At 71.2% G+C, this 50,564-nt stretch carries 40 protein-coding genes and 7 pseudogenes; 30 read left to right on the top strand and 17 right to left on the bottom strand.

Going from position 1 to position 50,564, the window contains the following annotated elements; translation table 11 throughout:
* Positions 1–460: 460 nt before the first annotated feature.
* Complete coding sequence (gene pepN / locus SLP03_RS22335; RefSeq protein WP_319462573.1) at positions 461–2,911, top strand: aminopeptidase N; 2,451 nt, start codon at positions 461–463, stop codon at positions 2,909–2,911.
* A gap of 386 nt (positions 2,912–3,297) precedes the next feature.
* On the opposite strand, the gene SLP03_RS22330 is transcribed toward pepN, so the two are convergent.
* On the bottom strand, positions 3,298–8,772 hold the full coding sequence (locus SLP03_RS22330; RefSeq protein ID WP_319462572.1) for a biotin carboxylase N-terminal domain-containing protein: 5,475 nt from the start codon (positions 8,770–8,772) through the stop codon (positions 3,298–3,300).
* A gap of 355 nt (positions 8,773–9,127) precedes the next feature.
* On the opposite strand from SLP03_RS22330, the pseudogene SLP03_RS22325 reads away from it, so the two are divergent.
* Positions 9,128–9,247: pseudogene (locus tag SLP03_RS22325) on the top strand (IS5/IS1182 family transposase); the annotation flags it as partial.
* 249 nt (positions 9,248–9,496) lie between these two features.
* On the opposite strand, the gene SLP03_RS22320 reads toward SLP03_RS22325, so the two are convergent.
* Positions 9,497–10,144, bottom strand: a complete 648-nt coding sequence (locus tag SLP03_RS22320; protein WP_319462571.1) for a hypothetical protein — start codon at positions 10,142–10,144, stop codon at positions 9,497–9,499.
* Positions 10,145–10,861: 717 nt separating this feature from the next.
* Between SLP03_RS22320 and SLP03_RS22315 the strand changes: the two genes are divergently transcribed.
* From SLP03_RS22315 to SLP03_RS22305, 3 genes are all read left to right on the top strand, one after another.
* Positions 10,862–12,694 carry an AMP-dependent synthetase/ligase gene (locus SLP03_RS22315; protein WP_413644671.1) on the top strand — a complete coding sequence of 611 codons (1,833 nt, stop codon included), beginning with the start codon at positions 10,862–10,864 and terminating at the stop codon, positions 12,692–12,694.
* A 761-nt stretch (positions 12,695–13,455) separates the two neighbouring features.
* Entirely contained in the window at positions 13,456–14,307 is an 852-nt protein-coding gene (gene pdxY, locus SLP03_RS22310) for a pyridoxal kinase PdxY (RefSeq protein WP_319462570.1), read from the top strand.
* A 175-nt stretch (positions 14,308–14,482) separates the two neighbouring features.
* Positions 14,483–15,004 carry a GNAT family N-acetyltransferase gene (locus tag SLP03_RS22305; RefSeq protein ID WP_319462569.1) on the top strand — a complete coding sequence of 174 codons (522 nt, stop codon included), beginning with the start codon at positions 14,483–14,485 and terminating at the stop codon, positions 15,002–15,004.
* A 53-nt stretch (positions 15,005–15,057) separates the two neighbouring features.
* On the opposite strand, the gene ddaH is transcribed toward SLP03_RS22305, so the two are convergent.
* From ddaH to SLP03_RS22280, 5 genes are all read right to left on the bottom strand, one after another.
* Positions 15,058–15,828 carry a dimethylargininase gene (ddaH, locus tag SLP03_RS22300; RefSeq protein ID WP_319462568.1) on the bottom strand — a complete coding sequence of 257 codons (771 nt, stop codon included), beginning with the start codon at positions 15,826–15,828 and terminating at the stop codon, positions 15,058–15,060.
* A gap of 21 nt (positions 15,829–15,849) precedes the next feature.
* Positions 15,850–15,990: a hypothetical protein gene (locus SLP03_RS22295; protein WP_319462567.1), complete on the bottom strand. Its 141-nt coding sequence runs from the start codon at positions 15,988–15,990 to the stop codon at positions 15,850–15,852.
* Positions 15,991–16,278: 288 nt separating this feature from the next.
* Positions 16,279–17,577 carry an MFS transporter gene (locus SLP03_RS22290; protein WP_319462566.1) on the bottom strand — a complete coding sequence of 433 codons (1,299 nt, stop codon included), beginning with the start codon at positions 17,575–17,577 and terminating at the stop codon, positions 16,279–16,281.
* A gap of 280 nt (positions 17,578–17,857) precedes the next feature.
* Positions 17,858–18,346: an integrase gene (locus SLP03_RS22285; protein WP_319462565.1), complete on the bottom strand. Its 489-nt coding sequence runs from the start codon at positions 18,344–18,346 to the stop codon at positions 17,858–17,860.
* 210 nt (positions 18,347–18,556) lie between these two features.
* Complete coding sequence (locus SLP03_RS22280) at positions 18,557–18,964, bottom strand: MmcQ/YjbR family DNA-binding protein (protein WP_319462564.1); 408 nt, start codon at positions 18,962–18,964, stop codon at positions 18,557–18,559.
* A 282-nt stretch (positions 18,965–19,246) separates the two neighbouring features.
* Between SLP03_RS22280 and SLP03_RS22275 the strand changes: the two genes are divergently transcribed.
* Complete coding sequence (locus SLP03_RS22275; RefSeq protein ID WP_319462563.1) at positions 19,247–19,531, top strand: hypothetical protein; 285 nt, start codon at positions 19,247–19,249, stop codon at positions 19,529–19,531.
* On the opposite strand, the gene SLP03_RS22270 is transcribed toward SLP03_RS22275, so the two are convergent.
* A complete protein-coding gene (locus tag SLP03_RS22270; RefSeq protein ID WP_319462562.1) occupies positions 19,482–20,729 on the bottom strand; it encodes a MalY/PatB family protein in 1,248 nt (415 codons plus the stop codon). The two genes, SLP03_RS22275 and SLP03_RS22270, sit on opposite strands and share 50 nt — an antisense overlap.
* Before the next feature lie 138 nt (positions 20,730–20,867).
* Here SLP03_RS22270 and SLP03_RS22265 point away from each other — a divergent pair.
* The 6 genes and pseudogenes from SLP03_RS22265 to SLP03_RS22240 form a co-directional block, all read left to right on the top strand.
* Positions 20,868–21,179: pseudogene (locus SLP03_RS22265) on the top strand (hypothetical protein); the annotation flags it as partial.
* 52 nt (positions 21,180–21,231) lie between these two features.
* Positions 21,232–21,987: an SDR family oxidoreductase gene (locus SLP03_RS22260; RefSeq protein ID WP_319462561.1), complete on the top strand. Its 756-nt coding sequence runs from the start codon at positions 21,232–21,234 to the stop codon at positions 21,985–21,987.
* A gap of 245 nt (positions 21,988–22,232) precedes the next feature.
* Positions 22,233–23,282 carry an SEC-C domain-containing protein gene (locus SLP03_RS22255; RefSeq protein WP_319462560.1) on the top strand — a complete coding sequence of 350 codons (1,050 nt, stop codon included), beginning with the start codon at positions 22,233–22,235 and terminating at the stop codon, positions 23,280–23,282.
* A gap of 63 nt (positions 23,283–23,345) precedes the next feature.
* A complete protein-coding gene (locus SLP03_RS22250; protein WP_319462559.1) occupies positions 23,346–24,575 on the top strand; it encodes a GAF domain-containing SpoIIE family protein phosphatase in 1,230 nt (409 codons plus the stop codon).
* Positions 24,576–24,820: 245 nt separating this feature from the next.
* Entirely contained in the window at positions 24,821–25,018 is a 198-nt protein-coding gene (locus SLP03_RS22245) for a hypothetical protein (RefSeq protein ID WP_319462558.1), read from the top strand.
* Positions 24,978–25,955 carry a sensor histidine kinase gene (locus SLP03_RS22240; protein WP_319462557.1) on the top strand — a complete coding sequence of 326 codons (978 nt, stop codon included), beginning with the start codon at positions 24,978–24,980 and terminating at the stop codon, positions 25,953–25,955. The genes SLP03_RS22245 and SLP03_RS22240 overlap by 41 nt, the downstream gene beginning before the upstream one ends.
* A gap of 177 nt (positions 25,956–26,132) precedes the next feature.
* Here SLP03_RS22240 and SLP03_RS22235 read toward each other — a convergent pair whose 3' ends face one another.
* The 4 genes from SLP03_RS22235 to SLP03_RS22220 form a co-directional block, all read right to left on the bottom strand.
* Positions 26,133–26,435, bottom strand: coding sequence for a hypothetical protein (locus SLP03_RS22235; protein ID WP_319462556.1), 303 nt, complete (start codon positions 26,433–26,435; stop codon positions 26,133–26,135).
* 9 nt (positions 26,436–26,444) lie between these two features.
* Positions 26,445–27,371 (bottom strand): SCO6745 family protein, encoded by a 927-nt coding sequence (locus SLP03_RS22230; protein ID WP_319462555.1) that lies wholly within the window; start codon positions 27,369–27,371, stop codon positions 26,445–26,447.
* A gap of 621 nt (positions 27,372–27,992) precedes the next feature.
* Positions 27,993–28,889 carry an IS3 family transposase gene (locus SLP03_RS22225; protein ID WP_319462554.1) on the bottom strand — a complete coding sequence of 299 codons (897 nt, stop codon included), beginning with the start codon at positions 28,887–28,889 and terminating at the stop codon, positions 27,993–27,995.
* 91 nt (positions 28,890–28,980) lie between these two features.
* Complete coding sequence (locus SLP03_RS22220) at positions 28,981–29,394, bottom strand: transposase (RefSeq protein ID WP_319462553.1); 414 nt, start codon at positions 29,392–29,394, stop codon at positions 28,981–28,983.
* A 47-nt stretch (positions 29,395–29,441) separates the two neighbouring features.
* Between SLP03_RS22220 and SLP03_RS22215 the strand changes: the two genes are divergently transcribed.
* The 4 genes and pseudogenes from SLP03_RS22215 (at position 29,442) to SLP03_RS22200 (ending at position 32,387) form a co-directional block, all read left to right on the top strand.
* Complete coding sequence (locus tag SLP03_RS22215) at positions 29,442–30,299, top strand: transposase family protein (protein WP_319462576.1); 858 nt, start codon at positions 29,442–29,444, stop codon at positions 30,297–30,299.
* A gap of 79 nt (positions 30,300–30,378) precedes the next feature.
* Positions 30,379–31,278 carry an alpha/beta fold hydrolase gene (locus SLP03_RS22210; protein ID WP_319462552.1) on the top strand — a complete coding sequence of 300 codons (900 nt, stop codon included), beginning with the start codon at positions 30,379–30,381 and terminating at the stop codon, positions 31,276–31,278.
* Positions 31,279–31,309: 31 nt separating this feature from the next.
* Positions 31,310–31,506, top strand: a pseudogene (locus SLP03_RS22205) (IS5/IS1182 family transposase); the annotation flags it as partial.
* 239 nt (positions 31,507–31,745) lie between these two features.
* Positions 31,746–32,387 (top strand): GNAT family N-acetyltransferase, encoded by a 642-nt coding sequence (locus tag SLP03_RS22200; protein ID WP_319462575.1) that lies wholly within the window; start codon positions 31,746–31,748, stop codon positions 32,385–32,387.
* A gap of 255 nt (positions 32,388–32,642) precedes the next feature.
* Here the strand turns inward: SLP03_RS22200 and sthA are convergent, their stop codons facing one another.
* A complete protein-coding gene (gene sthA / locus SLP03_RS22195) occupies positions 32,643–34,046 on the bottom strand; it encodes a Si-specific NAD(P)(+) transhydrogenase (protein WP_319462551.1) in 1,404 nt (467 codons plus the stop codon).
* A 281-nt stretch (positions 34,047–34,327) separates the two neighbouring features.
* Positions 34,328–34,618 (bottom strand): annotated as a pseudogene (locus tag SLP03_RS22190) (glycine betaine ABC transporter substrate-binding protein); the annotation flags it as partial.
* A 633-nt stretch (positions 34,619–35,251) separates the two neighbouring features.
* Here SLP03_RS22190 and SLP03_RS22185 point away from each other — a divergent pair.
* The 5 genes and pseudogenes from SLP03_RS22185 to SLP03_RS22165 form a co-directional block, all read left to right on the top strand.
* Positions 35,252–36,265, top strand: a complete 1,014-nt coding sequence (locus SLP03_RS22185) for a glycosyltransferase family 4 protein (RefSeq protein WP_413644667.1) — start codon at positions 35,252–35,254, stop codon at positions 36,263–36,265.
* Positions 36,266–36,431: 166 nt separating this feature from the next.
* The gene (locus tag SLP03_RS22180; RefSeq protein WP_319462549.1) at positions 36,432–37,568 is read left to right on the top strand and encodes a glycosyltransferase; all 1,137 of its coding nucleotides are present in this window, start codon (positions 36,432–36,434) and stop codon (positions 37,566–37,568) included.
* Entirely contained in the window at positions 37,565–38,629 is a 1,065-nt protein-coding gene (locus SLP03_RS22175; RefSeq protein ID WP_319462548.1) for a glycosyltransferase, read from the top strand. The genes SLP03_RS22180 and SLP03_RS22175 overlap by 4 nt, the downstream gene beginning before the upstream one ends.
* The gene (locus SLP03_RS22170; protein ID WP_319462547.1) at positions 38,626–40,119 is read left to right on the top strand and encodes a glycoside hydrolase family 130 protein; all 1,494 of its coding nucleotides are present in this window, start codon (positions 38,626–38,628) and stop codon (positions 40,117–40,119) included. Before SLP03_RS22175 ends, SLP03_RS22170 begins: the two co-directional genes overlap by 4 nt.
* Positions 40,120–40,128: 9 nt before the next feature.
* Positions 40,129–40,299: pseudogene (locus tag SLP03_RS22165) on the top strand (DUF2236 domain-containing protein); the annotation flags it as partial.
* Between the two features lie 4 nt (positions 40,300–40,303).
* Here SLP03_RS22165 and ygiD read toward each other — a convergent pair.
* Positions 40,304–41,173 (bottom strand): 4,5-DOPA dioxygenase extradiol, encoded by an 870-nt coding sequence (gene ygiD / locus SLP03_RS22160; RefSeq protein WP_319462546.1) that lies wholly within the window; start codon positions 41,171–41,173, stop codon positions 40,304–40,306.
* 69 nt (positions 41,174–41,242) lie between these two features.
* On the opposite strand from ygiD, the pseudogene SLP03_RS22155 reads away from it, so the two are divergent.
* From SLP03_RS22155 to SLP03_RS22130, 6 genes and pseudogenes are all read left to right on the top strand, one after another.
* Positions 41,243–41,869, top strand: a pseudogene (locus SLP03_RS22155) (HAD-IC family P-type ATPase); the annotation flags it as partial.
* A 102-nt stretch (positions 41,870–41,971) separates the two neighbouring features.
* Entirely contained in the window at positions 41,972–42,373 is a 402-nt protein-coding gene (locus tag SLP03_RS22150) for a TOBE domain-containing protein (RefSeq protein ID WP_319462545.1), read from the top strand.
* An 11-nt stretch (positions 42,374–42,384) separates the two neighbouring features.
* Entirely contained in the window at positions 42,385–43,152 is a 768-nt protein-coding gene (gene modA, locus SLP03_RS22145) for a molybdate ABC transporter substrate-binding protein (protein ID WP_319462574.1), read from the top strand.
* On the top strand, positions 43,153–43,980 hold the full coding sequence (locus SLP03_RS22140) for an ABC transporter permease (protein WP_319462544.1): 828 nt from the start codon (positions 43,153–43,155) through the stop codon (positions 43,978–43,980). It begins immediately after the preceding gene.
* Entirely contained in the window at positions 43,962–45,038 is a 1,077-nt protein-coding gene (locus SLP03_RS22135; protein WP_319462543.1) for an ABC transporter ATP-binding protein, read from the top strand. Before SLP03_RS22140 ends, SLP03_RS22135 begins: the two co-directional genes overlap by 19 nt.
* 129 nt (positions 45,039–45,167) lie before the next feature.
* The gene (locus SLP03_RS22130) at positions 45,168–45,509 is read left to right on the top strand and encodes a hypothetical protein (RefSeq protein ID WP_319462542.1); all 342 of its coding nucleotides are present in this window, start codon (positions 45,168–45,170) and stop codon (positions 45,507–45,509) included.
* Here the strand turns inward: SLP03_RS22130 and SLP03_RS22125 are convergent.
* Both SLP03_RS22125 and SLP03_RS22120 read right to left on the bottom strand, forming a co-directional pair.
* Entirely contained in the window at positions 45,478–47,178 is a 1,701-nt protein-coding gene (locus tag SLP03_RS22125) for a sulfatase (RefSeq protein WP_319462541.1), read from the bottom strand. The genes SLP03_RS22130 and SLP03_RS22125 overlap by 32 nt on opposite strands.
* Before the next feature lie 284 nt (positions 47,179–47,462).
* Positions 47,463–48,164, bottom strand: a pseudogene (locus SLP03_RS22120) (CDP-alcohol phosphatidyltransferase family protein); the annotation flags it as partial.
* 91 nt (positions 48,165–48,255) lie between these two features.
* Between SLP03_RS22120 and SLP03_RS22115 the strand changes: the two are divergent.
* The 3 genes from SLP03_RS22115 to SLP03_RS22105 all read left to right on the top strand — a co-directional run.
* Positions 48,256–49,233 (top strand): dehydrogenase, encoded by a 978-nt coding sequence (locus SLP03_RS22115; RefSeq protein WP_319462540.1) that lies wholly within the window; start codon positions 48,256–48,258, stop codon positions 49,231–49,233.
* 3 nt (positions 49,234–49,236) lie between these two features.
* Positions 49,237–49,635, top strand: coding sequence for a 6-carboxytetrahydropterin synthase (locus SLP03_RS22110; protein ID WP_319462539.1), 399 nt, complete (start codon positions 49,237–49,239; stop codon positions 49,633–49,635).
* A gap of 3 nt (positions 49,636–49,638) precedes the next feature.
* The coding region (locus tag SLP03_RS22105) for a glycosyltransferase family 4 protein (protein ID WP_319462538.1) at positions 49,639–50,564 on the top strand (926 nt) is incomplete at its 3' end.

Genomic DNA, 50,564 nt, shown 5'->3' with positions numbered 1-50,564 from the left:
AGGGCACCCTTGCCGGCCTTGTCGAGGGTCTCGTACTCGGCCAGGATCCGCGCCTTGTACGCGGCGGTGTATGTCCTTGTTCGGGGCTTTGCTGGCACCTCGGGGTCGGGTACCGGGTGATGCGATGCCACGGGGGTGGATCTCCTCGCACGCCCTCACGGGTCAGAGTTTCAGCAGGTCACCCTGCCTTCCCCAAGGATGACACAGAGGGGTACGGGCCCGGCTGCCTGCACGCACCGCCGTTCACCGACGTGCGCGACGGCAAACCCGCCGCACCGTCACCTGGAGTCGCGAGGTCGTGCCGATGAGCAGCGTTCCTGTGGGGACGCCATCTCGTGAGTGGGCCCGCCGCTGAGTCGTTTGCACGGTGCGAGCTGCTTCGACCCGGTCCAAACAACCTCGACAGGCATCCTCGCCAGGTCTAGCGTTCTAGCGGCCGAGGGCGCGAGAGGGGCACAGCATGGCGGGGGCACGCAGTCTGACGCACGACGAGGCGCGGGAACGTGCTGCGCTGCTCGCTGTCGAGAGGTATGACATCGACGTCGATCTGACCCGTCTGCTTGAGGGGGAGGAGTTCCGCGCCACCTCGACGATTACCTTCCGATGCCTGACGCCCGGCTCGGGCACCTTCGTCGACTGTGTCGCCGAGGTGGAAGCGGCCGTGCTCAACGGCGAGCCGATCGATCCGGACGACGTCCGCGAAGGACGCATCGTCCTCATCGGCTTGGAGGAGCGGAACACCCTCGTCGTCTCGTCCGTACAGCGCCAGACCGGCCGCGGGTCGGGGGTACACCGGGCGGTCGACCCGTCGGATGGCCTGGTCTACGTCTGGACGACGTTCGAGCCCGACGACGCCCGCCGAGCCTGGGCCTGCTTCGACCAGCCCGACCTGAAGGCGCCATTCGCGATCACGGTTACCGCTCCGGCCGCCTGGACGGTGCTGAGCAACTCTGGCGACCCAACGGTGAGTGAGCCATCAGACGGTGCCAGGACGTGGGCCTTCCCGGACACGCCGCCGATGTCGACGTACATCCCGGTCGTCAACGCCGGACCCCTCCACGAGATGCGATCGGAGCAAGGCGGTTACGACCTTGGCCTCTACGCGCGCAGGTCGTTGGCGCCGATGCTCGAGCGGGACGCGGAGGAGCTGTTCGCCATCACGGGGGCGGGGCTCGCCTTCTACGGGGAGCGGTTCGAGTTGCCGTTTCCGCAGCGCCGCTACGACCAGGTGTTCATGCCAGAGTTCGGCGGCGCCATGGAGAACTACGGCTGCGTCACCTGGTCGGACGTCTTCGTCTACCGGGAGCCGCCCACGTTCGTGGAGCGGCAGCTGCGGGCCCAGGTCCTGCTGCACGAGATGGCGCACATGTGGTTCGGCGACATGGTGACGATGCGCTGGTGGGACGACCTGTGGCTCAACGAGTCCTTCGCGGACTGGGCCTGTGCCTGGTCCGCGGCGAACGCCACGGAGTTCACCGACATCTGGACCACGTTCCTCGCCAACGACAAGCAGTCCGCCTACCTTGCCGACAAGGCGCCGACCACGCATCCGATCAGGCAGCGGATCGCCGACACCGACGCGGCTGCCGCCAGCTTCGACGCGATCACCTACCCGAAGGGTGCGAGCGTGCTCAAGCAGCTCGTCGCGTTCGTCGGTGAGGACCGGTTTGTTGAGGGCCTGCGGGCGTACTTCCGCAAGCACGCGTGGGGGAACGCCACGCTGGAGGACCTGTTCGCGGAACTGGACAGCGTGAGCGGGCGCGACCTGGCGTCCTGGCGCAAGACCTGGCTGGAGACCTCGGGCACCGACCGGCTCACGCTGGAGGGGCACGGCGACAGCGTGGCACTCCGCGCGGTCGGCCCTGACCGGACCGAGCCGCGGCCGCATGTGCTGCAGATCGGGCTGTACGACGGCCGGGCCGATGCCTTCACGCTCCGCAGGTCCGTCTCGGTGGAGGTGCGCAGACAGCTCACCCCGCTCGCCCTCGATGAAGCGGATCTCGTTCTGCTCAACGACGACGACCTGACCTTCGCCTCGGTCCGGCCGGACCCCTCCACCCTCCGCACCCTGGTCGACCACTCCGGCGGACTCCCGACCGCGATGGCTCGGACCCTGGCGGTGACCACGGTCTGGGACATGCTCACCACCGGAGAGGTCACCACCGAGGACTTCGTGCGCTGCGCCACCGGAGCGCTGCTGCGGGAGTCGACCGACGCGGTCGTGGAGCCGCTGTTGACGCTCGCGGTGACGGCGGGGGAGTACTGGTCCCCGGACAGCACACGCGACGAGCTGCTCGCCTCGATCGCGGATGCCTGTCTCGCCCTGGCCTCGGAACCGGCCCGCGAGCAGGTCGCGTTGCGGATGCTCGCCCGGACCGCCACCACGCCGCGGCAGCTGGCGCAGCTGGAGGAGCGGGTGACCACGCCGGACCTGAAGTGGCGAAGGTTGTCCCGGCTGGCCGAGCTCGGCAGGGTGGATCTGGCCGCGGTCGACGCCCTGGAGGGCGAAGACCCCAATCCCGATGCCTGGGTCAAGGCCGTGCTGGTCCGCGCGGCACAGCCCAACCGGGAGGCCAAGCAGGCGGCCTGGGAGGCGATGTTCGAGGAGCGGCGGGTGCCCGCGGGGATGATGCGAGAGGCTGGTCGTGCCTTCTGGCGCCCGTCAGCGGGAGACGTGCTTCGTCCCTTCGCCGACGCCTACATCGCGGCCGTGCCCTCGATGCACGAGGGCGGCATGCTGTGGGCGATGGTGCTGTCGGCGGCGATGTTCCCGAGGGTCGGCGTGGACAAGTCGGTGGCCAACCGGCTAGCGGAGGCCGCGAGTCGTGCGGGGGTGAGCGCCCTGGTGGCCAAGAGCGTGCGGGAGCGTGTCGACGAGCTTCGCCGGATGCTGAGGGCCCGACGGGGGTAGGGCGCCGAGCGCAGCCTGCCCTTATGTATTGCGGACCGGGAACAGGCTGCTCGGACCTCTCGATCGGCGGACAGCCGCCATGTCATGGCGACGCCGCCTGAAAGTGGGCCTGACCCGCCGGTTTCGGCTGCTGTAGGTAAACGCTGGTGGAGACGGGTCCGAGTACCTGCGCGCCTCGGAGCAGGCGATCAACACCTTTGTGGAGGCGCTCGATCTTGACATTGAGGTGGCGCCGATCGCGAACGAGGCGCAACTGTCCGCGCTGATCGCCCGAGCGCGGTGGAGTCGGCGGTGCAGGTCGCCCGGCGCAGCGTCGCCGGGGACTTCACCTGGCCACCGCCGCCCTCGCCGCGACGGCGCCTGGCGTGGTGATCGCCCCCGGCCGGTCAACGCAGATGTGACTCGATGGCCTCGATGATGCGCGGACGGAGTTCGGCTGCGCGGATGACGGCGTCAACGGAGCCGACCTCGACAGCGCGCTGGATGTTGTGAACGCGGTCGAACTCCGTGGCCACCTCGCCGAGCTTCTCTGCGCGGACTGACGAGCGGAGCTCGTCGAGTTCCGCGGTGATCGCGGCGCGGTCGGCGCCGGAGGCGGCCGCAGCGCGGGCCTCCAGGTCCCGCACACGCGGGTCGGCCGCGGTACGGGCGTCGACGTCGCCGGAGAACACCACCGCGGCGGCGGGAGCGCCGCCGAGCACCGAGGCGAACGAGCCTTCCAGCGCCAGCACGGTCATGTTGGGATTCAGCGCCTTCGAGAACACCACGAACGCGCCGCCGTGGTACCGCGAGATCACGCAGAACACGATGGGCCCGCGGAAGTTCACGATCGCGCGGCCGATCTCGGCGCCGTACTCCAGTTGCAGCTTGCGCATTGATTCGGGCGAGCCGTCGAAGCCCGACAGGTTCGCCAGCACCACCAGCGGTCGGTTGCCGCTGGCCACGTTGATCGCCCGCGCGGCCTTCTTCGACGACCGCGGGAACAGCGTGCCCGCGGTGTAGGTGTCCGGGCCGTCGGTGGGCGGGAAGCCGCGCCGCGGCACCGTCCGTGACTCGATGCCGAGGAGGCACGCCGGGATGCCGCCGAGATGCACGTCCTGCACCGCTACGGTCTCCGCGTCGGCCATTCCCGCCCAGCGTTCCAGCACCGGGTGGTCCTGGTCGGAGAGCGCCCGCATCACGGTCCGGATGTCGAACGGCTTCTTGCGGTCCGGGTTGGCCTCGGCGGAGAAGATCTCGCCGACGGTGGTGAAGTCGCTGCCGGCCACGGCATGCGGGAAGGCGGAGATGTCGCGGTCGGTGGGGTCGGTGGTGGTCGCCCGCCGCGGCGCGTCCTCGCCCGGTGCGACGTACGTGTGGTCGTAGTGCGACATCAGCACGTCTCGCGCGGCGGTCAGGTTCGGCGCCCAGTACTGCGCCTGCCCGTTCGGGCCCATCACCCGGTCGTAGCCGCCAATGCCGAAGTTGTCCTCGGCGGACACGCCACCGGAGAAGTCGAGCGACTGCTTGCCGGTGAGCACCATCGCCGAGTCCGGTGTCATCACCAGGACGCCCTTGGTGTGCATGAGCATTGTCGCCTCGGCGTTCCAGTACGGCTGTGCGCCGACGTTGATGCCCGCGACGACGATGTTGATCTCGCCGCCGTCCTGGGTGAATTCGACGATCCGTTTGAGCGCCGCGGCCACCCAGTCCATGTTCTCGGTGCCCGACGTCATGGAGATCCGGGCGCCGGCGGACAGCGCGTACCACTCCAGCGGCACCCGCATCCGCTGGGCCAGGTCCAGTGCGGCGATCACGCGGCGGCACTCCGGCTCCGACAGTGCGCCCAGCGATTTGGTGGGGTCGCCGAGCAGTACGACCCTGGTGACGCCCTGCGGGTGCCGCCGCGTCGGCGTGGTGACCACGCCCGCGACGATCGCCGCGGTGTTGCGCCCCTTGGGCCGGTCGACTGGCACCAGGGCGTGGTCGTCGTCGAGGTCGTGCTCGACGAAGTCGCCGAGCAGGCCGGTCAGCTCGTACGGGTACACCGTGTTGCGGCTGCTCGCGCGCAGCACCTTCAGCCGGTAGTCGTCGAGCGGCTCGACCGGCTCGACCGGCGGCTCGCCGACGGTCAGCTCGGCGCCGCCGGTGGCGTCGAAGGAGATCCGCACGGCGATCTTGGTCAGCTCGCCGGTCTCGCGGTCGCGCTGCCGCGCGATGAACAGGATCTCCTCCAGCCCGGCGCCCGCGGTCGTCGGGCGCACGCGCCCAGCGATCATCTCCATTTCCTCGCGAGTGAGCTCGCTCGGCGGCCAGACGTAGATCACAATCCGGTTGGTGTTGAAGCGCGTCTTCGACGGTCGGCGCGACTGCGCGCGGCGGATCGAGTCGAGGCAGGCGGCGACGGCGTCCTCGGTCGTCGGCAGCGCGACCAGCCGGCCGTCGTGCTCGCGTAGCTCGGTCAGGTCGCGCACCTGCGCGAACGCGACGAGGCGCTGGTCGGACGGGTTCTCCCGCGCTACGCACTGGAAGAGGTAGACCTCCTCGTCCAGTGACGGCAGCCGGGTCAGGTCGAATTTGTGCAGCCGCTCCAGCTGCATCCGCTGCGCGATGTACGGGTGCAGGCCGCGGATCAGCCGCTCCTCGGTCATCCCCGCGCCTGAGGGGCGGAACGTGAAGTGGTGGTGCATCACCGCTCCGCCGCGACCGGCGACGGTGGTGGTGACTCTGCGGACCTGGTGCGGCAGCGGGTGCGCGTTGATGGCCTCGAGCAGCGCGGCCGCCATCGCGTCGAAGTCCTCCGGCTGGTTCTCCCAGGCGAGGTAGATGTCGGCGTCGATGGCCTCCTCGCCGCTGGCCAGCTCGGCGAGCCCACGCAGCGCGCCGCCCAGCGCGTCGAAGCTCACGGCGGCGGAGACCACGCTCGAGTCCGCGCGCTCGGCGACCACGAATGTGCAGCCCGCGAGCTTGCGGGTGCGGACGCTGGTGAGCGCCTTGTTGCCGTAGTACCGCCGGGTCAGCACTTCCAGCATGACCGCGTTGTCGAGGTGGTCGCGGACGAGCCGCTGGCCGAGCAGCCGGACCAACGGCTCGCTGCTGCGTACCATCTCCGCGATGTGCTCGGCGCGGTCCGGCGCGTCCGGGTGCGCGTCCAGATGGCGCTGGTGCTTGCGGACCTCGGCGTAGACGCGGGCGCGGTTGCGGCGTAGCAGCGGCTGGGCGAACCAGGCGAACACCACGCCGCGGGCGAGGTCGGCGACCACGGGGAAGCGGACCTGCGTCGCAGCGATCAGCCGCTCCAGCGCGAGGCCGGCGGGCTCGCGCAGCGTCTCGTCCGGCGGCGGCTCCCGCAGCCACGAGCGCAGCAGCGTCGCGACGACCGTGGCGTCGGCGGACGCGCGTTGCTGGGCGAGGAAGATCCGGAACACCGCGGCTTCGAGCTCGGGGGAGCGGTCCAGGTCGGTGACACCGTAGTGCCCGAGCGTCTTGGCGAGCTTGGCCTGGAACGAACTCGGCAGTCCGGCCCGCTCGACGTCGAGGCTCTGCAGGTAGGTGTGGAAGTACTCGCGGGCGCTGTGTACGTGGATGTCGCCGCCGCCGTCCTCCCCCGTCGGCCGGTTGCGGCTCAGCTCGGCGAGGTCGGCGAACACGTTGACGAGGTCGAGCTCCTCGGCCAGCGGCCGGTGGCCGTCCTCGGTGGCCGCCCGCCGCGCGGCGAGGTAGTCGTCGAGCACCCGGCCGTCGTCGTGCGGGTCGACGTCGAAACCGAGCAGCAGGCCGCGCAGGTCCTCCTGGCCGCGCGTGGCGCGCTTCCGCGCCGGGAGGTCCCCGGGCGCCGCGGGCAGGTCCAGCTCGACGGACACGGCGGCCGGGACGCCTGCGGCCTCCTCGGCCTCCTCGGCCTCCTCGGCCAGCGGCTCCAGCCGCAGCAACGGTGCGCCGGTCTCCACCTGGCTGCCCACGGAGACGGCGCATTCCTTCAGCCGCGCCTTGAACGGCGCCCGCAGCACCGTCTCCATCTTCATGGCCTCCAGCACCAGGACCGGCGCGCCCGCCTCGACCTCTGCGCCGACCTCCAGCGGTGTGGCGACGACCAGCGCGGGCATGGGTGAGCGGACGACACCGCCCTCGTCGCGGCCGACCCGGTGCGTCACGCCGTCCACCTCGACCAGGTGGATCGCCCCGTGCGTCCCGGTGAGCAGGCGGTACCGGACGCCGTTGACGACGATCTGCCCGGTGTGCCGGTCGAAGCGGTCGAGTTCGACGTCGGCGCTGCGGACGGCACCGCCCGCTTCGATGCCGACTCGGAACCGGTGCGCGCCGACACGCGCCACGCGCATGCGGTAGCCGACGCCACGCAGCTTGAGGTCCAGCGGTCGGCCGCTCTTGTGCTGCACCTGCGGGCGACCGCCGAACGCCGTCGACAGCAGCCGCTGCCGCTCGACGCGTTCCTCCTCCTCGTACGCCTCGATGGCGGCGGCCGCCAGCGCGATGGCGAAGTGGCGGTGCGCGACGAGTCTGCCCTCGCCGCGGACGCGGTCGATCCAGCCGGTGTCCGCGCTGCCGTCGATCACCTCGGGCTGGTCGAGCAGGTCGAGCACGAAGCTCTTGTTCGTCGCGCCACCCTCGATGATCACCGTGGTGTTCGCCATCGCCCGGCGCAGCTTGCCGAAGGCCTCGTCGCGGTCGCGACCGTAGGCGATGATCTTCGCGATCATCGAGTCGAAGTCGGCGGGGATGGTGTCACCCTCGCTGACGCCGGTGTCCACCCGGATGCCCGGTCCGGCGGGCAGGTCCAGCCGCGCGATACGGCCCGGGGAGGGCGCGAAGTCGCGGTCGGGGTCCTCGGCGTTCAGCCGGGCCTCGATGGCGTGCCCGCGCTCCACCGGCGGCTCGCCTTCGAGCCGCCCGCCCCCGGCGACGTGCAGCTGCGCCTTGACCAGGTCGAACCCGGTCGTGGACTCGGTGATCGGGTGTTCGACCTGCAGGCGGGTGTTGACCTCGAGGAACGCGAACACCCGGTCGCCAGGGTGGTAGAGGAACTCGACGGTCGCCGCACCCCGGTAATCGACCGCGACGGCCAGCCGTTCGGCCGACGCCTTGAGCTCGGCAGCCTGCGCCGGGCTGAGCACCGGCGACGCCGACTCCTCGATGACCTTCTGGTTGCGCCGCTGCACCGAACAGTCGCGGACACCGAGCGCCCACGCGGTGCCCTGGCCGTCGGCGATCACCTGGACCTCGACGTGCCGTGCACCGGTGACCAGGCGCTCCAGGAACACGACGCCGCTGCCGAACGCCCGCGCTGCCTCCTGGCTGGTGCGCTCGTACGCGTTGGCGAGCTCGGCAGCGTTCGTGATCACGCGGATACCGCGCCCACCGCCGCCCGCGGTCGCCTTCAGCATCAGCGGGTAGCCGATCTCGGTCGCCGCCGCCAGGGCGGCGTCCAGGGTCTCGACCGCGCCACGGCTCCACGGCGCGACTGGCACGCCGACCTCCTCGGCGATCAGCTTCGCGCCGATCTTGTCACCGAGCTTGCGCATGGCCTCCGCGCTCGGCCCGACGAAGGTGACCCCGACCTGCTCGCACAGCTCGGCGAACGCCGGGTCCTCTGCGACGAAGCCCCAGCCGACCCACGCGGCGTCGGCCCCGGTCTCCACCAACGCGCGCTCCAGCGCCTTCAGGTCCAGGTACGGGCGCGCGGACGCGGGACCGAGATCGTAGGCGATGTCCGCCTCACGCACGAACGTGGCGGTGCGGTCGACGTCGGTGTACAACGCGACGGTCTCGATCCGGGTCCCGGTCTCCGCGGCCAGCTCTCGGACCGCGTGGATGAGCCGCATCGCGGCCTCACCACGATTGACGATGGCGACACGGCTGAACACCCGACCAACCCCTCCAGTAGACCCACGACGTACGCGCCGCGAGACTCCGGCCTCCGGCGGTGATCACCTTTCCGCCTGCCGGCTGGCAGCGCCATGTCGTAACCACCGAACCCTTCGCGGCACCATTTGTAGGAACCGAACAAAACTTTTTGGCCGCCCACGCCTCTGTCGTGGGACGGCTTCGTTGCCGCGCCGCTTGATGGCTGCGGCGTTCGACCTTCGTCACGCGCGGCTTGACTGCGGTGCTGTCGCGGTCACCTTGCTCATGCGGAGGCGGCCGGGCCCGGCGAGGGCGGCCGGTGCTGCCAGGCCCATGGCGATCGCCGACACCACGAACGCCGTCGGCGGGGATGGTGGTGCCGGCGGCAGCATCCGCGCGCCGTTCAAGCGCCATCAACTGCGGCCGCGGCTGTCGCGCCGGCAGTGGGCCGCCAATCGCAACCACGCCAGGATTCGGGCGGTCGGCGAGCGCGCCATCTGTCCGCCGCCCTGTGGGCCGCGCCGCGACGGTCACTGCTCACCGCGGTACCGATGGGTGGGCAGTGGCGCCAATTGGCGTGTGCATGGTGGTCGTGCGTAGGCGAGCCTGGCCGTTGCGGATGGGTCGGGCACGGCGTTTCGACCGATAAATCGACGATCGCCACTGCAGGTGGGCGCGCCACCCGCAGTGGCGATGAGAACCGGGGCGAGGCTGTTCACTCGGGCAGCCAGCGCGGCTGCCCGATTATCGCCGAGCCTCAGAGCCGCGCCGCAGGGCGTTCGCCCAGTGCGCAGCACCGACCCCGGCCGGTTGCGGTCCGGTGTCGTTCGCGGCCGAGTAGGGCTGCGGGGTCTGGCCTGCCGTCGTCGGGCCGAGCCCTTCGGCACCGAGCGCGCGGTCCTGCGCCAAAGCGGCCGGCGAAGAAAAGCTGTCCGGAGCTTCCATTTCGGGTGCCTCGGCGGCTGGTCGTGGCCAGCGCCGCCAGCGCTGAACGCTGAGCACGGCGACCAGCATCGCGGCACCGATCAGCAGCGTCGTGCCGGTCCGCACCGGGGTGGCCAGGTCGGCGTGCTGGCCGGCCACGGTCACCTTGTGGCCGAGGAGGCGCAGCAGCCATGTTGGGCGGGTCAGCATAGCGAGATAGCTGCCCGCGTACACGACGCCGGTCAGCACGGCGCCGAGCGGGGAGATTCGCAGTGTCGCGATGAGCCCGAGCAGGAGTCCAGCCGCTGCCAGTAGCAGCGCGTTCCGCATGAAGTCGCCTGTGTTGAAGGCGCCGCTGCTTTGCGCCGCGGTGAAGGCCCGGACCGAGCTGTCCTGTCCGATGGCGAGAAGGATCCAGGCCAACGGACCGATAACCATCGCAGCGATCAAGGTTCCGACGTGTCGCATCCGGGCACCGTACCGATGGAACACAACGATGAAAACCCCTGATACCGACCGTCGCTTCTCGGTCACAGTGGGGCGCGGCCGAAATCAAGCCTGAAGTGACCCCCTGAGAGCGGACACCTCCTGACGGAGTTCCGGCGTCAGGCTGCGGCGCTGGTGCTGGATTCCGGCCGGACGATCCGACGTGTGTCGGTTCATCGCTGCGGAGAAGACCACCTACCCGGTCCGTCTGCTCTGCCTGCTCCTCGGGTTGGCCAAGCGCCTTCTATCCAGTGGCTGCGGGCCGGCCGGCAACGTGCCGCTGACCGGGAAGGCCACGACCAGGACCGCGTCGACGTCACCAGGCGGGCGTGGTCGGAGCATCGAGGCGTCTACGGGGCCCGCCGGCTCACCGCGGAGCTGCGAACGCGTCCACCAGTGGAACCGCAAAGCGGTGGCCCGGCTGATGCGGCTGGTCGGCATCGAAGGCGCCCACCGACGCCGGCGTGGCAAGCCCCGTCGCGCGGCGGCGTCGACCGCGACCGCGCCGGATCTCGTCGGCACGGCGGCTGCGCTGGCCCGCCCGGGCGCGGCCTGGGGCAGTAGACGGTCAACCCGATACCCACCGTTACCGTTCGCAGTGCTGGTCAAGTTCGCGGGTTGACCCCGGCTGAGCTGCTCAATCAGGTCATGATGACTCCATGCCGGTTGAGTGACGGTGCACCGAGCGGGGGAGCGGACGTGCAGGACGTGACGGCGGAGCCGACGGTCACCGGCGCAGGGGTGCCCGGCTTGGCCGAGATGGTGTGGGAGAATGCCCGAAAGGCCCCTGAAGCGGTGCAATTCGTCCGCCCGGATCCGGTTCCCCGGTCATGGCCGGCGGGTCGGTCAGTGCAGGGCGGTCCGCTGCCGGTGACCTGTCTGCAGTTCCGCGATGATGTCCTTACCGTCGCGCGCGGATTCATCGAGGCCGGTTTCGGGCACGGCGACAGGGTGGGGTTGATGAGCCGCACCCGCTACGAATGGACCCTCGTTGACTACGCCCTGTGGTCCATCGGGGCAGTCACCGTTCCCGTCTATGACACCTCCAGCGCCGAGCAGGTGGAGTGGATCCTGTCGGATTCGGGTGCGGTGGGGTGTGTGGTCGAGACCGACGGGCATGCCGCGCTGCTCACCGGCCTGCGCGACAAGCTGCCCGCCCTGGGCCGAATGTGGCAGATCGACGCCGGGGACCTGATCGCCCTGGCGGGTGCCGGCCGCGCGGTCGACGAGATGCAGGTCGAGGCACGGCGCCGGGCGGTGTCGGGCGGTGACGTGGCTACCATCGTCTATACCAGCGGCACGACGGGCCGGCCAAAGGGCTGCGTGCTGACACACCACAACATCCTCTGCGACGTCAGTGGTGCCGCTGCGGTGTTGCCGGAGTTGTTGCACCCGGGTGCGTCGACAGTGCTGTTCCTGCCGCTGGCGCACGCGTTCGCCCGGCTCATTCAGGTCGGGATGGTCTACACGCGGGCGACCATGGTGCACAGCGCCGCCTCTGTCGGGGTGCTGGACCAGCTGCGAAAGTACAGCCCGACGTTCATCCTCGCGGTACCCCGGGTGTTCGAGAAGATGTATAACCGGGCCCGGCGCGAAGCCGAGGACGCGCACCGGGGACGGCTGTTCTCCGTCGTCGACGCCGTGGCCGTGCGGTACAGCCGGGCGATGGACACGCCGCGAGGCCCGGGAGTGCTGTGGCGGCTGGCGCGCGCGGTGTGTGATGTCGTGGCGTACCGAAGGTTGCGCGCCGCACTTGGCGGACGATGCCGTACGGCGATCGTCGGTGGGGCGCCACTGGGGGAGCGGCTCGGGCATTTTTTCCGCGGCGCCGGCATCACCCCGTTGGAAGGGTATGGGCTGACCGAGACGTCCCCGGCGGTGACGGCGAACAGGCCCTCGGCGTTGAAGATCGGCACGGTCGGTCGCCCGTTGCCGGGCGTGGAGGTCCGCATCGCCGACGATGGCGAGGTCCTCGTCCGCGGGGACGTCGTTTTCGCCGGGTACTGGAACAACCCCGAGGGCACGATCGACACGTTCACCGCTGACGGTTGGCTACGCACCGGTGATCTCGGCAGTCTCGACGACGAGGGTTTCCTGCGCATCACCGGCCGCAGAAAGGAGATCATCGTGACCGCGGCGGGGAAGAATCTCGCCCCGGCGCCGATCGAGGAGAAGATCCGTGCGCACCCGCTGATCAGCCAGAGCATGCTCGTCGGCGACGACCGTCCCTATGTCGCGGCGCTGGTCACCATCGACCCGCAGGCGTGGTTGCGGTGGCGGGCCAGACACGGCTACCCGGACGCGCAGGTCGCCGAGCTGCGGGACAACGCTGAGCTGCGCGCAGCAGTCCAGGGCGCCGTCGACAGCGCCAACCAGACGGTGTCCAGGGCCGAGCAGGTCAAGACCTTCCGCATCCTGCCTCGGGACCTCACCGAAGCCGACGGAGAACTCACCCCTACCTTGAAGATCAGGCGGGAGGTCGTACAGCGCCACTACGTTGACGACATGGACGCCCTCTACCGCGGGCACTGACGCCTGCGCACCACGCACTACACACATCTGCGGCTACCCCTCATCCCCAGGGCTTTGTCGTGAGGCCAAGCGGCGCCTGACAATCATGCGCGGGCCGGCTACGAGAGCGGCTGGTCCGCTTCGGTGACGCCTCCGGCTCCTGAGGCGGCCTGGCCGTTCCGCCGCTCCGCCAGCCGGGGATGAGACGGTGCGGTTGTGGGATCCGGTCACCGGCCGAACAGTCGGCGAACCCGCACGGCCACATCGCGGCGGCGGACTCGGCGGTGGCGCTGTAGATGTCCAACGGACGCACCATCGATCCCATCAGCAATGAGCCTCTGATCCAGCGGGCCGGGTGTTCCTGATGGCCGACGGGGCAGCGCGTACCGGTCGAACGGGATCCGCTCGCCGATGGCGAGACTCCGCGCCGGCGCGTCCCCGCACTCGCGGAGTTCCTTCACCTGCCCGAGGAACGCACCATCGTCCTCAGCGCTGAAGTCTCCGTCTGAGCCCACCCCGATCAGTCGCGGCGAGCCGTGGGCCCGAGGCCCGTATAGCAGCCGAGTTCAGGCGCCGGTATTGATGTAATCGTCGGACAGTCGATGGACGATCACGTTGCGGGCGGTCGCCGCCACGGTGGCGATGTCCGCGGGTACGGCGTCGAGGAGCGCGGCATGCTGGTACCCGTGGTCCCGTCATCGAAGGAGGGCCCGGAGTAGGCCACCCGAGAGAAACGGCGGGCAGTGCGTGTGGGCACCGGCGGGAACCGCCATGATGAGCAGGTGAAGATCCTGTCCATCCAGTCATCGGTCGCCTACGGCTACGTCGGAAACTCGGCGGCCGCCTTCCCCCTTCAGCGGCTCGGGCACGAGGTCTGGCCGGTACTGACGGTCCACTTCTCCAACCACACCGGGTACGGCGCGTGGCGCGGGCCGCTGCTGGCGCCGGCCGACGTGGCCGAGGTGATCGCGGGCATCGCGGACCGCGGGGTCCTCGGCAGCGCCGACGCGGTCCTGTCGGGCTACCAAGGTGACCCGGCGATGGGCGCGGTGATCCTCGACGCGGTGGACAAGGTCAAGGCGGCCAACTCGGACGCGGTGTACTGCTGCGACCCGGTGATGGGCGACGCCGGCCGCGGGATGTTCGTCCGGCCAGGCATCCCGGAGTACATGCGGGACACCGTCGTCCCGCGCGCGGACATCATCACCCCGAATCAATTCGAGCTGGACTTCCTCGCCGGCCGTACGACGAACTCCCTGACCGAGTTGCTGGAGGCGGTCGACGTGGTGCGCGAGACCGGACCGCGGCACGTCCTGGTCACCAGCGTGCTGCACGGTGACGTGCCGGTGGGCTCGCTGGAGGTGGTGGCCGTCTCGGACGAAGGCGCCTGGGCGGTGACCACACCCCTGCTGCCGATCAACCCGAACGGTGGCGGCGACGTCACCGCAGCGCTGTACCTCGCGCATTTGTCGACGACGGGCTCGCCCGCGACGGCACTGGAACGCACTATCGCCTCCGTCTTCGCCGTCCTAGAGGCGACCCTCGCGGCGGGCACCCGGGAGATCCAGCTGATCGCGGCCCAGGACGCGATCGCCGAGCCGCCAGCCAGGTTCACCGCCCGGCGGCTGCGCTGACGCGATGTAGCAGTCGGCAGCCTGTTCGGATGTCGGACCGTCGGTCAGGCTGAAGAGTTGGTAGTCGGGGCCGAAGCCGCCGTTGGCGAAGTGTCGGTAGACCGCGGTCAGCAACCGGTGAGGCCAAGGCCTGGCTCCAGTGTGCGTACGGCATTCTTGGCATTACCGTTGCCGGGTGAAAGAACTGATCACGCCCACCACCCGCCTGCACACCAACTGGCTCGAGGCGCACGCGGAGTGGGGCCCCGGGCAGCACGAGGACGGGTTCGGGCTGCATCCGTCCGATGAAGTGACCTCGCCGACCGGGTTCGCGACATGGGTAGCCCGGCTACTGGACCAGTCGGATCCGGCGAAATCAATCGACGACGGCAAATCGGGCTGCACCTATCGATGGATTGTCGAGAGCGATCGCGTGCTCGGCGGGATCGCGCTGCGGCACGGTAGCAGTGACTACGTGCTGTGGGCCGGCCACATCGGTTACGGCATCCGGCCGTCCGCGCGCCGCCGCGGGCTGGCCACCTGGGCTCTGGGCCGGATGCTCGAGGAGGCGCGGATGCTGGGCCTGGATCGGGTGCTGGCAGTCTGCGCCGTCGACAATGTCGCCTCGGCGAAGACAATCGAGCAGTGCGGCGGCGTCTTCGAAGGCGTCCGGGACATCAGATTCGGCCCAGCCCGGCGTTACTGGATCGAGCTTTAGCGATCGGCCAAGTACACGCTTCTGCCGCCGACCGGGTCTGGCTGGGGCGTGGGTTAGACCCGGGGGATCAGCACGCTAAGGCAGGTGACGCAGCCCTCGAGCTTCTCGTACTCGCCGATGTTGACGACGACCGGTGTGAAGCCGAGGTCCGCCACGAGCGCCGCGGTGCGCGGCGCCGACGCGGCCAGCAGCACGAGGTCATCACCGAGCGGTACGACGTGGCAGCCGGCCTCCTCGTCGACCGTGCGCACCGGCTGCCGGAGCGCGGTCGCGTCGAGCAGTTCCGGCAGCGCGAGTAGGGTGCCGTCGGGCAGCGCGGTCACGGCCGACTTGAGGTGCAGCACGTCGCGCAGCGGGACCGGGATCACTCTGCGCCCGCGGGTCGCCAGGTGGGCGCGCAGCTGGGCCAGGCCCTCACCGTTGGTGCGGTCGCCTCGGCCCACGTACACGGTGGTGCCGACCTGCAGCACGTCGCCGCCGTCCAGCGTCCCGGGAGCCTCAATGCGCACGACCTCCAGCCCGGCCTCGCGTACCGCCTTCTCAGTGCCGGGGATCTCCGGACGGCGCTGCGGCGCGCCCGGCCGTGTGACCACCGCCAGGCCCTCGCAGACCACGACGGTGTCCTCGACGAACACCGAGTCCGGGCAATGATCAGCGGGGGCGATCTCGCGCACCTGCCAACCCGTTTCGGCGAGCGCGGCACAGTACGCCTCGTGCTGACGCCGGGCTTGCGCGACATCCACGTCGCTGCGCTCGATGTGGGTGACCAGCCCCTCGGCCAGCCGGCCGCTGGGTCGCCGGACCAGGGCAATGCCTCGCGTCATGCCACCAGTCTGGTGCGCCTGTCAGCCAAGCTCAAGCAGGGCAGGCAGCAGCTCGCGCTGCGCCCAGTCGAGGAATGCAAACTGCCGCACGTCGCCGACCTGCACGAGGGCGACGTCCATCAGTTGGACAGCTGTGTAGCCAGCGAAGTCCTCAGGCTGCACGACTCGAGGAAGCGGCCTGTTCAGATGCGTCGGACGCACCCACTTACCTCCTGCTTGGGTCCTGGCTTCCACTCTTCAGAATGCGTGAAGAGGCCGTCGGCTGGTCAGCGCACGGTAGGAGACCCAGCATGGGGGTCGGCTTCGGAGCCACCCGAGTCTCCGGCCAGTGCTTGCCGCTCGCTGACCTCCTCGGCAGCTCCGAAGGCGTCAGCGTCCGCGGGTCGCGCTGGTCAGCCGGCGATGTCCTGAACTGCCGAGAAGCGGACGCGTGGACTGCGCACGAGGGCGTCATGGCGGGTTCGACTCCGGAGCACTACGAGCACTACGTGCGAATGTCGCGCGGTTGAGGGAGGTTTCACCGCGGTCCGTTACAGCGCCGTCCGTCACGGCGAAGCGGATCACGAGTGGACCACGACGTCCCAGCGCCCACACGGTGAGCGCGAAGCAGCAGAGCGCCGTTCCCGTGATCGTGACCGCTGTCCAGCCGCCCGCGGACCAGAGCGTGGTCGCGGCGGCGGAGCCGATAGCAGCGCCGATGAAGTTGGCGGTGGCTAGCGCCGTGTTGAGCCGGCTGCGGGCCTCGTGGGAGAGGGCGAACAGCCGCGCCCGGTTGAGGAGGGCCTGCGTCTGGAGGGCAACATCGATCATGATGATCACGACGATGATAAGTACGACGGACCGGCCGGCGAACGCCGCGACGACGAAGGCGCCGAGGGCCAGTACCCAGGCCGCGCCGGTGGCCGGAAGCGACCAACCGCGGTCGTGCAGACGACCGCCGTGCAGGCCGGAAAGGACACCAGCGAGGCCAGTCAACCCGAACAACCCAATCACCGCTACCGGGTACCGGAACGGTGGGCCGCTGAGCAGGAACGTCAGCGCCGTCCAGAACAGCGAGAACGCGGCGAACCCTGTGGCGGCCAGGACCAGCGTCCATCGGGCCGCCCGCTCGCGCATGAGCACGGCGCCGACCGAGGCGATGAGCTGCGGGTATGGCATGCGCGTCCGCGGTGCCAGCGGTGGAATCGCGCGGTAGAGCAGGACCGCGAGCAGGACGGCGACGACCGCGGCGAGGGCGAAGACCGTACGCCACCCGGCGGCGCCGGCGACGAACCCGCTGATCGTGCGGGAGGCCAAGATACCGGTGAGGGTCCCGGACCCGACGGCGCCGACAACCCGACCGCGGTCGGCGTCGCCGGCCAGGTCCCCGGCGAGCGGTGCGAGGACCTGCCCGGAAATCGTCGTCACGCCGAGCACGCCCAGTGCGAGGAGGAGCACGCCGATCGACGGCGCCAGCGCGCACAGCAGCAGTGCGGCGGCCGAGGTCAGCAGCATCACCGGGACGAACCGGCGGCGGTCCAGGACGTCGCCGAGCGGCACGAGCAGCAGCACGCCGACGGCGTACCCGACCTGCGTCGCGGTGACGAGCCAGCCGGCCGTCGCGGTCGCGGCGCGTAGATCGCCTGCGATGAAGCTGAGCAGCGGCTGCGCCCAGTACAGGTTGGCGATGGCCGCTCCCGCCGCCAACGCGAACAGGAACGTCAGCCGGCGGCTCATCTCCGACGGCGGTGCCATGCGGGGTGCTGCCACCCTGCCACGCTAAGGCGCGGGATCAAGGCGTGGGGCCCAGCGAGGGCCTGAGCGTGGCAGGGCCCCATCCGCTGGGATGTCCAGATCTCTCCCGGCACCCTGCGGGCGTGCCCGGACAGGTCGACACGGCGGGCAACGACAGCCCCCACCGGTGGGGTCGCAGTAGGGCACAAGACGCTGTCATGGCGATCGCGTGGGTATGGCTCGTCGCGTTCGCGGCCAGCGGGCGACGCCGTTGCCTTGGCATGATCGGGTGCGCACATCTGCCGCGAACCGCGCGCTACGGCCTGTTTCGGCAAGCGGATCGCCTCGGCGGCGGGTCGTGCCGATGCGCGAAAGACGGTCTTCCTCGATGACGACGTTCGTAGGCGTGGATAACTCGAAGCGTGGGATCCGCGCTCTCTGCCGTGCGCAGCCGATCGGTCAGAAGGAAATCGGGCAAGGTGAACCCGGCCGCATGCTCGCGCTCGGACAGCACGAACGTTCCGCCCTGCTTCTCAGGCTGCCACCCGTGCTTCAGGGCGTAACTGATGACGGCTCGTACGTCGGCCGATGCCGGATAGGCGCCGTCGGTCGCGCATGCCCCCCACGGTGCCGGCCAGGCGACCGACAGCAGATCCGCCTGGAGTGCCTGGCTCGTCTTTCCAGCGCCCCAGACCCGCAGGCGAATGCACCGGTGGCGATTACCAGTGCCCTGCACGTGATGAATCGCCGCGCGCCACACGAAGGTCCGCGCATCGATTCGCAGCTGCCGCAGTCGAGTCCGCACGTGGGTCACCTCGCGGTCGATCTTTCCCGATCCGCGGATGCCAGCCAACGTATTTGCCCGTGACACGTGCCGCCGATCGAGTTGCCATGGTGTGCACGCTCATGGCCGCGGAGCGTGCGGGACGTGTGACCTTGCTGCGGCTGGCGCAGACGGCGATCGAGCAGCCTTCCGCAGGCTCCGCCTGCGGCATCGGGCGATTGCTACCTCGACCTACTGATCGGCTCTGCTCAGATGTGGGTTAAACGAGTCGGTGCCGTCATCGAGGTCACCGACGAGTGAGTCCGGGGCCCGCATGCGCCACGCGTCGGTGAGGAGCTCCTTCAGACGATCGACGCTCACCTGCGTCAACCGCAGCATGACGAGGGGAAGCCCGTCATACGCGGGCGTGGTGAAGAAAACCTCGGGCTCGCCGAGGAGTAACGCCTGCTTCTCCGCTTCGTCGCCCACGTACACCACCGCGATATCGGTCCGGATGCGGCGCGACCTACCGGGTCTGCGCTCGGGGTAGGACCAGACGAACCCCTTATCGGCGACCCGGAAGTCGAAGCCGTCACTGTCGATCTCGACCACGTGAGGCAGCGCCAGCGCCAGCTGACGGACATCGTCGGCGTCAGCCATCGAGGTCGCTCCAGGACATCGCCGCCTGCATCCGTACAGCCTAACCACGGTGTCGCTCCGCCGGCTCACAGGAGTCGACAGCGAGACGACCGGCCGGTAGCGACAGAGCTACCTGCGGACAGTCGGTGCAGCGTCCTGCTTCACACGCAGTGCTCAACGGCGCTGAACGGCCTTCAACGGCGCTCTATCCCGGCTGGTAGGGAAGAGTGCGCAGGTCAGGGCGGTAACGACCCCGTAGGAGACGTCAACGGGCTGTGGGAGCTCCTCGCCGCCGACGTTCACATGGTCGGCGACGGCGACGGCGACGGCGGCGGCGACGGCGGCGGCAAGGCCCCGCAATGGAAGCCTGTCATCGGCGCCGAGAAGGTGGCCCGGGTGCTCGCCGCGATCGTCCCGCCGTTCGTCCGGATCGGCGGCGTAGTGGAGCCGCACCAGGTGAACGGCCATCCGGGCGCGATCTTCCGCGACCGGGACGGCAAGGTCCTCAACACCTTGGAACGCGTCTGGGACCGAGGGCTCAGCCCGCCGAGGGGTGGTGCGCGTCGACTGCCCGGCCCATGCGGGTGACGGCGTCGGTGAGGATCGTGGGTGAGGTGGCGAAGTTGAGTCGTACGAAGCCTGCCCCGCCGGTGCCGAAGACGTGCCCGGAGCTGAGGGCGACCCGCGCGCGGTCGAGGAACATTTTCGCGGGCCCGGCGACGTCGCTGGCCACGCCGGGTTCGCCGTCCGGCTGTTCTGTGGGGATGCCCAGCCCGGTGCAGTCCAGCCAGGCGAGGTAGGTGCCCTCGGGGCGGTGGTACGTGACGGACGGGAGGTGCTTCGCCAGCAGCGTCGCCAGAAGCGTGCGGTTGCCGTCGAGGCCGTCGAGGAGGAGGTCGAGCCACTGCCCGCCGGCGCGGAACGCGGCGGTTTGCGCGATGACGCCCAGGTGGCTGGGCCCGTGGCTGACCTCTTCCGGCATGCGGTTGAGGTCAGCGGCGGCCTGCGGCCCGGCGACCGCGAGCGCCGCCTTGAGGCCGGCGAGGTTCCACGCCTTCGAGGCGGAGGTCAGGGCGAACGCGTTCTCCCCGCCGGCCACCGTGAGGTACGGGGTGAAGTGCGTCCCGGGGAGCACCAGGGGGGCGTGGATCTCGTCGGAGATCACCCGCAGGCCGTGCCGGCCCGCCAGTTCGGCGACGGCCTCGAGCTCGTCGCGGCGGTGGACGACGCCGGTCGGGTTGTGCGGGTTGCACAGCAGGAACGCCGGCCGGCGGCCGCAGGCCCGGGCCCGGTGGAACGCCTCGTCGAGAGCGGCGCGGTCCATCCGCAGGTCGGGTCCGAGTGGGGCCTCGATCACCTGCCGGCCGGTATGGCTGACGAAGGCGTAGAAGGGCGGGTAGACGGGGGAGCAGACCACCACCGCGTCGCCGGGGTCGGTCACGAGCCGGAGTACCTCGACGATGCCCATCATCACGTCGGGTACGACCCTGGTGTGGTCGACACGGAAGCTGTGCCAGCCCCAGCGCCGGGCGGCGAAGTCGCCGAGCGCCTCGGCGTACGCCGTCCCGTGCGCGTAACCGGTGTCACCGAGGTCGATCGCGCGGCGGAGCGCGTCGGCCACGGGGGGAGCGAGGGGTACGTCCAGCTCCGCGACCCAGAGGGGGAGCACGTCGGGCGGGTGCATCCGCCACTTCACGCTGGTGCGCTGCCGGAGTTCGTCCAGCGTGAGCAGGGTGAGCGGATTCTGGGCCGCGGCGCCGTCGGCGGAGGGGGCAGGGCTTGCCATGCCGCCCACCCTAGGCCGTACGTCGACGTCACCGACCGCGCGGACCGGCGGGCCGACTACATCAAGAGGTTGCAGCAGGGGGCACCGATCCTCGGTGCTAAGTACCTACCGCGTTGACGGCCGGCGGGTGTTGGTCAGGGTCGCTTCCGGCACCCGGAGGTCGGGCTGCTCGAACTGCACTGCCAGATCCTGGTCGACGCCGACCAGTCGCAGACCCTGCTGGTCTTCACCGCCGCACCCGGCAGCGAGGGCTACGAGAAGCTCCAGTTCCTGTCCGTCATCGGCGACCAATGCGGATACGGACGATACCTGACAAACAGGCACGTAGTCTGTTTACGGCCCCCGGCGACACGCCGCTTTCAGGCCGATCGGACCCGATACCTGGTTTGCCGCATGACCCGCAGCTCCGTCGACTGCGTTGTCACGGATCGGCGCCCTGTCCGGTCGTAGTAGGTGACAACTCGGCTCACCACGCCGCAGGCAGACAGGGAGTGGTTCGATCATGAAGATCGTCGTCATCGGCGGCAGCGGACTTATCGGTTCGAAGCTCGTGGACAGGCTCGGTGGGCAGGGCCACGAGGCGGTGGCGGCGTCGCCCAAGACCGGCGTGAACACGCTGACCGGCGAGGGACTGGCCGACGCGCTCGACAACGCCGACGTCGTCGTCGACGTGTCGAATTCCCCCTCGTTCGAGGACGCCGCTGTGCTGGAATTCTTCGAGACGTCCACCCGCAATCTCCTCGCCGCCGAGACCGAGGTCGGCGTGGGTCACCATGTGGCACTGTCCGTCGTCGGTTCCGACCGCATGCCCGACAGCGGGTACATGCGGGCGAAGGTCGCCCAGGAGAAGCTCATCGCCGCGTCCGGCATCCCGTACTCGCTGGTGCACGCGACGCAGTTCTTCGAGTTCGTCCAGGGCATCGTCGACGCCGCCACGGACGGCGACACCGTACGCCTCGCGCCGGTCCTCATCCAGCCGATCGCGGCCGACGACGTCGCGACCGCGGTGGCCGACGTCGTGGTCGCCGCGCCGACGAACGGCGTCGTCGAGATCGCCGGCCCCGAGCAGTTCCTTCTCGATGATCTGGGCCGATCCACCCTCGCCGCGCGTAACGACTCCCGCGAGGTGGTGACCGACACCGCCGCGCGGTACTTCGGGGCCGCCCTGGGTGAACGCTCACTGATTCCCCTCGACGGTGCCCGCATCGCCGGCACGTCCCTCGCCGACTGGAGCACGCGGACTGCCCGACAGCGGTAGCCGCACCCAGGCGCTGGGCCTGGTGACCTCCGCCCCTGTTCGAGCCACGACACCTCGGGTGGCGGCCCGGCCCGGGGAGGTCGGGCCGTGCGGCGCGGATCGGGCATTGGCGGAGTTCGTGACCGTCCGTCCGCGATTGTTCGGTCTCGCGTACCGATGTTGGGCCGTCGGCGCGAGGCAGGGTGAGGTCGGCGTAACAGGTGATCAGTCAGCGCTACGGGCGGAACCCGACGTACCGTGAGATCGTGCCGACGAGAGATGTGATCACCAGCGCTGACCTCGACGAACTTCGCCGCTCGGCGCTCGGCACAGCCAATCCTCTCGGCGTCGCCGCCGACCTGGCAGACGCGGTGGAGCAGGGCCGGCTGGCGGAGCCGGAGGACGCCGGGGACGCGCTGACCCTGGCCGCGGAGATCGCCGAGATCCGAGGGCGGCTGGACACCGCGCTCCGGTACGCGGACCGGGCCTTGGAGGCGTACCCGTCGGTAGAGGATGCCCGGGCTGGCTTCGCCCGGGCGCTGCGGGCCCGGATCCTGTTCCGGGCCGGCGGCCGGGAGGACGAGGCGATGGCGGATCTCACCGCGCTGCGCCAGCTCCTGATCGAGCAGCCCGAGGCCCCGGCGTACGTCAGCGCGGCCCTGGACGCCGGCGGTCTCTCGGTGATCGCCGAGGAGTGGCTGAGCGAGGCGGTCGACGCTGTGCTCGGCAGGCGCGCCACCGCGGCCGGAGCACCCACGGAGGCCGTACCCGCCGCCGAGGCGACGGTGGAGGTCGGCCCTCCGGAGGCGCCCGGTGTCCTCTTCTTCCTGCTGCAACAGCGGCACCGGGTACGCCGGGACTTGAACCTGCCGCATGATCGGCAGGACGATCTGGCGGACCGGCTGGAGGCTCAGCTTGTCCGCCGGGCGGAGCAGCGGCAGGGCACGGAGCCCGACCTGCTCTTCTGGCCCCGGGCCGAGTTCGACCGCCTGCTCGCCGAGCAAGCCGAGCTGACCGGGGCGTACGGGCCGGACTGGGACGCGCACCGGGGCCGCCTGGAACGGCACCTCGTCCAGCAGGCCAACACCGGTCGGACCGGGCTGAGCGTGGTCAGCGCATCGGTGGATGGGCTGAACGGCTACGCCAGCCGGCACAACGGGGATCCGACGGATCCGGAGATCCGCACCCGCTACGTGCGAGATCTCGCGACCCGGCCCGGCGCGCAAATATCCTGGCCGCCGGAGCGCAATGACGCCTGCTGGTGCGGCTCGGGCCTCAAGTACAAGAAGTGCTGCCTGCCGCGCTCCCGCAGCTGACCGCCCCGCCAATCGCTGCCGGCGGTGGCCTGCCCTGGGCCTGGAGAGGGCTAGGCTTCTGCCGTGATTGGCGTGCAGGATAGCGGGAACGACGAGCGGCTGCGTCGTATCGAGGCGCTGACCGACGCGACGCTGTCCCAGCTTGACGTCAACGACCTTCTCGACGAGCTCCTCGACCGTGTCCGAGAGGTGCTGCGGGTTGACACTGCAGCCATCCTGCTGCTGGACGTGCACGCCCAGCAGTTGGTGGCCACTGCGGCGAAGGGGCTGGAGGAAGAGGTCCGGCAAGGCTTTCGGATATCCGTCGGCCGCGGCTTCGCCGGCCGGATCGCTCGGGACAAACAGCCCGTCATACTGGAGAACGTTACTGCCGCCGAGGTAGTCAACCCGATCCTGTTCGACAGGGGGATCCGCTCGCTATTGGGTGTGCCCATGTTCGCCGGCGGCGAGGTAATTGGCGTATTGCACGTCGGCTGCCTGAGGCCGCGCCGATTCACCGACGACGACGTGAAACTGCTGCAACTCGTCGCCGACCGGGCAAGCCTGGCCAGCCAGGCCAGGGCCAGCAGCATCGACCGCACCGCCGCCCTCGCACTGCAACGCAGCCTGCTACCCACCCACCTACCCGACGCGCCCGGTGTGGACATCGCCGCCCGCTACGTGCCCGGCCATCACGCCGGCGTGGGCGGCGACTGGTACGACGTGTTCACCCTCCCCTCCGGCTGGCTGGGCGTCGTCATCGGCGACGTGTCCGGACACGGACTGCGCTCCGCAGTCGTGATGGGACGCTTCCGTAGCGCGCTGCGCGCCTACGCCCTGGTCTGCGACAAACCGGCCAGCGCGCTGACGCTGCTCGACCGTAAGATCCACCATTTCGAGACCGGGAACCTCGCCACGGTTCTTTACGCCATGATCTCCCCGGACCGCGCCACCATCCAGATTTCCCTCGCCGGGCACCTGCAACCCATCCTGGCCACACCAGGACAGCCGGCCGGTAGCCTGAACATTCCAGTTGATCTTCCATTAGGTGTGGGCCCGCATCAACCGGCCCGCCGGGACACCGAGGTCACGTTCCCTTCCGAGGCGGTACTGATCTGCTATACCGACGGGCTCGTCGAACGCCGCGGCGAAATCATCGACGTCGGCATCGAACGGCTCTGCTCAGCCGTCGAACCAGGTCCCGCCGAAGCGGTCTGCGCTCGCATCATGACTACACTCGCCGCCGAACAGGCCACCGACGACATCGCCCTACTCGCCGTCCGCGCAACCCACAAAAGTCACCCTGACACTTAGGCTGGGTGTTGGCGCCGATGGCTCCATTCGTGGCCGCGGCCTGCGCGAGCGGCTGCGCGTCTTGTACGTCAACTCGTCACTGGTCCCGGTTGCGCTGCTCGGCGGGTTCAGGCCCGAGGTGTCACGGTGCCGCAGGCCTTCGATGGGGGTCATGCTGTGATCGGCATGGCCTCTCCATTGTCCTGCCCGCCGTGCTATAACATCGTCGCCATGCCACCAGTCCGGAGCGCCTGGATCTTCACGGGTTGATCTTCGTCGATGCCGCTGTCGCGACCCTGCCCGCCCGGGCCGCAGCGGCAGCCCCGGCCGGGTTCACTCTGACCGGCTCTTCCAAGGATGGCGCCCGTACACTGCACCTGACCGGTGCCAACGAGGTTCCCGGACTGACCCTGCTGTGGCCCGATGAGGCGGCCGGATCACGCACCTCGGAGGCCGCCGCATGAGTATCTCCGTCGCCACCAGGGCCGATGGTTTGTTCACCCAGCCCTCTTCTACGCCGATCGCGAGGAGTACCTGGCCGGCACGGTGCCGTTCATCCAAGCCGGCCTCGTCGCCGATGAGCCGGTCATGGTCGCCGTACCGGGAGACAACCTCGACCACATTCGCGCTGCGCTTGGCATCGACGCGGGCAGGGTCCAGCTGCACGACATGAGCGTGGCCGGGCGCAACCCCGGGCGAATCATTCCAGGCGTCCTGCTCGCCTTCGCTGCCGCCCACCTCGGGAAACGGGTACGCATCATCGGCGAACCCATCTGGGCCGGCCGTACCGGTATTGAGTACCCCGCTTGCGCCCAGCACGAGGCCCTGATCAACAGGGCGTTCGCTGGCCGGCAGGCCGCCATCCTCTGTCCCTACGACACCAGTCGCCTAGACCGGACCTGGCTCGACGACGCCTGCCGCACCCATCCGATCCTGCAGACGGGCAGCGCGGTGTGGGAGAGCCCGCATTACGCCGACCCAGTCGCGGTGGCCGCCGGGTTCAACCTGCCGCTGCAGGACCCGCCTGCCCCGGCGACCATCATCACCATCGACTCACATGCCCTCCCGGCCATCCGCCGGATCGTGACCGCCGAGGCCATCGAGGCCGGCCTGCCCCCGGACCGAGTCTCCGACCTGACCCTGGCGGTCAACGAACTGGCCGCGAACACGGTCAAACACACCGCCGCCAGCGGTACCCTCGCGATCTGGACCGACCGCACGCGGCTGATCTGTCAGCTCACCGACACCGGGCACATCACGAATCCGCTCGCCGGCCGGATTCCCGTGCCACCGCAGCAGCCCGGCGGCCGAGGACTCGTCCTGGTCAACCAACTCTGCGATCTCGTGCGCGTCCACACCAGGCCCGGTGCCACCACGATCCGCCTTCACATGGACCGCTAACGCCCGCGGGGCGGCAAGCTGCGACCGGGAGCGGGCGGTCGCGGCTTGCACATGGCGAGGGCGTACGTCGCAGGCTATCGCCTGGCGGAGCGCGCAAAAGGTCGTGAAGTCCTGCTTCAGTGACAGCGAAAGCCCTGCTCGGGGCTGCTGGCCGCCTAGGTTCAGACTAGGGACACATCACGTCGATGCAGGTTCGCTGCGGCCGAACTCCAGGGCTCCGAGTCCACGGCCGCGGGTAGCCGGGAACATGGCCAGTTTGGCCATGGCCATGGCGGTGGCCAGGGTCAGGCCGATGAAGGTGCCCTGGCCCGCGCGTTTCATCTTCGCCGAGCCGGTGAGCGGCCGGGCCAGTGTTGCGGTGAAGGGCAGGAGCAGGCACCCGGCGCTGGCGTAGTAGAACGTCCACTCCGCTGGTGAGTCCCCGCCGCCCGATAGTGCGCTCGCGGCGAACATGCCCCAGGCGAGGTGCAGGCCGAACACCAGGAGGGTTCACGTCGAGCGGGACACCACCCGGTCGGCACGCGACGGCACGGCGTTGTCGACGTTGAGCAGTCCGGCATCGACCACCGCCCGGCTCATCGGCCGGGTCAGCTCGGCGAGGCGGGCGCACCCGTCGGCGCCGAGCACCGCGTACGCGGGCGTGGCGAGCCGGTCGGTGGCCGCCTCGATCCACGCGCGCTGCGCACGTCCGCTGTCGCTCAGGGCCGGCTCGTCGCCCTCGATCAACCCGCGCCCGCGTAGCCGCTCAACCGCGTCAGCCCACTGCTCGCCGTTCCAGCCGCGGGTGCGGCGCAGGAAGCGGACCGGCACCTCGCCGGACGCGGCGTGCAGCACCAGTGCCTCCAACCCGGTCAGGCCGGCGAGCACCAGGGCGGCCACGTGCCCGTCGCCGCGGAACTCCCGCAGGACCGTCTGGGCTTGCCAGAGGATCAGGTGCGGCTGCTCCGGCCAGGGCAGCGCGGCGTGGGCGGCGAACAGTGGCCGCCCCTCGGGGTAGGCGGTGGCGGACTCGGCGGCGCGACGGGCCAGCTCGGCGGCCTCGACCATCTCCGGGCCGTGCACCGCGTCGCCGAGCGCGCGGGTCAGGGCCGCACCGGCGGCCTGCAGCCGGGCGGCCAGCACGGCCGCCGGCGTCGCCCGCTCCCAGGCGGCCGGCAGCACCCGGGCGACGAGGTCCGGGTTGAAGTTGAAGAAGCTGGCAACGACCGGGCCGGGGCCGACCGGCCCCAGGGCAGCAGCCCGGGAGGCGAAGTAGCCGGCCGGCTCCGCGATGCCGAGGGCGGCGTACCGCTCGTGCGCCTCGGGCGCGAAGTAGATCATCCCATGCAGGGGCTCGGTCACCCGCCAGGCGTGGCGCACGACGGCTGGGTCGAGTGCTGCCGGCGTCTGCCAGCTGGGATCCGCCACGTCCGTCATGTCGCTGCCTTCCGTCGACGACGTTACCAGCCGGTAGCTTCCCATGCCGGCGACGGCCGTGTCACGCCCCGGAACTGCGGCAGGTCGTCGAACAGCTGTGACCGGTCAGGCCGGCGAGGTAGCGCGTTCGCGCCTCGCGTAGATATCGGCCAATAGCTTGAAGTCCGGCACACGCGAGTTCGCGGACGTCTGTAGCAAGTGCATGCGGTGCTGCTGGGGTGGCTTCGAGGCGATGCTGCTCGACACTGTCAGAGTGCCCTCTGCTATCGCAGACTCACCAACCCTCATGCCGTTCGGAGTTCTAACGAGGTGTCCTCGACACCGGGGGTGCCGTGGTTGACAAAGTAAGGGCTGGTGACGCGGTTCGCCAACGTCGTCGCCGGCCGCGGTCGCACTGGCCGGTTCCACCGCCAGGCCTTACGGCTTGGTGCGCGGTAGAGGAAAGACCCGGGTCGATCATGAAGGTGGCCGTGCGGGACGATCATGATTGTGACGTCAGGATGGGCCCGCACGGCCTTGTCTCATCGTATCTTCACCGGCATCCCTCGCCAGCGGCTAGCCAAGCTCATCGCCGAACTGGCCGATCCGGAACCTGTCAAGTCAAGTGAGACGTTTTCGTTGTCACGTGTTCTGTAGATCTGCGGGTTGAGTTGCGGGTTTGTTGATCCATACGGTGTCGGGACGCGCGGGGGGTCGGGGCCGGCGGGTGAATCGGTCGGGGTGGGCCCGCCAGGCGGCGTCGAGGGTGCGTTGTCGCTGGTCGTGCACGTCGGTCGCGGTGCCGTAGTGCACCGAGGCGGGGGTGTGCAGGCCGATGCCTGAGTGGCGGTGCTCGTGGTTGTAGTAGGTGAAGAACTCGGCGCTGAATTGGCGGGCGTGTTCCAGGGAGACGAACCGGTCGGGGAACGCGGGGCAGTACTTCAGGGTCTTGAACTGCGCCTCGGAGTACGGGTTGTCATTCGATACCCGGGGTCGGGAGTAGGAGCGGGTGACGTCGAGGTCGGCGAGGAGTTCCGCGACGGGTTTCGAGGTCATCGACGATCCGCGGTCGGCGTGCAGGATCTCGGGTCGCACGCCGTTGCGGGCGATGGCGTCATCAATCATCTCGCGGGCCAGCAGCGAATCCTCCCCGGTGGCGACGTGCCAGCCGACGACGTACCGGGAGTACACGTCGATGATCACGTACAGGTGGTAGAACACGCCCCGCTGGTCGGTTTTCAGGCGGGTGATGTCCCACGACCACACCTGCGACGGTCCGGTGGCGGCGAGCTGCGGGATGGTGCGCGGCGGGTGTGTGGCTTGCCGGCGGCGTTCCCGGCTTTCTCCGGCCTCGCGCAGGATCCGGTACATCGTGGACTGCGAGCACCAGTACACACCCGCGTCGAGTTCCCGCGCCCAGACCTGCGCCACGGACATCTCCGCGTACTCGTCCCGGTGCAGCACATCGAGGACCGCCCGGCGTTCGGCCGGGGTCAGCGTCGACGGTGGGGGTGCCTTCGGCCGCAACGGTCGGGACACCACCGGCGGTAGTGGGTGGCGCGGGACCGGCCGGTCAATCGGCACGCCCCGGCCACACCGACGAGGGGGGTCAAGGCAGTGAACGCGTCGCTCAACGTCTCCTCGACCGCACCGGCGTTTCGTCCGCGCTCTCGGACAGCGTCTCCAAGAGCGCGTGCGCTTTTCCCATGATCTCCAACGCCGTCTTCGTGCGAGCCAGGTCCGTTTCCAGGCGCTCGTTGCGCCGCCGCAGCCGCTCGACCTCGGCCGCCTCAGCGCTGCGCCGCCGGCCATCACCAGCCGGGCTCTTCCGGGCACCGAGAGCGGTCAACGCCCCCGCGTCCCGCGCGGCTCGCCACTCCAAGATATGCGAGTGATACAGGCCCTCCCGACGCAGGATCGCCGCGCCCTCACCGGTGACCTTCGCCGCGTCGTACTCCGCGACAATCCGCAGCTTGTACTCCGCCGTGAACGTCCGCCGTTTCGGCCGCCCGCCCTGGTCACCAGGGGTACTGGGTAGTGTCACGATGATCCTCTCCCTGTCTCCGACCGAGCCTACCCGGCTCGGAACGGCTGTCTCATCTCAGACTGACAGACAGGGATCCGTGGACCGCGCAGCAGGAATCCAGACTGCACCAGCGCCGCAGGGGCGACCGGCTGCGCGCCGCCGGAGCCGGACCAGATCATGAGCTGAGCTTCACCGACCGGGTCATCGCCACCCTGGCCTGCCTGCGCCTGCAACTGCCACACGCCGCGGTGGCGTTGCTGTACAAGGTGGACAGGTCCACCATCACCCGCGCCGTGGGCGAGATCCGTCCGCTACTGGCCGCCCGCGGGTTCGCCGTGCCTGGCAAGCCAGGACTGCGGCTGCGCACCCTCGCAGACGTGTTCGCCTACGCCGACGCCCACGGCGTCGAGCTACGCATCGACGGCACCGAGGTCCAGGTCCGACGGCCGAAGGCGAACCGGCCCGGACGGCGGGCGTTCGTGTCGGGCAAGAAGAAACAGAACACGATCAAACCCACGGTGATCAGCGACGCCAAGGGGCGGCTGCTGTGGTGCGGGGCGACCCGGCCAGGACGGATGCACGATGTCACCGCCCTGCGTACCGAGGGCATCGAGGATCTACTGCGGCAGTACCCGAACGTGCGTGCCAGGGTCGACTCCGGCTACCAGGGCCTGGCCCGGGACTTCCCTGACCAGGTAAGCGCGCCGCCGAAGAAGCCACCGAAAGACGCAACCGACCAGCTGCGGGCCGAATACACCATCGCTCGTAAAGCCCAATCCTCACAACGGATCTGCGTCGAACACGCCATCGCCGAGCCCAAGCAGTGGCGGCCCCTGCAGCGCTACATCGGACGCCGTGAACACTTCGAAGACACCACGCTCGCCATCGCCGGACTGGTCTCCGACCGCTGCGCCGAACGGTAAGCAAACCACCAAACCGAACCCGGCATACAAGCACTACCGGGTCCTAATCGTGCACGACCTCGTTAGTGTGGTCCCGGTGATGGCCCTCGCAGAGCGCCCCACGACCGTGGCGCACCTCGCCGCTGGCCCGGTTGAGTACCGACTGGAACGACGAGCAGCCGCCACAGTCGTAGTGCTGCATGGCGGTCACATGCGGGCCGGCCTGGCCCTGGATGAGGAAGTGTTCGCCGAGGCGGGTCTCACGGTGCTGGCGCCGTCACGTCCCGGCTACGGCCGGACCCCGATCTCGACCGGAACGTCCGTACCCGGGTTCGCCGATGTCACCGCCGCACTCTGCCGGCACCTCGGCATCAGCAAGGTCGCGGCTGTCGTCGGCATCTCCGCCGGCGGACCGACCGCGGTGGCACTGGCCGCACGCCACCGCGATCTGGTCGAGCGGCTGATCCTGCAGTGCGCCGCGGGGCCACTGCCATGGCCGGACCGCCGCACCCGCGTCGCCGCAGGTCTCATGTTCTCGCCTCGCACCGAGCGCACGACCTGGGGCGCGATGCGCGCCCTTCTGCGCCGCTCTCCCGACGTCGGCCTCCGATTCCTGCTCGGCGGCATGTCGACCCTGCGGCCGCGGCGCGTGCTGGCTGACCTTCGTCCCGAGCACCGTGCGCTGCTGGTCAGCCTGCTCGGTCAGATGCGGTCCGGCGCGGGATTCCGCAACGATCTTCGCCCCACCGGCGACGCCACCGCGGATGTTGACCAGCCGACCCTTGTCATCGCCACTCGTCGAGACGGCGCGGTCCCCTTCACCCACGCCCAGTCCCTGGCGGCCACGATCCGGCGAGCCGAGGTCGTCGAGAGCCAGGCCGACAGCCACTTCGTCGAGTTCGGCACCGACTGGCCAGCCATCACCGAAGCCATCCGCATCTTCCTGGCCGCCGACGCCGGCGACATCATCAACCCCAGCTCACACAACCAACCACTTTGAGACACGCCATAGCCGTCAGCGTCACCGGCGGAACCGCAACGACGTCATCCAACTGATCCCACTGATCGAGGCCATCCCGCCGGTGCCAGGCAGAGGCGGCCGCCCCGACGGCGCCGCAAGGTCATCTACACCGACTGCGGCTACGACCACGACTCCCACCGTCGCCGCGTGCAAGGCAAGGGCATCACCACCCGCATCGCCCGTCGCAGCCAACCTCACGGCCTGGGCGAATACCGGTGAGTCGGTCGAGGGCGCGTTCGGCTTTGCGGCGTACTCCGATGGGGACGATCGCTGCACGGCCGGGGACTGGATTCCCCCGGTGAGTGGGACCCTGGCGTCGCCACTGGGCGGCTTGATGGCTGAGGGTCGCCGCCGTTTTCGGGCGTTGATCATGCCTCCTCGCTCTTCGTGAGTATGAAAACCTGATCACTGATCGACCGGGACACGTGCTGGGGAGCGACATGGGCATCGGCAAGACTCTCGCGGGGATACTGGACGCTGCGGCACACGGGCAATTCCCGCCGCCGGACGGCGTTGTGACCGTGCTGCCTCAGCCAAGCCACCGCGACGCCGGAGTGATCGCGTTCACCGCGCACTCCGTGGTGTTCACCGACGAGGACCCGCAGTGGGTGCGCACAACGCTGGCCGCCCTTGACTGCGACGAGCTGGCGGCCACCATGAACCCGCGCTTCCTGGCCGCGCTCTTGGACCGAACCGGGCGGTTGACCGACACCATCGACCTGCTGACGGTGGCTGCTTCCCTGCCGGGCGAACCCCTGCTGAAGATGCGCGAGATCGCGGACCCGGACCACCCGCGGGTGTTGAGGGCGCGCAGGCGCCGTGACGACGTGCGCGTCTGGGCGACCGACGGCGGAGTGCTCATCCTCGGCCGGGGTGTGGCGGGCCGCTGGGAGACGGCGATTGAAGTGGACGAAGAGGCGCGCCACCGGGGCCTGGGCCGGGCGCTGGCCACGGCCGCTCGGCATCTCGTACCCGCAGGGGAGCCGGTCTGGTCGCAGCAGGCCGCTGGCAACGCGCGGAGCGTTCGCGCCTTCCAAGCCGCCGGGTTCCGGCCAGTGGGCGCGGAGTCGCTGCTGATTGCAACCTAGGAATGCCGCCAGAAGCGGATCGCGCCTTCTCCCGGTGCTCTCGGGGGCCGGTCCCGCGACGGGCAGCTCCACCACCCCAACCAGAGGCCAGAGGGGTGTTTGACGCCTCAGGTCACAGCTGGTCACATGATCGACGAGCTGACCGGGTGGAGTCTGCGACCGCCGTTGGTGGTGGCGGACCCCGGGTACGGTGACGCGGCTACGCGCCAGCGGACCTTCCGGACGGCACGGAGTGCCGGTCGCGGCGTCAGTCCACTAGCCGTCGATTCGGGTGATGTTGCGGATCTTGTTGGACGCGTCCAGGGCGGCCACCTTGTACGCCTCGGCCAGCGTCGGGTAGTTGAACACCGTGTCGACCAGGTAGTCCACCGTGCCGCCGCAGCCCATCACCGCTTGTCCGATATGGACGATCTCGGTGGCGCCGGTTCCGAACACATGCACGCCGAGCAGCCGGCCGTCGCCCGGCGAGACGAGCAGCTTCAGCATGCCGTACGAGTCACCCACGATCTGGCCGCGGGCCAGCTCGCGGTAGCGCGAGATGCCCACCTCGAACGGCGTCGAGCCGTCGGTCAGTTCCTCCTCGGTCTTCCCGACGAAGCTGATCTCCGGAATCGTGTAGATGCCGATCGGCTGCAACCCATGGATCTCGCGGACCGGCTCGCCGCAGGCGTGCTGCGCAGCGAGCCGGCCCTGCTCCATCGACGTGGACGCCAGCGCCGGGAAGCCGATCACGTCGCCAACCGCATAGATGTTGTCCACGGCGGTCCGGTAGTTCGGATCGACCTTGATCCGACCGCGCTTGTCCGCCTCCAGCCCGGCCGCTTCCAGCGCCAGATCGTCGGTCTGGCCCTGGCGGCCGGCCGAGTACATGACCGTGTCCGCGACGATCTTCTTGCCGCTCTTCAGGATGCACAGCGCCGCGGCCTGGTGCTTTTCCACCGCGGCGACCTCCTCGCCGAAGCGGAACGTCACGGACAGGTCGCGCAGGTGGTACTTGAGCGACTCAACGACCTCTTCGTCGCAGAATTCGAGCATCCGGTCGCGGCGTTCCACCACGGTCACCTTGGTGCCGAGCGCGGCGAACATGGACGCGTACTCCATGCCGATCACGCCGGCGCCGACCACGACCATGCTGCGGGGTACGGCCTGGAGGTTGATGACGCCGTCCGAGTCCACGATCGTCCGATCGTCGAAGTCGACGCTGTCCGGGCGGGCCGGGCGGGTACCTGCGGCAATGATGACCTTGTCAAAGGTGACCTTGGACTCGCGCCCGGAGCCGCCATCCACCCAGATCGAGTGGGCGTCCGCGAACCGTCCGGTGCCGGTGACCATCGCGACCCGATTTCGGGCCAGCTGATTGCGGATGACGTCGGTCTGCCGGCTGATCACATGCTGGGTCCGGGCGGCCAGATCGCTGACCGTGATCTCCTCCTTGACCCGGTAGCTACTGCCGTACAGGTCCCGCTGGCTCAGGCCGGTCAGGTAGAGCACGGCCTCGCGCAGCGTCTTGGAGGGGACCGTGCCGGTGTTGATGCACACCCCACCGATCATGTCGCGGCGGTCCACGATGCCGACCCGCCTGCCGAGCTTGGCGGCGGCGATCGCGGCCTTCTGACCGCTGGGTCCGGAGCCCAGCACCAACAGATCGTAGTCATACACAGCCGTTAGCGTTGCAAGATGTCGCGGCCTTCGCTAGTGCTCTGTCCACAAACGTTGGCCGGGGTGGTCGGGGTTGGGGAAAGTGTCGTAGGGGTGGTGCCGGTGCGCTGGTATCACGGCACGTTCACCCTCGACGGCCGCCAGGTCCGGATCCCCACCGCGATAGGCACTGCCCCGTTGTGGGTGCGTCTGGCGCGGGCGGCGACCAGACCAACGGCCTGGACACGTACGACCGCGAGCGGCTCCCCGGGCCCGGGAAGCCGCTCGCGGTCGCGCGGAGATCAGGCGATGAAGCCCTCTTCCTTCAACCAGTCCGCGGCGACCTGCGCCACCGGCTCGCCCTTGACGTCGACGCGCTCGTTGAGCTTGCGGATGGTGTCGTCGTCGAGCTTGGCGGTGATCGGCTCAAGGATCTTGTTCAGGCTCGGGTACTTGGCGACAGTCGCGCCGTTGACCGTCAGCGCCGGGTTGTAGATCGGGAAGAAGTTCTTGTCGTCCTCCAGGACCACCAGGTCGAGATTGCTGATCCGGCCGTCGGTGGTGAACACCTCACCGAATTTGCAGGACTCGCCCGCGCACCAGGGCGACGGACTCCAGGACGCCACGGCGATGTTCCTCGAGTGGCGACCGTTACGAGCAGCTCACACCGGAGGCGGCGGCCAGGCTACTCGGCTGGCCGTTGGCTCAGGCCGATGCCGTTGCAGCGGCTTCTTCCGCTCGTCAGGTCCCGCCGGACGAACGGGTTGCGGGTGCCCTCCCGCCGGATGAGGCGTACGGTTGCCATGTCGCCCGGGTCCCCGGTGGCCCCGCCTGCTTCGCCGCCACCAGCCCCTGAGGGGCGTTGAACAATGGTCACCTTCACCGCGACAGCGACCGCATTCTCCCTCCGGACTCCGAGCTCGGTGACCGCGATCACCCTGCTGTTGCATGAAGGCCGACCGCCACGCCGGCTTGTCCCGGGGATCTTCCACGTACTTTCCGCACGGCCCCGTCGGCCACGGTGAGCGTTCGCGCCCGCCGACCCGCGTTCGCCGCGCCACCGGCGACCTGGTGACGGCGATTCGACTACCGCGTCCACACCGCTACCCGTTCGAGCAGAGAGGGACCATGATCGTCCCAACGTCTTCACCAGACCCAGACAAGCACGCCCGGCCGCTCGCGACGCCGCGCCCGGATCCGGCCGATCGCGCCGAGACGCCCTCCCCGTGAGGGTGGCTCTGCTCGGACCGGTCGCGTGGCGGACACCCCCACACCACTACGGTCCCTGGGAACAGGTGACGGGCCTGCTGGCCGAGGGGCTGACCACCCGTGGCGTGGACGTGACACTCTTCGCGACGTTGGACTCGGTCACCTCCGCCGCCCTCGACGGCGTATGCCCGCAGGGGTACGCCGACGACCCGTCCATGGACGGGCGAGTGTGGGAGGCGATGCACGTCTCGCACGCGTTCGCTCGCTCGGCGGAGTTCGACCTGGTGCACAACCACCTCGACTGGCTGCCGCTCGCCTTCGCCGAGCACTGCCGCGCTCCGCTGCTCACCACCGTCCACGGCTTCTCCGGCGCCGGCATCCTGCCCGCGTACGCCAAGGCCCGCTCGTCCTACGTGTCGATCTCCGACGCCGACCGGATGGCCGGGCTCGACTACCTCGCCACGGTGCACCACGGCGTCGACATGACCGAGCTGCCGTTCACCCCGGATGCCGGCTCCGGTCTGGTCACCTTCGGCCGGATACACCCCGACAAGGGCATCCATACCGCCATCGAGATCGCCCGGCTCGCCGGTCGACCCCTGACCATCTGCGGCATCGTGCAGGACCAGCAGTACTTCACCGAACTGGTGGCGCCGCACATCGACGGCGAACGGGTCATCTTCCTCGGCTCGGTGGGGCCCCGACGACGCGCGGAAATCCTGGGCGCCAGCGTCGCCCTGCTCCACCCGATCGCCTTCGACGAGCCGTTCGGTCTGTCGGTGGTGGAATCGATGGCATGCGGCACACCGGTCGTGGCGTACGCGCGTGGGTCGATGCCGGAAGTCGTCGACGAGGGGGTGACCGGCCTGCTCGTACACACCGTCGAGCAGGCCGTCGATGCCGTCGCCCGGGTCGCGGAGATCGACCGGGCCGGCTGCCGGGATCGGGCCCTGCAGCGCTTCGGCGCGGACCGGATGGTCACCGACTACCTGGCCGTCTACGACGACCTCATCGGCCGTCCACAGCGCTGAACCTGCTGATCAGCTGACGATCCCTGACGAACCGGGTCCCGCGCTCGCGGCGGCCCGGCCCCCGACCCGATGCGACGGCCACACACGCTGGCCCGCCTGCGCTGTCACCCGCGTGAGGCCGCCCCCGTTTCTCCGGGCGGCGGCCGACAACCGGAAGGCCCAACCCATGCCCAGCTACGGTTTCCTCAGCACCCACCCACCGACCCGGTGCGGACTCGCCAGCTTCAACTCCCTCCTCGCCGCGCACCTGACCGCCGACGGCGCGCGCGGGGGCGTCGTACGGGTCACCGACAGCAGCGACGACCAGCGCGCCCTGCCCGGTGTCGTACACACCTGGGCGGCGCGCACCCCGGCGGGCTGGCGGGACGCCGCCGCCGCCCTGAACGCCTTCGACGTGGTCATCGTCCAGCACGAGTACGGCATCTACCCCGGCGCCGACGGCCAGGACGTCCTGCCGTTGCTGCGCCGGCTCGCCGTGCCGAGCATCGTGGTCCTGCACACCGTGCTCAGCCACCCCACCACCCGGCAGAAGTCGCTGCTGGAGCAGATCGTCGGCGCGGCCGGGGCGGTCGTCACGATGACCGGCACGGCCCGCGACCGGCTGCTCGTCGGCTACTCCGTCGACCCGGCGAAGGTCACCGTCATCCCACACGGCGCCGCCGACCAGGTCGGCGTACCCGCCACCCGCCGTACCCGCCCGCACCTGCTCACCTGGGGGCTGCTCGGCCCCGGCAAGGGGATCGAGTGGTCGCTGCGAGCCCTCGCCCGGTTGCAGGACCTCGACCCGACACCCACCTTCACCGTCGCGGGCCGGACCCACCCGAAGGTGATCGAGCACCACGGGGAGGCGTACCGGGCGGGCCTGCACCAGCTCGGTGCGCAGCTGGGCGTCGCGCACGCCGTGGACTACCAGGCGGTCTACCACGACCCGGCCGCGCTGGGCGCGCTGATCCGCTCCGCCGACGTGGTCCTGCTGCCGTACGACTCCCGTGAGCAGGTGACCTCCGGGGTTCTCGTCGAGGCGGTGGCCGCCGGGGTTCCCGTCGTGGCCACGCCGTTCCCGCACGCGGTCGAGTTGCTCACCGGCGGGCCCGGTCTGGTCGTACCCCATCAGGATCCGGCGGCGCTGGCCGCGGCCATCCGGCGGATCCTGACCGAGCCGGGTCTGGCCGCCCGGCTCGCCGGCCGCATCCGACCGATGGCCGCGGAGCTGCGCTGGCCGGCGGTGGCGTTCCGCTACGAGGCTCTCGCGGAACGGCTCACCGCCGCCCGCCCGCCCGTGGTCAGCGCGGCGTCGGCGTGACCGCGACCGTCGGCCGTCCCGCCCCGACGGGCGGCCGCCCGGTCCCCGGCCACCTTTTGGACGCGCCCGCGCCGAGCTTCGCTCACCTGGCCCGGTTGAGCGACGACACCGGGCTGTTCGAACACGCCCGGCACGCCATCGTCCGCAGGGAACACGGGTACTGCACCGACGACGTCGCCCGCGGTCTGGTCGTCACGAGCCGGGAGCCGGAGCCGACCGGCGCGGTGCTCCGGCTCGCGGAGTGCTACCTCGCCTTCCTGACCCACGCCCAGGGCGCCCGCGGCGCCTTCCGCAACCGCCTCGGCCACGACCGGCGCTGGGCCGACGAGCCCGGGCTCGGCGACTGGTGGGGGCGGGCGCTGTGGGGCCTGGGCACCGCCGTCGCCCGCAGCCCCGCCGCGTGGATCCGTGAGGAGGCGCTGGTCGCCTTCAGCGCGGGCGCCGCGCGGCGCAGCCCGGCCCCGCACGCGATGGCCTTCGCCGGGCTCGGTGCCGCCGAGGTGCTGCGCCGCCATCCCACCCACGCCGCCGCGGCTGCGCTGCTGACCGACGCGGCCACCGCGATCGGCACCCCGCAGGCGGACCCGCGATGGCCCTGGCCGCAGCAGCGCCTGACCTACGCCAGCGCGGCCCTCGCGGAGGTCGTCATCGCGGCCAGCCAGCTGCGCCACGACGGCCCACTGCTCGAGGGCGGCCTGCGGATGCTGGCCTGGCTGCGCGACGTCCAACTGCGCGACGGGCGGCTGTCGGTCGTACCGGCCGGCGGATGGGAACGCGGTACGGTGCGGCGTCGCCACGACCAGCAGCCGATCGAGGTCGCCGCCTTCGCCGACGCCTGCGCCACGGCCGCCACCGTCACCGGCGACCCCGGCTGGGACGCCGGGGTGCGGCAGGCCGTGGGCTGGTTCCTCGGCGACAACGACGTCGGCACCCCGATGTGGGATCCGGCGACCGGCGGCGGCTACGACGGGTTGACCCCGCACGGACCCAACCTCAACCAGGGCGCCGAGTCGACCCTGGCGCTGATCTCCACCCTGCAGCTCGCCCGGCGGTGGTCGTGACCCGGGCCCTGGCCGTCCGACAGGGCCTCACCCTCAGTCCGGATCCACGCCGGGTCATCGTCAAGCTCTTCGTGCCCGGCGAGGACGCCGCGGTGGCCCGCACCCGCGCGCACGCGCTCATCGACCGCGTCGCCCAGCTCGACGACGAGGAGACCGGGCGGCTGCTGCGGGACACCTTCCACCGCTTCGGCGGTCGGCACCGGGACCTGGACAGCACGTTCCACCACCACTACGACCTGGTCCGGCACCGGGCCTCCCGGGTCCGGGACCTCGCCCCCACCACCCGTCTCCTGGTCGGCGCCTACTTCAGCCACGAGTACGCGGTCGAGGCCGCCGCGCTGTGCAATCCGTCGATGGTGGTCCACCCCGACCAGACCGATCTGGAACCGGGACAGCTCCGGGTCGCGGTCAGTCTGCGCCAGATCGGCGAGGGACACCTGTCGTCGATCGGGTTCGCCAGCGCCGTGCTCGGGCCCGGCAGCCGCCTCGCCGTCGCCGGTCGGTCCGGCCCGCTCGTCGTCGGGCAGCGGATCGCCGTACGGCACCGCCGGGACCTGCTCGCCGCCGGACTGGCCGAGAACGACTGTGACAACGAGGTCTCGGCCACCGTGCTGGACTCCCTGCCCGAACGGTACGACGAGGCCACCTTCGAACGGGTCGTCGTCGGACTGCCGCCCGACCTGCTCTCCCGCAGTACCGCGCCCGGCACCGTCGAACAACTGCGACGTACCGACGCCGCCAGCTACGCCGTGACGTTCCCCGCCGACACCCACCTGCATCAACGGGTGCTCTGGCCGGCCACCCCGGCCGAGAGCAACGGCATGGAGGACGCCCGGTTCGTCAGGTTCACCGACGAGTCCGGACCGGTGTACCGGGCCACCTACACCGCCTACGACGGACGGCACATCGCCACCCGCGCCCTGGCCAGCGACGACCTGCGTCACTTCGAGATCACCCCGATGCGGGGCCCGGGCGCCCGCAACAAGGGGGTCGCACTGTTTCCCCGGACCGTCGGCGGCCGTCACCTCGCACTGTGTCGCGCCGACGGCGAGACCATCGGCCTGACCCGCCTGGACGACGACAACCAGTGGCAGACACCGGTACCGCTGCACGCCCCCCACCGCAGCTGGGAACTGATCCAGGTCGGCAACTGCGGCTCACCCATCGAAACCGACGCCGGCTGGCTCGTGCTCACCCACGGCGTCGGCCCGATGCGCCGGTACGCCGTCGGCGCTCTCCTGCTCGACCTGCACCGACCGGAACGGGTCATCGCCGAGCTCCCCGGCGCGCTCCTGGCACCCGATGAGGCCGAACGCGACGGATACGTGCCCAACGTCCTCTACTCCTGCGGTGGGCTCATCCACGCCGGCCTGCTGTGGCTGCCGTACGGGGCGAGCGACGCCCGGGTCGGTTTCGCCACCGTGCCGGTGGACGCGCTCATCGCCGCGATGGCCGGATCCTCACCACCGCCGGGCGGTCGGCGGGCGTAGCCAGGCGATCCCGCTGACCGCCGGGTCGGACTGCACCTGGGCCTACGGACCCGGGCCCGCCTGCTGCGCCGGTGGGGCCGGCCCCGGACCACGCCGCTGTTCGCCGACGGCATCACCGCCCGGAGTTATCCGGACGGTTACGACATCAGCCGGCTCGGCCCGGAGCCCGACCACCGGTAGCGCGTCAGATGTTCGCCGAGTCCGCGGGCACGTCGGCCGGCAGGGCTGGCGCGCCGGCCGCCGGCTCCGTCGGACGGCGGCTGAGCCCCAGGGTGTACGCGGTCATCGACAGCGACCCGTACGCGTACCCGTCCACCAGCACCTCCGGGCGGCCGGTGGCGACGTCGGCCAGCCCGGCCAGGTACAGCAGCGGGAGGAAGTGGTCCGGTGTCGGAACGGCCAGGTCGTAGTCGCGGTGGCCGTCCAACCGGGCCGCCTCGGTCGGCTCGCCGAGCAGGACCTCCCGGGCCGCGTCGTCGAAGCGACGCGCCCAGTCGAAGCCCTCGTCGGCCAGCCGCGGGTCCACCCCGCCCAGGTTGTGCACCACGTTGCCGCTGGCCACGATGAGCACGCCGCGCTGCCGCAGCGGCGCGAGCCGGGCCCCGAGGTCCAGGTGGAAGTCCAGCCCCTTGAACGCGTTGATGCTCAACTGCACCACGGGGATGTCCGCGTCGGGGAAGGCGTGCGTCAGCACCGACCAGGTGCCGTGGTCGATGCCCCAGGAGTCCGCGTCGGCGCCGACCCAGGTGGGGTGCACGACGTCGCTGATCTCCTCGGCCAGCTCCGGCAGCCCCGGCGCCGGGTATTCCATGTCGAACAGCTGTTGGGGGAAGCCGTAGAAGTCGTGGATGGTGCGGGGGCGGGGCATGGCCGTGACCGCGGTGGCGCCGATGTACCAGTGCGCGGAGATCACCAGGATCGCCCGGGGCCGCGGCACCGCCCGCCCGAAGTCCCGCCAGGAGCTGGTGTAGCGGTTGATTTCCAGGGCGTTCATCGGGTTGCCGTGGCCGAAGAAGGCCGCGGGCATGACCGTGTCCGTCGTCTGGCTGCTCATGCCGCTCCTCGGGTCCGACCGTGTCCCGAGGCTAACCGAGCGGCCCGCCGATGTCCCGGCGATGGAGGCCCCATCGGTGGCCGGCCGGAGGTGACCGCCGGCTTCGCCCTGGAGGACGAGGTCCGGCCGGAGGCCCGCGCGGCGATCGCGGAACTGCGCGCGCAGGGGGTGAAGAAGCTCGTGATGATCACCGGGGACGCCCGGCCGGTCGCCGAGGCGGTCGCCGCCGACCTGGGCTTCCGGCCCGGCGTGTACGAGGTCTTCGCCGAGGTGCTCCCCGCCGACAAGGACAAGGCGGTCGCCGACCTGCAGGCCCGTGGCCTCACCGTGGCCATGGTCGGCGACGGCGTGAACGACGCCCCGGCCCTGGCCCGCGCCGACGTGGGGCTGGCCATCGGCGCCGGCACCGACGTGGCGATCGAGTCGGCCGGGGTGATCCTGGCCTCCTCCGACCCGCGTGGCGTCACCGGCGTGATCCGGCTGTCCCGGGCGTCGTACCGGAAGATGCTCCAGAACCTGGCCTGGGCCGCCGGCTACAACGTCGTGGCCCTCCCGCTCGCCGCCGGCGTGCTGGCCTGGGCCGGGATCGCGCTCAGCCCGGCGGTCGCCGCGGTGCTGATGTCCGGCTCCACCATCGTGGTCGCGCTCAACGCGCAACTGCTGCGCCGGGTACGCCTGACCCCCGATTCGCCCTGACGTGGCAGACCGCAGGCGCGGTCCGTCTAGGCTTGCTCCGCTTGAAGATGCCAGGGCTCCGACGACTTCCGGATCGCAGGTGCGGGCCGTTAGGGTGACCGGGTGACGGTGTTCCGGATCGGCGAGGCCGCCGAACTGCTCGGGGTCAGCCCCGACACGGTCCGCCGCTGGATCGACGCCGGCCGGCTGGCCGCCACCCGGGACGACCACGGTCACCGGGTCGTCGACGGCGTCGACCTCGCCGCGTTCGTCCGCGCCCCGGGGCACCCGGAGCTGTCGTCCGCCCGCAACCGGCTGCGCGGGATCGTCACCGCGGTCGTCAAGGACACGGTGATGGCGCAGGTCGACATCCAGGCCGGACCGTTCCGCATCGTGTCGCTGATGAGCCGCGAGGCCGTCGACGACCTCGACCTGACGGTCGGGTCGGTGGCCGTCGCCGTGATCAAGTCGACGACCGTCGTGGTGGAGCGCGCCACCGCGCCCAAGGGAAGGACCAGCCCGTGACCGTACGATGGATCCGTGCCGCCCTCGCCGGGGTGGCCGCGCTGACCCTCGGCCTGGCCGGCTGCGGCGGTGGCGACGAGCCCGCCGGCAAGGCCGGCGGCGGGCGGGTCACCGTCTTCGCCGCCGCCTCGCTCACCGAGACGTTCACCCGGCTCGGCAGGGACTTCGAGGCCGCCCGCCCCGGCACGGCGGTGACCTTCAACTTCGCCGGCAGCTCGGCCCTGGCCAACCAGATCACCCAGGGCGCCCCGGCCGACGTCTTCGCCGCCGCCTCGCCCGCCACCATGAAGACCGTGACCGACGCCGGCGAGGCCGCGGAGAGCCCGGTCACCCTGGCCCGCAATCAGCTCGTCATCGCGGTGCCCAGGGGCAACCCGCAGCGGGTCACCGGCCTGGCCGACCTGACCCGGTCCGGGATGAAGGTCGCACTCTGCGCCGAGCAGGTGCCCTGCGGGGCGGCGGCGCGCAAGGCCCTCGACGCCGCCGGCGCCCGGCTCACCCCAGCCACCCTGGAGCAGGACGTCAAGGGCGCGCTCGCCAAGGTAAAGCTCGGCGAGGTCGACACCGCCCTGGTCTACCGCACCGACGCCCGGGCCGCCGCGTCCGAACTGGACGCCGTCGAGTTTCCCGAGTCGGCCGGCGCGATCAACGACTACCCGATCGTCGTGCTCAAGCGGGCGGGCGCCCCGGACACGGCCCGCGCCTTCGTCGACTACGTCCGCTCCGACGCCGGTCGGGCGGTGCTCACCGCCGCCGGGTTCCAGCCCCCGCAGGCATAGGTGTCGGTCCTCGACACCGCCGCGCCGGCGGCCCGTCCGGCGCGGCCGCGTCATCGGGTGCCCCTCGCGCTGCTCGTGCCCGCCGGGCTCGGGCTGCTCTTCCTCGTCCTGCCGCTGGTCGGGCTGCTCGCCCACGCCCCGTGGACCACCCTGCCGCAGCGGCTGGCCCAGCCCGGCGTGCTCACCGCGCTGCGGCTGTCCCTGCAGACGGCCACGCTCGCCACGCTGCTCTGCGTCGCGCTCGGCGTACCCCTGGCATGGGTGCTGGCCCGGGTCGAGTTCCCCGGCCGGCGCCTGGTCCGGGCGCTGGTCACCGTCCCGCTGGTGCTGCCCCCGGTGGTCGGCGGGGTGGCGCTGCTGCTGGTCTTCGGCCGCCGCGGGCTGGTCGGGTCCTGGCTGGACGCCACCTTCGGGGTGACCCTGCCGTTCACCACCGCCGGGGTGGTGCTCGCCGAGGCGTTCGTCGCCATGCCGTTCCTGGTCATCGCGGTGGAGGGCGCGCTGCGCGGCGCGGACCCCCGCTACGAGGAGGCCGCCGCCACCCTCGGCGCCGGTCGCTGGACCACGTTCACCCACGTCACGCTGCCGCTGATCGCACCCGGCGTCGCCGCCGGGGCGGTGCTCTGCTGGGCGCGGGCCCTCGGCGAGTTCGGCGCCACCATCACCTTCGCCGGCAACTATCCCGGCCGGACGCAGACCATGCCGCTCGCCGTCTACCTCGCGCTGGAGACCGACCTGCCGGCCGCGATCGTGCTCAGCCTCATCCTGCTCACCGTCTCCGTCGCCATCCTCGCCGGGCTGCGCGACCGATGGGTCGGCGTCCCGTGACCGTCCCGGCCCTGCTGGACGCGCACCTGGTCGCCGACCTGGGCGCCTTCCACCTCGACGTCCGGCTGCGGATCGCCGCCGGCGAGGTCGTCGCGCTGCTCGGCCCGAACGGCGCCGGCAAGACCACCGCGCTGCGGGCGCTCGCCGGCCTGCACCCGCTCACCGCCGGGCACCTCACCCTCGGCGGCGTCGATCTCGACCGACCCGACCGGCGGCGCTGGATCCCGCCCGAACGGCGTCCGGTGGGTGTCGTGTTCCAGGACTACCTGCTCTTTCCGCACCTCAGCGCGCTGGACAACGTCGCGTTCGGACCTCGCCGGCAGGGCGCCGACCGGCGGGCCGCCCGCCACCGGGCGCAGGGTTGGCTGGACCGGGTGGGCCTGGCCGAGCAGGCCCGCCGCCGGCCCCGGCAGCTCTCCGGCGGGCAGGCCCAGCGGGTCGCGCTCGCCCGTGCCCTCGCCGTCGACCCGACCCTGCTGCTGCTCGACGAGCCGCTCGCGGCCCTGGACGCGGGGACCCGGCTGGACACCCGGGCGGAGCTCCAACGGCACCTCGGCGGCCACTCCGGCGCGACGCTGCTGGTCACCCACGACCCGCTCGACGCCCTTGTGCTCGCCGACCGGCTGGTCATCGTCGAGCACGGGCGGGTCGTCCAGGAGGGTGACGCGGCCACCGTCACCGCCCGGCCGCGCACCGACTACGTGGCCCGACTGGTCGGGCTCAACCTGCACCGCGGTCGCGCCGACGGGCACACCGTCCAGGTCGGCGAGCTGACCCTCACCGCGGCGGACCGGGTCGTCGGGGACGCCTTCCTCGCCTTCCCACCCGCCGCCGTCGCCCTGCACCCGTCCCGGCCCGACGGCAGCCCCCGGAACGTCTGGTCGGCCACCGTCACCGGCGTGCAGCGGCACGGCGACAACCTGCGCGTTCAGCTCGACGGCCCGATCATGGTCGCCGCGGACGTCACCCCCGCCGCGGCGGCCCACCTGCGGCTCGCCCCCGGCCAGCGGGTCTGGGCGGCGGTCAAGGCCGCCGAGACCCACGCCTACCCGGCCTGAGCCGGGTTCCCTCCGGCGGGTCCGGGGGGCGTGACGGTCGTCTCGTGGCCGGCGCCGACCGCCCGCGGGAGGTTTGACCTGGTCCTGACGGGTCAGTGAGACAGGAAGCGACGACGAGAGGGGTACGGCGTGCCCGACACGACACACACCCGGTCCAGCCATGACGCCGTCCTGCCGGACGACGTGACGGACCCGCTGCTGTGGCGGGTGGCGTACGACGTCGCCGTCGCGCACCAGCCGGACGGGGAGGGCCGCTGTCCCAACCTGCTCTGCGGCCACCACATCGCCCCCTGCGAACCGCTGGTCAACGCCCGGCGGGCGATGCGCCTGGCTCGCGGCGGCACGCCGGCCGACCGGCGGCCCGCATCCCGTGAGACGCCGGCGCCGCGGTCGCGCAACCGCCGCCGCCGGGAGGCGGCCCGAGCGGCACCGGACGGGGTCACCGGGTGGGCTGCGGACCGAAGGCGGTGAGGAAGCGGTCCCGGAAGGTGTCCATCCGCCACACCGGCGCCTGCGGCCCGGGGCGCAGCCCGTCCTGCCAGCCCCAGCCGGCGATCCGGTCGAACACCTTCGGGTCGTGCGCCACCACGGTGATCGGCACGTCCCGGCTGGCGCCCTCGCCGGTGACCGCCGACGCCGGCTGGTGGTCGCCGAGGAAGACCAGCACCAGGTCGTCCCCGCCGTACGTCAGCACGTAGGAGACCAGGGTGTCCAGCGTGTACTCGATGGAGTGCCGGTAGTCGGTCCGGATCTGCGTGGTGTCCCGCTGCACCACGTCCCGGCTGCCCGTGCTGGCGGACGCCTGGTGGAAGACCGAGCCGTCGCCGACCGCGTTCCAGGGCACCGGCTTGGGGATGGGCGACCAGGGCGAGTGGCTGGAGACCAGGGGGATCTCCGCCATCAGCGGGGCGTGCGGCTTCGCCCGTTCCAGGCGCTGGAAGGTGGCGAGGGCGTACTGGTCGGGCATCGGCGCGTAGCTGAACTTCGGACCCCGGTACGCCAGCTTCTCGGCGTCGTAGTAGCGGTCGAAGCCGAAGAACTTCCCCTCCGGCCAGGGCTGGGTGGCGGCGGGCATGACGCCCACCGTCTGCCAGCCGGCCCGGTGGAACGCGCCGTTCAAAGTCAACCGGTCCCCGGCCAGCAGGCCGCGGTGGCGCTGGTCGTTGTCGATCCAGAGCCCGGAGAGCAGCGTGGCGTGGGCCAGCCAGCTCCCGCCGCCGAATGTCGGCGAGGTGAGAAAGCCGCTGCGCGCGTCGTACCCGGCCGCCCGAAGCCGGCGGTAGCCGTCGTCGAGCGCCGCGTCCACGTGCGGGGCGAACTCCGGGTCCTCGACCGCGTCCCGGCCGTAGCTCTCCACGAACGCGACCAGCACGTCCTTGCCGCGCAGCCCGGTCAGCAGCCGGTCGCCGGGGACGTCCCGGAAGGCGTCGGTGGCCGCTTCGCCGAGGAACACCTTCCGGTCCCGCAGCCCGGCCCGTACCTGGCCCGCGTGCGCCGCGACCAGCGTGGTCGCCTCCCGGTCCGCGACCGGGACGCCGGGGGAGAGCCGCACCCCGAACACGGCGCATCCCAGCCAGAGCACCGCCAGCGCCGCGACGGCGCGGACCGTGGCGGTGTGGTGCCCGACCACCAGCCGGGTCAGCCGCAGCACCGACAGCGTCAGCAGGACGAACAGCGCGACGGCGAGGAGCAGCACCCCGGCCGCGGCGGCGACCGCGCCGCCGCGGCCGACCGAGTCGGTGAGGAAGCCGAAGCCGTCGTCGAAGAGCCCCCAGTCGAGCAGCACGTCGAACGGCCGGTCCCGGGCCACGAAGAAGCCCGTGTCGAGGAGCTTCAGCACGGTCAGCAGGCCGAGGGCCAGACCGAGCGCCACGGCCACCGGTCGGCGTACCCGGGCCGGGAGGACGAGCAGCAGCGCGACGGCGATCAGCCCCTCCACCGGGATCCGCAGGAACGAGCCGGGGCGGAGCCGGCTCAGCTGGTCCGGCGCCACGAGCGCGGCCAGCACCAGCACCGCGGCGAGCCCGGTGACCGCTCCGGCCAGGATGCGGCGGCCCCGGGGCGTGACGACGGTCGAGGGGGTGGCATCGCCGTCCGCCGGTTCCACCGCCGGTCGGCGGAAACGCGTGATGAGTGACAATCCTCGGTCCTTCCCCTGCGGTGCCCGGCGTGGTGGCTGTCGTGCCGGTCGGCTCAGACCGGCTGGTGGGCCGTCCACCGGGCCGTGGCCGGCTCGCCGGTGGCGGCGACGTGCGTGGCGCGGGTAACGGTGACCCGCATGGCGCGGGGGGCGGTGACGTGCCGGACGGTGACGTGCCGGACGGTCGCGTGCCGGACGGTTGCGTGCCGGACGCTTGCGTGCCGGACGGTGACGTGCGGGACAGCAACCTGCGCGACAGCAACCTGCGGGACGGTGCCCTGCGGGACGGGGATGGTGGCCGGCCGGTGTCGCCACAGCCAGGCGACGTCGTGGCCGAACGACTCGACCAGCATCGCCAGCGCGCCCGCCACCAGCACGGTCGTCGCGGCCGCCGGCAGCCCGGCGGCGGACGCGACGGCCAGCACCACACCCTGCGCGGCCGCGACGACCTTGCGCCAGTACCGCGGCGGCAACGTGCCCCGCATCCAGGGCAGCAGCCTGCTCGCGACGACGAAGGCGTACCGCATCCCGCCGATGACCAGCACCCAGCCGCCGACGGCGGGCACCAGGTGGACGCTGAGCACCAGGATCAGGAAGGCGTCGACCTCCATGTCGAACCGCGCGCCGAGATCGCTCGCCGTCCTGGTACGCCGAGCCACCCGGCCGTCGACCGCGTCGAGCGCCAGGGCCACGGCGGTGAGCGGGACCAGCACCGCGACCGGCGCCGGCCGCCCCCAGGCGTCCACCACCAGCGCCAGCACGCCGCCGACCAGGACCGCACGGGTCAGGGTCACCCGGTCGGCCGGGCCGAGCGCGTCCGCCCCGGCCGCCCGCAGGCCGTGCCCCAGCAGACCGCACAGGGCCGCGCCGTACCCGAGACCGGCCAGCCAGCCCGCCGCGCCGAGGCCGACCGTGCCGGCGAGCCCGGCCAGCAGGACGAACTGGGCGATCAGCCCGAGGACCGGGCCATTTCGAACCGTGGACACCCTGCCTCCGTGTCTATGATCGACAACCCTGCCAGTCAACACGGGAAATACGGCGGTCCGGTTCGGTCCGGATGCGGAAAGAGAGAAATTCGTGACCCGCGACGCCCGCGCTTTCTGGCTCCGCGCCCCCGGCGAGGGCGAGATCCGGTCGATGCGCCTCCCCGCCCCCGGCCCCGACGAGGTGCTGGTCCGCACCCGGTACTCGGGCGTCAGCCGGGGCACCGAGACCCTGGTCTTCGCCGGCCGGGTCCCCGCCGACCAGTACGCCACCATGCGCGCCCCGTTCCAGGAGGGCGACTTCCCGGCCCCGGTCAAGTACGGCTACCTCAACGTCGGGGTCGTCGAGGAGGGGCCCGACGCGCTGCGCGGGCGGACCGTCTTCTGCCTGTACCCGCACCAGACCGCGTACGTCGTGCCGGCGGACGCGGTGGTGGTCGTACCGGAGGGGGTGCCGGCGGCCCGGGCGGTGCTGGCCGGCACCGTGGAGACCGCGGTGAACGCGCTCTGGGACGCCGCGCCGCTGGTCGGCGACCGGGTCACCGTGGTCGGCGGCGGCATGGTCGGCTGCTGCGTCGCCGCCCTGCTGGCCCACTTCCCGGGGGTACGGACCGAGCTGGTCGACGCCGACCCGGCGCGGGCCGGGGTGGCCGCCGCGCTCGGGGTCGACTTCGCCCTCCCGGCCGACGCCGCCGGCGGGCGGGACCTGGTGGTGCACGCCAGCGCCACCGGCGACGGCCTGCAACGGTCCCTGGACCTGCTCCGCCCGGAGGGCACGGTGCTGGAGCTGAGCTGGTACGGCGACCGTCCGGTCACGCTGTCCCTCGGCGGCGCGTTCCACTCGGGACGACTGCGCATCCACAGCAGCCAGGTGGGTACGGTGTCGCCGCGGCGGGCCGACCGGAGCTTTGCCGACCGGCTGGCACTGGCCCTGGACCTGCTCGCCGACCCGGCCTTCGACGCGCTGCTCACCGGCCGGTCCCGGTTCGCGGAACTGCCCGACGTGCTCGACCGACTCGGCTCGGGCCGGCTGCCCGCGCTCTGCCACCTCATCACCTACGACGGGGAGTGATCCGTGTTCAGCGTGACCGTCCGTGACCACATGATGGTCGCCCACAGCTTCACCGGCGAGGTCTTCGGGCCCGCCCAGCGGCTGCACGGCGCCACCTTCGTCGTCGATGCCACCTTCCGCCGGCCCGACCTCGACGCCGACGGGATCGTCGTCGACATCGGCCTGGCGACCGAGCAGCTCAGGGCCGTCCTGGGCGAGCTGACCTACCGCAACCTGGACGACGAACCGGACTTCGCCGGGGTGAACACCACCACCGAGGTGCTGGCCCGCACGGTCGCCGACCGGCTCGCCGAGCGGGTGCACGCCGGCCGGCTCGGCGACGGCGCGCGCGGCCTGGCCGGCATCACCGTCACGCTGCACGAGTCGCACGTCGCCTGGGCCAGCTACGAGCGGTCGCTGTAGCGGATGACCACGGTGCACGTGGTGCTGCCGGGCGACATCGACGATCCGGCCGCCCCCAGCGGCGGCAACGGCTACGACCGGCGGGTCTGCCGGGGGCTCGCCGCGGCCGGTTGGACCGTCCGGGAGCATCCCGTGCCCGGCGGCTGGCCGCGACCGGGGGCGGGGGAGCGGGCCGCCCTCGCCGGGGTGCTCGCGGGGCTGCCCGCCGGCGCGCTGGTGCTGCTCGACGGGCTGGTCGCCTCGACCGTGCCGGAGGTGCTCGGGCCGCAGGCCCGCCGGCTGCGCCTGGTGATGCTCGTGCACCTGCCGCTGGAGACCGACGCGGAGGCCGAGGCCCTGGCCGCCGCCACCGCCGTGGTCACCACCAGCGAGTGGACCCGCCGCCGGCTGCTCGACCGGTACGCCCTGCCCGCCGGCCGGGTCCGGGCGGCGCCGCCCGGGGTCGACCCGGCGCCCCCGGTCGCCGGCTCGGCGGACGGCACGGCGCTGCTCTGCGTCGCGGCGGTCACCCCGCACAAGGGCCACGACGTGCTCGCCGCGGCCCTCGCCATCGTCGCCGACCTGCCCTGGAGCTGCGACTGCGTGGGCGCGCTGACCCGGGATCACGACTTCGTCCACCGGCTGCGCCGGCAGCTCACCGAGTCCGGCCTCACCGACCGGGTCCGGCTCTCCGGCGCCCACACCGGCCCGGCGCTGGACGCCGCGTACGCCCACGCCGACCTGCTGGTGCTCGCCTCGCGCGGGGAGACGTACGGGATGGTGGTCACCGAGGCGGTGGCCCGGGGCGTACCAGTGCTCGCCACTGACGTCGGCGGGCTGCCCGAGGCGCTCGGACGCGCCGCCGACGGCAGCCGACCCGGCCTGCTGGTGCCGCCCGACGACCCGGACGCGCTGGCCGGCGCGCTGCGCCGCTGGCTCACCGACCCCGC

Origin of the sequence: Micromonospora sp. RTP1Z1, from assembly GCF_033804685.1 — a bacterium.
In the GTDB taxonomy this organism is placed as follows: domain Bacteria; phylum Actinomycetota; class Actinomycetes; order Mycobacteriales; family Micromonosporaceae; genus Micromonospora.
The sequence above is the reverse complement of the archived record's forward strand: the minus strand, read 5'-3'. Positions and strand labels throughout refer to the sequence as shown.

Bases quoted from the DNA above. Each gene is read 5' to 3' on its own strand.
- SLP03_RS22270 (WP_319462562.1), bottom strand. From the start codon at position 20,729: ATGGCAAGCCCTGCCCCCTCCGCCGACGGCGCCGCGGCCCAGAATCCG.
- SLP03_RS22210 (WP_319462552.1), top strand. From the start codon at position 30,379: ATGGCCCTCGCAGAGCGCCCCACGACCGTGGCGCACCTCGCCGCTGGC.
- SLP03_RS22275 (WP_319462563.1), top strand. From the start codon at position 19,247: ATGGTCGGCGACGGCGACGGCGACGGCGGCGGCGACGGCGGCGGCAAG.
- SLP03_RS22280 (WP_319462564.1), bottom strand. From the start codon at position 18,964: ATGGCTGACGCCGACGATGTCCGTCAGCTGGCGCTGGCGCTGCCTCAC.
- SLP03_RS22240 (WP_319462557.1), top strand. From the start codon at position 24,978: ATGAGGCGGCCGGATCACGCACCTCGGAGGCCGCCGCATGAGTATCTC.
- SLP03_RS22135 (WP_319462543.1), top strand. From the start codon at position 43,962: ATGGGTCGGCGTCCCGTGACCGTCCCGGCCCTGCTGGACGCGCACCTG.
- ygiD (WP_319462546.1), bottom strand. From the start codon at position 41,173: ATGAGCAGCCAGACGACGGACACGGTCATGCCCGCGGCCTTCTTCGGC.
- SLP03_RS22260 (WP_319462561.1), top strand. From the start codon at position 21,232: ATGAAGATCGTCGTCATCGGCGGCAGCGGACTTATCGGTTCGAAGCTC.
- SLP03_RS22320 (WP_319462571.1), bottom strand. From the start codon at position 10,144: ATGCGACACGTCGGAACCTTGATCGCTGCGATGGTTATCGGTCCGTTG.
- SLP03_RS22180 (WP_319462549.1), top strand. From the start codon at position 36,432: ATGCCCAGCTACGGTTTCCTCAGCACCCACCCACCGACCCGGTGCGGA.
- SLP03_RS22230 (WP_319462555.1), bottom strand. From the start codon at position 27,371: ATGACGGACGTGGCGGATCCCAGCTGGCAGACGCCGGCAGCACTCGAC.
- pepN (WP_319462573.1), top strand. From the start codon at position 461: ATGGCGGGGGCACGCAGTCTGACGCACGACGAGGCGCGGGAACGTGCT.
- ddaH (WP_319462568.1), bottom strand. From the start codon at position 15,828: ATGACGCGAGGCATTGCCCTGGTCCGGCGACCCAGCGGCCGGCTGGCC.